Source organism: Undibacterium sp. 5I2, from assembly GCF_035019605.1.
In the GTDB taxonomy this organism is placed as follows: domain Bacteria; phylum Pseudomonadota; class Gammaproteobacteria; order Burkholderiales; family Burkholderiaceae_D; genus Undibacterium.
On record NZ_JASJVS010000032.1, the window covers coordinates 1 to 48,638 of the forward strand.

A 48,638-nucleotide genomic window follows, 5' to 3' on the forward strand; every position below is an offset into this window, starting at 1 on the left:
CGCCAAAAGCATGCGGGAATGACGAGGCTGCGGCATGCGGGAATGACGAGGCTGCGGCATGCGGGAATGACGAGGCTTCGGCATGCGGGAATGACGAGGTATGCGGTGTTTCAGATGTAAAAAAGCGTCCATCAGGCTTTTGCGACGATCTATTAAGTTGCTAATATAAAACTACCGGAGACTATGTATGAAAACTGTACGTACAGCAGCACAATTATTCGATTTGAGCGGCAAGACCGCACTCATTACCGGCGGCTCGCGCGGCCTCGGCTTGCAAATGGCCGAAGCCTTGGGTGAGCAGGGTGCGACGGTGGTTCTGTCGGCGCGCAAACAAGCCGATCTCGATGAAGCCGTCGCTCATTTACATAGTCGCGGTATTACTGCCAGCGCCATCGTGGCCGACCTGGCGCGTGCCGATGCCGTCACGCCGCTGGTCGATGAAGCGCTGGCACGGCTCGGTCATATCGACATCCTGATTAATAATGCCGGTGCGACTTGGGGCGCGCCGGCTGAAGATTATCCGCTGGAAGCCTGGGATAAGGTCATGAACCTCAATATTCGCAGCATTTTTCTGTTGGCCCAAGCGGTCGGCAAGCGTTCGATGATACCGCGCCGCAGCGGTCGCATCATTAACATCGCCTCGATTGCCGGCTTGGCTGGCAATGGCCCCGGCACCATGCAGACCATCGCCTATAACACTTCGAAAGCGGCCGTGATCAATTTCACCCGCACTTTAGCCGGTGAATGGGGCGTGCACGGCATTACCGTCAATGCCATCGCACCGGGGTTTTTTCCATCGAAGATGACCAAAGGCATACTCGAACAACTGGGAGAAGAACAATTGTCCAAAGACGCGCCACTGCAGCGCATCGGTGATGATGAAGACTTGAAAGGCGTGGCCTTGCTGTTCGCTTCCGACGCCGGCAAACACATCACCGGCCAAACTTTGGCGGTTGACGGCGGCGTCTCGGCGGTGTAACGATGGAAGCGAGCAAATCCGCCTCAGCCACGATCGCGCAACCGAGCGCCGACCTCAATCCTTTCTTGCATGATCTCGGAGTCGAATTTTTGGAGATGGAAAACGGTCAGGCGCGGCTCGCGCTGGATCTGTCCGAACGCCATATGAACAGTTGGCAAATCACGCATGGCGGTGTGCTGATGACTATGCTTGATGTGGTCATGGCGATGGCCGGACGCTCGCTGCATGCTGATCTCAAAGGTGTGGTTACGGTGGAAATGAAAACCAGTTTTTTGCAACCGGGTGGCGTAGTCGGCGGCAGCATCGAAGCGCGTGGCAAAGCCTTTTATCAATCCACCACCATGTGTTTTTGTGAAGGTGAAATTTGGAATGGTGAACGCTTGGTCGCCAAGGCGATGGGGACCTTCAAATATCTGCGCCGCTTGAAATCGGGCGACAATATGAAGAAATTGTACGGTAGTGACTGAATTGTTTCAGTTTGCCGAAAATTCAAGGAGACAAAATGCAGCAAACCCCGATTGCGCTATTCCTGAGTAGTTTTTTTTGTCTGACTCTGTCCACCCATGCGGTCGCCCAAAGCAGCATAGCCGATGCGGCCGCCAGCGATCCACAACAACTCGGCTGGATGCAAGGCTTTCCACCGCCGGCCGATAAGCTGGTGAAATTTTCCAACGGCAGTAATTATCAATTCCCACGCACCCGCTGGTCATTCTCACATGGCCGCGAGCTGGGTCCGACTGCGAACGTTTGGCACGGTGCCGGCCCGGTCTCGGTGCTGCCGCAAGCTTTGCGCGATCTCGCTGCGCTGCCCTTACGCGATACCAACGATGTCGCGGTCAGCTGGAGCGACATGGAGAGCGCCACCTATACCGACAGCATACTGGTGCTACATCAAGGGAAAGTAATTTACGAAAAATATTTCGGCATCACAAAGCCATACCTGCCGCATATCGCCATGTCGGTTACTAAATCGTTTGTCGGTACCTTGGCCGCCATGTTGGTCGAAGAAGGTAAATTGTCAGCCGATGCGCCGGTCACCGACTATGTGCCGGAGTTGAAAGACAGTGCCTATGGCGACGCCACGGTACGCCAGGTGATGGACATGACCATAGGCGTGCAGTATTCGGAAGCCTATGCCGACCCGAAAGCCGAAGTCTGGGATTACGCGCGCGCCGGCGGTTTGTTGCCGACCAAGCCAGACTATGCAGGGCCGCATAGTTTTTATGAATTCTTGGTCAAGCTGAAAAAACAGGGCGAACATGGCCAAGTATTTGCGTATAAAACTGCTAACGCCGAAGTGTTGGCGTGGATAGTCAGGCGCGCCAGCGGCGTTTCCTTGGCCGATTTGTTATCGCAACGCATTTGGCAAAAACTCGGCACCGAAAATGACGCCTATTTTTCTGTCGACAGCATCGGCACCGAACAAGGTGGCGGTGGCTTGAACCTGACGCTGCGCGATATGGCACGCTTCGGTGAAATGTTGCGACTCAATGGCAAATTCAATGGACAGCAAATCGTGCCGGCGGCCGTAGTCGCCGATATCCGCAAGGGCGGCGATCCAGCTAAATTTGCGCCGGCCGGTTACACTAGCTTGCCCGGCTATTCGTATCGCAATATGTGGTGGGTCGGGCATGCCGGGCATCACCCGTTTGAAGCGCGCGGTATTCACGGTCAACGGATTTACATCGATCCGGCCGCGCAACTCGTTATTGTGAAATTTTCTTCCCACCCGCTGGCCGCCAATGGCGCCAGCGATCCTATCACGTACCGTGCTTTTCAAGCACTGGCTAACGCACTGATGAAATGAGTCTCTTATGAATAATACTTTTCAACGTATCGTCCTCGCCTCCCGTCCACAAGGCCAAGTCACGCTCGACAACTTCCGTCTCGAAACGGTCGGTATTCCGGTTCTCGGCGCCGGCGACGTCTTGGTACGCAATCATTACATGTCGCTCGATCCGTATATGCGCGGCCGTATGGAAGAGAGTAAAAGTTACGCCGCCCCGCAGCCACTCAATGAAACCATGATAGGCGGCACGGTCGGCGTGGTCGCAGCCAGCAATAATGCCCGCTTCGCCGTTGGCGACCAAGTCATTGGCATGCTCGGTTGGACCGAAATGGCGATCTCAGACGGTCTTATGCTGCGCAAACTCGATACCAGCCACATTCCCTTGTCGGCCTATCTCGGTGCCGTCGGCATGCCGGGCCTGACCGCTTGGTATGGTTTGACCCAAATCATGCATGTCAAAGCCGGTGAAACCGTGGTGGTCTCGGCGGCCAGCGGTGCGGTGGGCAGCGTGGTTGGGCAGTTGGCCAAACAAAAAGGCTGTCGCGTGGTCGGGATTGCCGGCGGTGCGGAAAAATGCGCCTATGTGGTCGATGAACTCGGCTTTGATGCCTGCGTCGATTACAAAGCCGGTCAGTTGCACGACGATTTGGCCGCTGCGACACCGAATGGTATTGATGCCGTGTTTGAAAACGTCGGCGGTGAAATTTTTGATGCCAGCTTGGCACGCATGAATCCGTTTGGTCGTATCGCTTTGTGCGGCATGATCGCCGGTTATAACGGCGAAGCGATCAGCATTCGCAATGCGCGCGCTTTTTTGACTATGCGCTTGACGCTGCGCGGCTTTATCGTCTCTGAACACATGGACCTGTGGCCACAAGGTTTGCAAGAACTCGGTACGCAAGTCGCCAGTGGCAGTTTGAAATTTCGCGAATCGGTGGCCGATGGCATCGCCGCTGCACCGCAAGCCTTCATCGGTTTGCTCAAGGGGCAGAATTTCGGCAAGCAGTTAGTTAAATTAGTTTAATTTTTCCATAAAAATAAGCAGGAGACAAAAAATGAAAATATTTAAAGATCGCGTCGCCGTCATCACCGGTGCCGCCAGTGGTTTCGGCCGTGAATTTGCCTTGATCGCCGCCGCGCGCGGCATGAAATTGGTACTCGCCGATGTGCAGCAAGATGCACTCGATCGTACCGCAGCCGAACTCACAGCACAGGGCGCAGAAGTGCTGGCCATGCTGTGCGATGTGCGTCATGCTGCGCAAGTACAGGCTTTGGCCGATGCCGCCATGCAGCGTTACGCTGCGGTTCATTTGGTATTCAATAATGCCGGCGTCGGTTCCGGTGGCTTGGTGTGGGAAAATACCGAAGCCGATTGGGAATGGGTACTCGGCGTTAATCTGTGGGGTGTGATTCACGGCGTGCGGATTTTCACCAACCTGATGCTGGCTTGCGCCAAGCGCGATGCCGATTATGAAGGTCACATCGTCAATACCGCCTCGATGGCCGGTTTGCTCAATGCCCCTACCATGGGCGTCTACAATGTCTCCAAGCATGCAGTGGTATCCTTGTCTGAGTCGCTGTACCAAGATTTGCAATTGGTCGGCGCTCCTATCGGTGCTTCGGTACTGTGCCCGTATTTTGTGCCGACCGGGATTTCGCAATCGCATCGCAACCGTCCCGACGATGTCAAAGGCAGCCTCGCACCAACCGCCAGCCAACGTGCGGCGCAAGCGATGTCGGATAAAGCCGTTAATTCCGGTAAAGTGACGGCGCAGGAAGTGGCGCAGAATACCTTCAACGCCATCGATGCCGAACAATTTTATATTTACTCGCACCCATCGGCTTTGGCGAATGTACAGGAACGCATGGAAGACATCGTCATGCAACGCAATCCCGGCGACCCGTACAAGGCGGCACCGCATATCCGCGCTATGCTGCGCGAAAAACTCAAAGCCTGATTCCGCCACCGCCAGGAGTTCCCATGACTGCAGCCATACAGACTGATCAATATCTCACGCTCGACAACGGCACGCGCTTGCATTTCGCTTCAGCCGGTGAAAAAGGCCGGCCGCTGCTGCTGTTTGTGCACGGCTTTCCGGAATTCTGGTACGAATGGGTGGCGCAATTGCCCGAGTTCGGGCGCGATTACTATGCGCTCGCGCCCGATTTGCGCGGTTTTAATCTGTCCGACATGCCGACCGATTTGGCCGCTTACAAGGCGCGCCACATCGTCGACGATTTGCGCTTGCTGATTTTAGCCAGCGGTTATCAGCGTGCCGTGATCGTCGCGCATGATTGGGGTGGGGCCGTGTGCTGGAATATGGCCATCGCTCTGCCACAGATGGTGGAAAAGCTGATTATCATCAATTCTCCGCATCCGTATTTGTTTACGCAAGCGCTGGCGCAAACTGGCAGCCAGCAAGCTGCCAGCGAATACATGAACTGGCTGCGCGCCGAAGGTTCGGAACAAGCACTGGCCAACAATGATTTTGCTTTGCTCGATGGTTTCTTTAACGGCATGGGGCAGCCCGCAGCGGCTTGGTTTGATGCCGCCACCAAGGCGCGCTACCACGCCTGCTGGGCGCGCGGACTGCATGGCGGAGTCAATTATTACCGCGCCTCGCCACTGCATCCACCAACGGCCGGGCAGCGTGGCCCCTTGCAATTGAATTTGAATCGGGACGACTTTCAAGTTCGCGTGCCGACCCGCGTGATTTGGGGTGAAAATGATCAGGCCTTACCGGTCACTTTGCTCGATGGTTTGGAAGAATTTGTCGCCGACCTGCAGGTCGAGCGGATTCCCGAAGGCAGTCATTGGATCATTCATGAGCAGCCGCAGCGCGTCAACACGCTGATACGGCGCTTCTTGAGCGAATAGGAGAGCTCGCATGGCACGCCAAGACTTTACTTTTTTTCACGCGCTGCGGGTGCGCTGGTCGGAAGTCGACATGCAGGCCGTGGTATTCAACGGCAATTACCTCAATTATGTCGATGTCGCCTTTACCGAATACTGGCGCGCCACCGGCTTACCGAATGCGCAGCAACAGGCGAGGGAAGGGCAGGAGTTGTATGCGCGCAAAGCCGGTCTCGAATATCTGGCACCGGCGCGCTTTGATGATGTCTTGACGATAGGCATGCGCTGTGGCCGTATCGGCAACTCCTCTATGCAATTCTTGATAGAAATCTATCGCGACACCGATTTGCTCGTCAGCGGCGAACTCGTGTATGTGTATGCCGACACCGCCGCCCGCCGGGCTGTGACGGTGAATCCGGCTTGGCGTGCGATAATTATGAACTTCGAAACCTTGGCACCAGCCTGAGACTATGACTACTTTACCTGCCACTACCCGCATCGTGCTTGGCGATTGGGCCACCTTGGAAACTGATGCGTATGCCGTGCGCCATGCCGTATTTGTCGTTGAGCAACAAATACCGGTCGAACTCGAGTGGGATGCCATGGATGCGCAATGCCTGCATGCTGTCGCGTATAACGAGCAACAAGAGCCGGTCGGTACCGGCCGCTTACTGCCGGATGGACATATCGGTCGCATGGCGGTGTTGGCGAGTGCGCGCAATACTGGCGTCGGTGCGCAAATTCTGCGTTTGCTGATGGAACAGGCGCGCTTGCGCGGCGATGTGTCGGTGCGTCTCAATGCCCAGCAAGCAGCAGAAACTTTTTACTCCCGCGCCGGCTTCGCCCGCGACGGTGAAATTTTCATGGAAGCCGGGATTGCGCATATTGGTATGCAGCATCGCTTCCCCAGGTCATAGCAGGCTGCTCGGTTGCCATTGTGCTTGAAGCAGCGCAACCGCATTTTTATACCTGAAACACCGTATACCTCGTCAGTCCCGCATGCTGTTGGCTGTTACCCAGTATCGTTTTTGGCACTGAAAACACCATCATTTCTGGTATGTTCAGTTAAGCACGAACTCCACCAGGTTCCCGCCAAAAGCGCGCTGAGCATTACCCACAAGTCAGGTCGATTGCGCATCCACCCAGCCGTCCAATTCGTCATTGCCGCGCAGGTGCCTTTTATCTCTGTGCTGCTCAGGCGCAGCAGGCCGTGTTGATTTAACAGAAAAAAAGTGCCCTTGATCGACCCTCCCAGCCTGAAGGCACTAAGGTGCCACTCGATTCCTGCCTACGCAGGAATGACGAGGCGAGAGCACGGGCGAATGACATGTCTGCCAGTTGGAGTAATGATACCGACTGAAAACCCTTTTGCGACAGCCTCTTCAGGTCGGAGATGGAGAGCTCGGAGGCATAGCCTCCGGGCTTTTCTTTTTTAAAAGGAAGCCAATTGGGCGAATTCTGGAAATACCGTGTCGGCAACTGACGCATGATTTGCGAAATTCGCGACAAGCAATTTCTGATTACTTTAGTAAGTTTTGGCAATTTGCGCGAGGTGTAGCGACGAGGAGACGTCATAGCAATATAGTGGGCAGTGCCAGCAGTCCGACGAGGGCTGGTGGCGAGTAGTCCCAGGAGCCTGAGCAGATTTCCGTATGATCGTTGTTATGAAGCAACTTGGTTGAAAAACACTGATTGGCATTATCGTGCTGTTTAGGCTACATTAATAAGACTGCCAAGACAGTTAATTTAGCCTTTGCCCACACGCGCTTTTCGAAAGAGCTCAGCATGGATGTCATTCCCGATACGCAAGCGCGTTGTTTTGATATCTTTAACGGCGATGCCGATGGTATTTGCGCCTTGCATCAGTTGCGCATGGCCTTTCCGCAGAAGGCCATCGAAGTCACCGGGGTGAAGCGTGATATTGCCCTGTTGGAAAAAATCTCGCCCAAGGCTGGCGATCGTCTGACGGTACTCGATATTTCCTTCGATGCCAATAATGCAGCTTTGCAGCGCCACTTGGCCGCCGGGGCGGAAGTGAGGTATTTCGATCATCACAGCGCCAATACCGTCTTTACCCATCCGCAGTTGCAGTTTCACTGGAGCGAGGCACGCGATGTTTGCACCAGTATTTTGGTCGACCGTTATCTTGGCGGTCGCTATGTGATGTGGGCGATGGTGGCTGCCTATGGCGACAACCTCAACGCCGTCGCCAATGGCATGGCGATGCAACAGAGTTTGAGTTGGGCCGATCGTTCGCAATTGCAAGAGCTCGGCAAACTGCTCAATTACAATGCCTATGGCGAACAAGTCGAAGACTTACACCTGCACCCGGCTGAGCTGTATCGCGAAGTCCAGCATTACGCCAATCCTTTCGACTTCATTCAAAGCTCACCACATTTCCTTGCCCTGCAGTATGCGTATGCAGAAGAATCGACCTATCTGGCCGGCCTCAAGCCAGCCAGTAACAATGTCTGGGGGGCAATCTACATCTTGCCTGACGTCTCGTGGGCACGCCGCATTTCTGGCTTGCTGGCCAATAAATTGCATGAAGAACGTCGTGAGCAGTCGTTTGCCGTCCTCACGCCTAAGCGTGGCGGTGGTTATGTTGTCAGTGTGCGCTCGGCGCAGCCGGAGCGGCAAGCAGCCAGCCGCTTTTGTGAGGGCTTCCCCGGCGGCGGTGGGCGGCAACTGGCGGCCGGCATTAATCACCTTGAGTCGGCTGACGTTGATGATTTTTTTGCCCGTTTCTTTGCCTACTTTATTGCACTGTGAAGCACACCCAAGTCTTCGCTTTGTCGTTCCCATAGTCAATTGAGTCGCTGCAATGTGTGAGACACCAAAGGCGCATCGTCGTTCTTCTCAGCGAACCCAATCTTCGTAAGGCAGACCAGAAACGCGGGCAAATTCACGCACATTGTTTGTGACCAGCACGCAGCTCGAAGCCATCGCATGACCTGCAATCGCGCTGTCGTTCTCGCCAATTACCAAGCCTGCCGTAGTGAGTTGAATCTTCACCGCTATCGTCGCGTCAACCGCGGCTTGGTCCCACGGCAAGACCGCATCGAGGCGTTTCACGAATTCATCAATCAGCGTTTTGTGCTTGGGCGATGCCTTTTTGCCGATCTGTCCGTAACGCATTTCAGCATAGGTAATTGCAGAAATTACAATTCGATTATTTTGCGCAACCTCCTTAGCTAATCGCTGCAAAACCGACAAAGGGTGCTCGCGCATAATGAACGAGCAAATGCAGGTATCGAGCATGTACGTCGTCACAAAGTAAACCTGCCTTCATCGCTGATCAGGCTTTGACGATCTTGCAGAAAGTCTGCATCAACTTTGGGTAATTCAGTCAGCGATATCCAGCTCGGACGAACCGGGCGTAGGGTGATGGTGTCACCGCTGCGGGTAATTTCCAGCTCACTGAGCCCTTCATAAGACATGTCAGTCGGGAAGCGAATTGCTTGATTCTTACCGTTCTTAAAAATTGCGACAGTCCGCATAATCTTACTCCTGCATCTGTTTAACACAGCTTACTATAGCAGTCCGTTAAGACCTATGCAATGCCTATGCTCACATCAGCTAGGAGCCTGAGCGGCAGAACGAGTCGAAGCGAAATATGGACCGCTCAGGTGATTTTGCAGCCGACTCCGTTCTGCCGCTCAGGCTCCTAGGCATACTTGCCCGCGCGTTCACAGCAGCGCGACCACTACCCCGGCCGTCAAGACCAGTGTGCCGGCAATACGTTCAGTGATCAGCGCATAGCGTGGCGCGGTGGCATGTTGGCCGAGTTTGCCGGCCAGCATGCCGTACGCGAGTAAGATAAAAAATTCCGGTATCATCGAGCACGCTGCCAAAATGAGCATTTGCCCGGCCAGTGCGGCTTGTGGGTCGATGAATTGCGGCAGGATTGAGACAAACATCAGCAAGCCCTTGGGATTGCTCAATTGCAGCAGCATGGCAGCGCGATAAATCTGCATGGACGTGCGCGGGGTATCCGCGGCACGCGGCAGCGTCAGCGCCGAGGGGCGGCCGAGCAAGGCGCAGGCACCGAGATAAATCAGATACGCCGCTCCGCCGTATCTGAGTGTATGAAATAAAAGGGGGGCGGTTAACAATAGTGCGCCGATACCGCTGGCTGAGAGCGCGAAATACACCGCATTGCCGCTCAAGATGCCGGCCGCGGCCCAGAGCGAAGTGCGCCAGCCACGTGCCATCGCGCACGCTATCACCACCATTACCGCGGGTCCCGGCGAGAGCGACAGCGCGGCTTCGGTGGCGGTAAACAATGCCAGATTATGCCAATCCATTGCGTTTTATTCTTGCAGAAATGCGCGCAAGGCATCGAGCACTTGGTCGGCTTGTTCAGCCATCAGCGCATGGCCGCACTGATCGAGCAGCACGAAGCGGCTGTGAGCGATCTGTTGATGCAGCAGGGCGGCGGCTTTCGGTGGCGTCATCTGATCTTTTTTTCCACTCAATAGCAAGGTCGGGCAACGCACGCTGTGTGCTGCTGCAGCACCGTTGGCATAGGCATTGCAAGCGGAAAAATCGATATGAAAAATCGCTTCGCTGCTGCCGGCGGCAATTTTCTGCATCAAGCGGCGGCTGCCGCCCAGAATGGAAAAACCGGGTCCGGGGCAAGACGGTTTATGCGTCATTGCGCTGTGTGACCAAATATTGACCATGTCGATCGCGCTTTGTACCTCATCGCGCGCGGCATTGAGCAGGCTGTCTGACACTTTCATTGGCCAGGCACTGCCGAGCAAGCCCAGATGCGTCACGCGCTGCGGCGCGCGCGCACATACTTCGAGGGCAATCAGCGAACCCATGCTGTGGCCTATCAATGCGGCTTGTTCCACACCGGCGGCATCGAGCACGGCCAGCACCCAGTCGGCCATCTGTTCGACACTGGTGAGCGCGCTGCCGCCGCTGCGGCCATGCGCCGGTAAATCGAGCGCCAACACATTGTAACCATGATGGGCCAGGTAACGGCTTTGCAAAGCCCAGACGGAATGGTCGTTTTGCGCGCCGTGAAGGAACACCACGCTCGCTAGTGCCGGATTGATCGCCTTGCCGCCGCTGTAGCAGTAGGCTTGCTGGTGTTGTACTGTGTACATCATGTCAAGCCCCCTTCATGGCGGCTTTCAAGCCACGCGCCAAGTCTTCGATCAAATCATCGGGGTCTTCCAGCCCGATTGATAAGCGCATGGTGCCTTCGCTGATGCCCGAGGCGGCCAATTGTTCTGCCGGTACGCGGAAATGCGTGGTCGAGGCCGGGTGGATTACCAAGGACTTGGCATCGCCGACATTGGCTAAGTGTGAAAACAACTGCAGTGCTTCGACAAAGCGGCGGCCCGCGGCGCGATCGCCTTTGAGGTTGAAAGAAAACACTGCCCCCGCACCTTTTGGCAGCAGGGTCTTGGCCAACTCGTAATCGGGATGGCTGGCTAGTTCCGGATAAGCGATCGATGCCACCGCCGGATGGCTGAGTAAAAATTCCACTACCTTACGGGTATTGGCGACATGCCGGTCCATGCGCAGGCCCAGGGTTTCTATGCCCTGTAAAATCGCAAACGCATTGTGCGGGCTCATGCAAGCGCCGAAGTCGCGCAAACCTTCGCGTCGTGCGCGTAAGGCGAACGGTGCCACACTCGATTCCTCGGCAAAGACCATGCCGTGAAAACCGTCGTAGGGTGCGCAGAGTTCTTCGAAACGGCCGCTTTGTGCGTAGGCCTGTTGCCAATCAAATACGCCGCCGTCAACCAGCAAACCACCGATGGCGGTGCCATGACCGCACAGAAATTTCGTAGCCGAATGACAGATCAGGTCGGCACCGTGTTCGAACGGCCGTAATAAATACGGAGTGGTGAAGGTGGCATCTAACAACAGCGGTAAATAATGCTCATGTGCCAGCTCACTGACGGCGGCGATATTGAGCACATCAAGACCGGGGTTGCCCAAAGTTTCAGCGAACAAGGCCTTGGTGTTAGGGCGGATCGCGCCACGCCAGGCATCGAGATCGCGCGGATCGACGAAACTGGTTTCTATGCCGAAACGTTTCATCGTATACGCGAGTAAATTCTGCGAGCCACCGTAAATCGCGCGCGAGGCGACGATGTGCGAGCCACAGCCGGCAATCGTTGCGATCGCCAAATGCAGTGCTGCTTGGCCGCTGGCTACGGCGATCCCGGCGACACCGCCTTCGAGTGCGGCAATCCGCTCTTCGAGTACCGCATTGGTCGGATTCGAAATGCGGGAATACACATGGCCGGCGCGTTCCATATTGAACAGGGCGGCAGCGTGGTCGGTATCGTTAAATACAAACGAAGAACTGAGATAAATCGGTGTTGCTCTGGCGCCGGTTGCCGGATCTGGCGTGGCACCGGCATGCAAGGCTAAGGTATCGAAGCCGGGGTAATGTGGTCCGCTCATAGACTGCTGTCTCCATATTTTGATGTAGCAATGCTACCATTAAGCTTCACTGCGGAATATGTTTTACACTGGAAAATCGGCGAAGGCGCTGGATTTTTTCAAGCGCTTGCGATACATTGAACAGTAGTGGTGGAAAAATACAGATAACAGAGGGGGACACACGATGAAAGTTTCAGAAATACTCCAGGTCAAGGGCAATATCCTGTTTACGATTACGCCCGACACATCGATCGTCGAAGCCGTCAGCTTCATGGAAGAAAAAGATATCGGCTCATTAGTTGTGATGGAATACGGCGACCTCGTCGGTATCTTGACCTTTCGCGAAGTGATCCGCGCGATTCATACGCATCAAGGCTCGATCGGTAACGGCACGGTGCGCAAATACATGGATGATCACCCGATGACGGTGACGCCGGAAACGGAAGTCAATGAAGTGCGCCGCATGATGTTGGAAAAACACTCGCGCTATCTGCCGGTGATGGACGCCAAAACTCTCATGGGCGTGATTTCATTTTATGACGTTGCCAAAGCCGTACTCGAAGCGCAAAGTTTTGAAAATAAAATGCTCAAGGCCTATATCCGCGATTGGCCGGCAGAGCAGAACGAAGAGTAATAACATGAGGCGGATAAGGGCTTAAGATGCCCGCAACATGTAAGGCCCGTAACGCCCGCCGGTTTCTGTGATCAGAATGCGGGCGTTTTTCATTATACGAATACAAGGATGTATATGCATATCGCCGTCGTAGGAGCAGGTTTGTCCGGATTGACCGCAGCCCGTCAACTGCAAGCGCAAGGACATGTCGTGACCGTTTATGAGAAAAGCATGGGCGTCAGCGGACGCATGAGCACGCGCCAGACCGAATTAGGTGGCTTTGATCATGGCGCGCAGTATTTCACTGCCAGCTCAGAGCGCTTCAAGAAAGAAGTGAATGATTGGAAAAAACTCGGTTGGGTCGCCCAGTGGGATGAGAAGTTGGTCAAGCTCGATCATGCTGTGAGTAAAGCTGCCGGCCAATCCGGCAAGCGCTATGTGGCCGTACCTGGCATGAGCGCACTGGGCAAACAACTGGCGCATGGTCTCGATGTCCGTAAAGAACAGCAAGTTACCTCCTTGGAAGCGTATGGCACGCAATGGCTGTTGAACATCAAGAGCGATGCGGTGGCGATTGCCGCCTCGGCCGGGCCCTTCGATGCCGTGATACTGGCCGTACCGGCCGATCAAGCCGCACCCTTGCTGGCACCCTTACCAGCCTTTGCGGCCCAAGCCGAAGCGGCCAAGCTGGCACCGTGCTGGACTCTGATGCTTGGTTTTCAAACCTCGCTGGAACTGCCTTACGGCGGTGCCTGGGTCGAACAGTCGCGCCTGGCTTGGATTGCGCGTGACACCTCGAAGCCCTTGCATAGAGTGGGCGAGCGCTGGGTCGCGCAGGCCACACCGGCTTGGAGCCTCGAACATCTGGAAGAAGATCCGGAGCGCGCCAAAGAAAAACTGCTGAAAGCCTTCCATGAAGCCACCGGCAGTTGGATACAGCCGATTCATGCCGTGGTCCATCGCTGGCGCTTTGCCCAGGCCGAGCACCCGGTCGCCGCCGATTGCCTGTGGGATGGCAAACAAGGTATAGGCGTGTGCGGTGATTGGTTTGCCGCCGGCCTCGAAGGCGGCGGGCGGGTGGAAAATGCCTTCCTCAGCGCCTTGGCGCTGGCTCAGCAGTTGCCGTGATCAGCGTTGCATCAGGCGCGCCAAGCTGCGCGCCGGTGCGCCGGCATCGTGGATGGTCCACGATTTTTTAAGATGCGTAGGAACTTCCCAGATTGCCGTGGTACCGGCGCGAAACAGTGCGCTATCCCCGGCTTTCAGGTGGAAGTGGTGGCCCAGATAATCGATCTCAACGCTGCCGTCGAGAATGTAAATGGCTTCATCAAATTGATAGTGCCATTCAAATTTCGCGGCATCGCATTCAAAAATGCCGGAGCGGGTTTTACCATCGCTGGATTGAAAAAATTCAGCGGCCCGAAAATTCGGGGTGCCGGCCAATACCCAGTTCGGATTGACCGCGAACGGTAGCAAGCTCAGGGGTGCCGCGGCTTGGCTCGCTGCTGGAGTCGCCGCTACATGGCGGCCAGCCTGATAGGCGATCAACGCGGTCACGCCGGCCAGGCTTAGGGCGACTCCGCAGGCGAGCGCAAGAATTTTGTTTTTCATGTTAACTCCCCGTCACGCTGACCGGTTTGCAAACGCCACAGCGCCGCATAGGCACCGTTGGCATCAAGCAGGGTTTGATGACTGCCGCTTTCGATGATGCTTCCCGCTTCCAACACGTAAATGCAATCGGCATGGCGCACCGTCGAGAGTCGGTGTGCGATGATCAGGGTAGTACGGTCGCGGCTGATGACATCGAGGCTGCGCTGGATCGCCGCTTCGGTTTCATTGTCGACCGCGCTGGTGGCTTCATCGAGTATCAGGATGGCCGGATTTTTCAAAATCGCCCGCGCCAAGGCCAGGCGTTGGCGTTGTCCACCCGAGAGTTTCTGGCCGCGCTCACCGATGCGCGTGGCAAAACCGAGTGGCAAACGCTGAATGAACTCTAAGGCTTCGGCCGCTTCGGCGGCGGCGGCAATGGCGGCATCGCTGGCACCCTCGACACCGTAGGCGATATTCTCAGCGATGCTGCCATCGGTCAGAAAACTATCTTGCGCCACATAGGCGATGGCGCGGCGTAAATCCTGCAAATTCAAACTATCGGTGGCGCAGCCATCGAGCAAAATGCGGCCGGATTGCGGCGCATAAAAGCGCAATAACAATTTCACCAGCGTCGATTTGCCCGAGCCGGTAGCGCCGACAAAGGCCACGGTATGGCCGGCCGGGATGTGCAAGTCGATTGCTGTGAGCGTGGCTTGCTCTCCGTAGGCGAAACTGAGCGCTTCAAAACGCAGCTCGCCACGTACTTGATTGGCCGGCAAGTGCTGCCCCTCGTAAGGAATGCTGATTTTGGTATCGAGCAGGTTCATGGTGCGCGCGATCGCCGACATCGAGCGCTGATACATATCGGCCACATCGGCCAGCCCGGTCATGGGCCAGAGCAGACGCTGCGTCAGATACACCAACACCGAATACGCGCCGACCGCCAGCTCACCGTGCAAAGTCAACCAACCGCCATACACCAGCGTGGCGCTGAAGCCGGCCAGAATCGCCATGCGTATCACCGGGGTGATGGCGGCACTGACGGCAATGGCGCGCGCATTGGCCTCGCGGTAGGTGTTGCTGGCCTCGGCGATATGGGCCGTTTCAAAGGCTTCGGTGGCATAGGCTTTGATGGTGGCCAGACCGAGCAAATTATTATTGAGACGAGCACTGACATCGCCGGCCGCTTCGCGTACTTCGGCATAGCGCGGTGCCAAGCGGCGTTGAAACCAAAAGGCCCCGAACAGAATAGCCGGTACGGGCAAGAGGGCAATCACGGCCAGCGCCGGTTGCAAGGCGAAAAACACGGCGCTGACCATGATCGAAGAGCACAGCACTTGTAAAATTTGGTTGGCCCCACCATTGAGAAAGCGTTCCATTTGATTGATGTCTTCATTGAGAATCGACATCAGATTGCCGGTGCGTTGATTTTCAAAATATGCCATGTCGAGCTTTTGTACATGGTCATAGGTATCGAGGCGCAAATCATGCTGTAAATTTTGCGCCAGCTTGCGCCATTTCAGTGAGAGTAAATATTCAAACCACGATTCGCCACCCCAGATCAAGGCATTCACCACGCCGAGAAAGATCAACTGGTGCCAGGTATCGACGATGCCGAAACCGCCGAGCACGCGTTTGGCGAGAAAACTTTTTTCGCCATTGACGACGATGTCGACCGCCACGCCGATCAATACTTCCGGCAAGACATCAAAGAATTTATTGAGTACCGAGTACAGCATGGCCAAACGGAAGTCGCGCCGGTAAGCGCTGGCGTAATGCAGTAATTTTTTGAGTGGGTGTAGGGTAGGCATGATAGTCAATGAAAAAGGGGACTGCAAAATTTGACAGTCCCCAGGTGTTGCTATGTGTGATCAAAGATGCGCAGAATTAATCTTCGCGACGCAGATGCGGGAACAAAATCACATCACGGATGTTCGGTGAATCGGTGATCAACATCATCAAACGATCGATACCGATGCCGCAACCGCCGGTCGGTGGCAAACCGTATTCGAGTGCGCGGATGTAATCGGCATCGTAATACATGGCTTCTTCATCGCCGGCATCTTTATTGGCCACTTGCGCCTGGAAGCGGGCGGCTTGGTCTTCGGAATCGTTCAATTCCGAAAAACCGTTGGCAATTTCGCGCCCGGTCATGAACAACTCGAAGCGTTCGGTAATGCCGGCTGTCGTATCCGAGGCGCGCGCCAATGGCGAGACTTCGACCGGGTAATCGATGATGTAGGTCGGGTTCCACAACTGCGCTTCGGCAGTTTCTTCAAACAAGGCCAATTGCAAGGCACCGAGACCGGCGGTGGCAAACGGCTTGACGCCGAATTTCAGCAATTCGGTTTTGATGAATTCGGCATCATGCAATTGTTCCTGCGTGTATGCCGGTGCATATTTATTGATGGCACCGACGATGGTCAGGCGTTCGAAGGCTTGCGACAAATCGAGCTCGCGCCCTTGATAAGTCAGCACCGCGGTGCCGTGCGCATCAATGGCCGCTTTGCGTATCACTTGTTCGGTGAAACCCATGAGCCAGGTGTAATCGACATAGGCGGCATAAAATTCCATCATCGTGAATTCCGGATTATGACGTGGTGATACGCCCTCATTACGGAAATTGCGATTGACTTCAAACACGCGATTGAAACCGCCCACGACCAGACGTTTCAAATACAGCTCCGGCGCGATGCGCAGATACATTTCCATATCGAGCGCATTGTGGTGAGTGATGAAAGGCTTGGCCGCGGCACCGCCTGGAATCACGTGCAACATCGGCGTTTCGACTTCCATGAAGTCATGGCCGGCCATGAAATTGCGAATCGACGTCATCGCTGCAGTACGCGCTTTAAAAGTCCGGCGCGTTTCTTCGCTCATGATCAGGTCGACATAGCGTTGACGGTATTTGGTTTCTTGATTTGCCAAACCGTGAAATTTGTCCGGCAAGGGGCGCAGCGATTTGGTCAGCATGCGCAGCGTCGTCACCTTGATGGTCAATTCGTCGGTTTTGGTTTTGAACAGTACACCGACGATGCCGAGAATATCGCCGAGGTCATAGTGACGAAACGCTTCCATTTCATCGACGCCGGTTTTGTCGGCGGTGATGTAGAGTTGAATGCGGCCATCGGCGCGAATCCCCGAGGCATCCTGCAGGGTAGCAAAGGCGGCTTTTTTACCGGCTTCGCGCTTGAGCATCATACGACCAGCCACGCTGACTTCAATGTTCAAAGCTTCCAGCGCTTCACGGTCTAAGCCACTGTATTTTTCTTGCAGCTCAGCGGCGTTGAATTGCGGGCGGAAATCGTTGGGGAAGGCGATTCCCTTGGCACGGATCGCCGCGAGTTTGGCGCGCCGTTCAGCGATGATGGAATGTTCATCGACCGGCAGTTCGGTGGCAGGATGCTGGATTTCTGACATAGATTTCTCTCAATGCGGCGAACCCGGAGTCCGCCTGATTTGTTGTGGCATGCGAGGTACCGGCGCTGCGCGCGCCGGCACCGGGAACTCAGACGCCTTGCTTGAGTGATGCAGCGATGAATTCATCGATGTCACCGTCGAGCACCGCCTTGGTATTGCCGGTTTCGAAACCGGTACGCAAGTCCTTGATACGCGATTGATCGAGCACATAGGAGCGGATCTGATGCCCCCAGCCGACGTCGGTCTTGGAATCTTCCAGATTTTGTTTCTCGCTCATGCGCTTGCGTAATTCCAGCTCGAACAATTTTGCCTTCAGCATTTCCCACGCTTCGGCGCGGTTCCTGTGTTGGCTACGATCATTCTGGCACTGCACCACGATACCCGATGGGCCATGCGTGAGACGTACCGCCGAATCGGTTTTATTAATATGCTGACCACCGGCACCGGAGGCGCGATAGGTATCGGTACGCACATCGGCCGGATTGATATCGATGGCAAATGACTCATCGACTTCCGGATACACAAACAGACTCGAAAACGAAGTGTGGCGGCCGTTATTGGAATCGAACGGCGATTTGCGTACCAAGCGATGCACCCCGGTTTCGGTGCGCAGATAGCCGTAGGCATACTCACCGGTCACTTTGAGTGTCGCGGTTTTAATGCCGGCGATGTCGCCATCGGATTGCTCCAGAATTTCGACCTTGAAACCCTTGCGTTCGCAATAGCGCAAATACTGACGCAATAACATCGAAGCCCAGTCTTGTGCCTCAGTACCACCGGCACCGGCTTGCACATCGATGAAGCAATTGTTCGGATCCATAGGATTATTGAACATGCGACGGAATTCCATGCCCTCTACCGTGGCGCGCAATACCTCGGCATCGGCTTCTACCGCTTCGAGGGTATCGTCATCGGCTTCTTCGCGGGCCATGGCAAACAGCTCATTGGCGTCGCGCAGACCGGCATCGGCCGCGATCAGCGTGTTGACGATGGTTTCCAGCGATTTTTTTTCTTTCCCGAGTTCTTGGGCGCGCTTGGCGTCATCCCAGACTTTCGGGTCTTCTAATTCGGCGTTAACTTGTTCGAGTTTCTCTGACTTGATATCGAAGTCAAAGATACCTCCGAAGTTCGACTTCACGGACCGTCAGGTCGGCCAGCAGGGCGGAGAGACTGTTGAGGCGTTCGGCTTCCATAATGTCACTTTTCTAATGCAATAAAACCTTGCATTATAACTGAGCTGCCGTGCTTAGTCTTGTAAAAGCCGCGCAGTGGCGGCTTTTACTCGCTATTTACCAGACTGAACTGGCAATCGTCGGTTCGGCTTGACGGTGGCTGTGTAACCATTTCGCCAAATGTTGTTTGAAACAGTTGGGGCAAATATGGTATTGCGTGATTTTCGTATGGCCACCGCTCGACAGTGACTCTTCTTCTTCCAAAGAAATCGTGGTGATGAGCTTTTCGTGCTCGGCATCGCTCCAGTTTTCATCCCAGTGCGACTCGGCACCGCAGACGTCGCAGGTCAGTTTGTCGAACACTTCTTCGCTATGTTCAAGAATGAGAACGGTTTTCATATGCTTCATACTGCCTCCGAGAGCTTGCTGTGGAAAATCTCTGAATCGCTGCAAAGATTCTACCTCAGCTTGCCTCCCGGAAAGCAAATTGATGTAAAAAAGCTGCGTTCTGAACCATTCAGGACGCAGCTTTTTTGCTCAGCCAGGCGCGTCTCAGCGGCGACCGGATTTCGCCGCGGCCGGCTTGGCAGCAGCCTGTGGTTTGGCGCGGTTGTAGGACAAGGCAGGGCGCTTGGCCGGTGCTGCCAAAGGAATGCCATCGCGCGGCGGCGGTTTATTACCGTAAGTGTTGACCTTCGGTGCCGCGACACGACGACCATTAGCGACGCCGCTTTGATCGATAGTGACGGGGATTGCCGGTTGTCGGGCCGGAATCAAATGGCGTGGCGCGCTGCCGATCAGATCGCGTCGGCCCATACGTACCAAGGCTTCATGGATGATTTCCCAGTTTTCCGGCGCATGATAGCGCAGCAAAGCCTTGTGCAATTTGCGCACCTTGCCCGAGCGAGCCGTTTCCACCGCTTCCGAATCGGCGCTGACGCGCTTGAGCGGATTTTTACGCGTGTGGTACATGGTGGTTGCCAGTGCCATCGGCGTGGGCATGAAGGTTTGCACCTGATCGAGTTTGAAATCGTTTTTCTTCAGCCAGATCGCCAGATTGACCATATCTTCATCGGTCGAGCCCGGATGGGCGGCGATGAAGTAAGGAATCAGGTACTGTTCTTTATTGGCTTCTTTCGAATATTTTTCAAACATTTGTTTGAACTCGTCATAGCTGCCTATACCCGGCTTCATCATCTTTGACAGTGTATCGGCTTCAGTATGTTCCGGTGCGATTTTCAACAAACCACCGACGTGGTGGGTCACCAATTCTTTCACATACTCGGGGGAACGGACGGCCAAATCGTAGCGCAGGCCTGAGCTGATCAGAATTTTCTTGATGCCGGGCAGGGCGCGCGCCTTACGATAAATCGAAATCAATTTGCTGTGGTCGGTACCGAGATTCGAGCAAATCGACGGATACACGCACGACAAGCGGCGGCACGATTCTTCGATGTTCTTATCTTTACAAGCGAGTCGATACATATTTGCAGTCGGGCCGCCAAGATCGGAAATGGTGCCGGTAAAGCCCTTGACCTTGTCGCGAATTTCTTCAATCTCACGCAAAATCGACGGTTCCGAGCGGCTTTGAATGATGCGTCCTTCATGTTCGGTGATCGAACAGAAAGTACAGCCACCGAAACAGCCACGCATGATATTGACCGAGAAACGTATCATGTCCCAAGCCGGAATCTTGGCCTTGCCATAGGCCGGATGCGGCGCACGCGCATACGCGCGGTCGTACACGCCATCCATTTCATCCATCGCCAGCGGCAGCGGCGGCGGATTGAGCCAGACATCGCGCTCGCCGTGTCCCTGCACCAAAGCCTTGGCATTGCCAGGATTGGCTTCCAGATGGAACACGCGCGAGGCATGCGCATACATCACGGCATCGTCCTTGACTTGATCAAACGAGGGCAAGCGGATCACCGACTTATGTAATTTATTGCGCAACATCAGTTGCCGCTCTTCGCGGCTCATGATGCGGATCGCTTGTTGTGCCACCACGTCAGGGGTCGGTGCCGCTGCAGCACTGCCGTCGGTGGCGCATTTGGCGTCTTTTTCCGGCGTCATCGCATACGGATCGGTATGCGTTTCTACCTTGCCCGGGGTATCGAGCTTGATCGAGTTAATTTCGCTCCATTCCGCATCCGGCAGCCAACCGCGTGCCACCATGAAAGCCGTGCCACGCAAATCGCGAATCTGTTCTATCGCTTCGCCTTGACCGAGACGATGGCTGAGATCGATCAGCGCGCGTTCTGCATTGCCGAACAATAAAATATCGGCCTTGGAATCGGGTAAGACCGAACGACGTACTTTATCCGACCAATAATCGTAGTGGGCAATCCGGCGTAAGCTCGCTTCGATGCTGCCGACGACGATGTTGGCATCGGGGAAGGCTTCGCGTGCACGCTGGGCATACACCACCAAGGCGCGGTCGGGCCGCTTGCTGCGGTCGCCATCCGGGGTGTAGGCATCTTCCGAGCGGATTTTGCGATCGGCCGTGTAGCGGTTGACCATGGAATCCATATTCCCGGCGGTGACGCCGAAATACAGATTCGGCTTACCGAGCACTCGAAACGCCGCCGCCGATTGCCAATCCGGTTGGCTGATGATTCCGACGCGAAAACCGTGATGCTCGAGCAAGCGGCCGATCAGCGCCATGCCGAAACTCGGATGGTCGATATAAGCGTCGCCGGTGACTAAAATGACATCGCAACTGTCCCAGCCCAGCACATCCATTTCGGCGCGAGACATAGGCAAGAAGGGCGCGGTGTGGCTGCCACCGACATCGGTGCGAAAGCGCGGGAACGAGAAAAGATTTTTAGGCTGAGGATTCATGGGCGCGATTGTACCGGAATCTGCGCGCGTTTGCCGGCGAGCTGATAAATTATGCTGAAGAATCAAACGCTTGGCGCACGCAGCAGGGCATCGGCTTCGGTATTCTTGTGTCGTGGAACCCATTTCAGGCGCAGTCCGGGCAATTGTGCCATCAGAGTGCAGGCACGTGCGCGGTAGTCTTGCAGGCGCACTGCCGCGGCGCTACTGCCGAGCACGTCATTGATCACCACCTGGCTGTCACCGCGCAGCAGTATGCTCACGGTCGGTGCCGGGCCGAGTAAAGCCAGCAGCAATTCCAGCGCCGCGATCAGCGCCTGGTATTCGGCATCGCTGCTGTCACCATAACCGAGTGCGCGAGTTTGCTGATGCACTTCGCCGGCCGGTCCGCGCACGATGCAAGCGAGCAGGCATGCGCCGGGGTTCGGTTTGGCTGAGCCGTCAAACCAGGCATTCCAGTCGCTGGTTTCATGTATGTTTACTGCTTTGGGCATGGGCGTTCCTGATTTTCCAAGCGCTCATGCTAGCCGTTCCGGCGTAAAATCACCACTGTTACGCGCTGTGCGACCACTACTTCATCGATTTTCCCTATGCCGACTTCTGTCATTCCCTTTTTAGCCAGCGATGCCGCCACCACCGCCAACTGGGTCGCCGCCTTGCAGGCCGCCTTGCCCGAACAGCGCATCGTCGCTTTCTCTACCCTCAGCGAAACGGAAAAAAAGGCGGTGCGCATCGCCATCGTCGCTAATCCCGAACCGGCCCAATTGCAGCAACTGCCGCAATTGCAATGGGTCCACAGCGTCTGGGCCGGCGTCGAACGTTTGCTGCAGGAGGCCGGGCCGCAGGCGTGGCCGCTGGTGCGTTTGCTTGACCCGCAATTGGCGGCGACCATGGCCGAAGCCGTGCTGGCCTGGACTTTGTACCTGCATCGCGAGATGCCGGCCTATGCGCGGCAACAGCGACAAGGCCTGTGGCAGGCGCGGCCGTACCGTAGCGCCGGCAGTCAAACCATCGGCTTATTGGGCTTGGGTGCACTCGGCGCGGCCGCGGCGCGCAGTTTGCTCGCTGCCGGATTTAAAGTAGCTGGCTGGAGTCGTGAAACCAAACAAATAAGCGGCGTGCGCTGCTTTGCCGGGGCCGCCGAATTGCCGCTGCTGTTAGCGCAAACCAACATCCTCGTGTGCTTGTTACCTTTGACAGCCGCCACGCGCGACTTGCTCGATGCATCCATGCTGCGGCAACTGCCGACCGGCGCATCCTTGATCAATTTCGCCCGCGGTGCCATCGTCGTCGATCAGGATTTGCGTGCCGCACTCGACGACGGTCACCTCAGCCATGCCGTACTCGATGTATTTCGCAGCGAACCCTTGCCAGCCGAGGCCTGGCAATGGCAGCACCCGGCAGTGAGCGTGCTGCCGCATTGCTCGGCACCAACCGACCGCGCCAGCGCCGCAGCCATCGTCGCTGCCACGATCCGGCAATACCATGCCGATGGCAGTTTGCCGGCGACGGTGGATCGTGCGCTGGGGTATTGAGAAATGCAGAGCGGTAAAACATTCATACCTCGTCGAAGGTATGGCTTAATTACATGAACTGAAAAGGGAACGCGACCTTGACCAGAAAAGCTGTATGCGTGTACAGTGCAAAAAAACGTTAAGGAAGCGCGGATTTAATCGCTGTGGAATTGTCCGTTGCCAATGAGGATGCAATGCAAGGCGTCTTTTGCTGTCAATAGCGAGCTATTGACAGCAAAAGGCAACGCAGCAGTGCGCCTCAGTGGCGGCGGGCAAACCACTTGGATTAAATCTGCGCTTCCTTAAGTGGCTTGGCACGCATGTGTAATCGAAATACTGAGGAAATATAATGGACCGACAAGCAAGTGCCGCAGCATTTCCGCGGCGCGCCATGAAAAATGGGAAAAGCGTACTGCCTGGCTATCTTGAATTTTTTGCCGGCAGTGGTCTGGTTGCTTATGCTTTAAAACAGAATTTCACAGCGATCTGGGCAAACGATATTTCCGAAAAAAAGGCTGCTGTTTATCATGCCAACCATGGCAAACAGCATTTCCACCTTGGCTCGATAGCCGATATTAAAGGTGCAAGCCTGCCAGCGGCACCGCTTTCTTGGGCCAGCTTTCCTTGTCAGGATTTATCCTTGGCTGGTCTCATTGCCGGAATAGATGGTAAGCGCAGCGGTTTGGTGTGGGAGTGGTTGCGCGTAATGGATGAAATGACGGAAATGCCTGAAATTTTGGTCGCTGAAAATGTGACCGGATTGATGTCGGTAGACGGTGGCAGTCAGTATCGCATGCTGCATGCAGCGCTGCGCAAGCGCGGCTATGTCGTTGGTGCGATACAGTTGGATGCCGTACATTGGGTGCCGCATTCTCGACCAAGGGTTTTTGTCATTGCGGTGAAAGAAGCGCTGGTGATTCCAGCGCAGCTTTTGACCGATGGCCCGACTTGGCTGCATCCGAAAGCCTTCGTCACTGCGGCAAAAGACCTTGATGGCTGGTTGTGGTGGAAGCTGGCCGCACCCGAGCCGCGAAAAATTCATCTCAACGATATTATCGAATGGACTGCGCAGTGCGATGATGAGGAAAAGTCTGCACGCAATATAGCCTTGATTCCTGATAAGCACAGAAAAATGCTGGACCATGCAAGCGTTGTCGCTGCGCCTGGCTATAAGCGAACGCGGGCATCGAAGCAAGTTCTCGAGTTGCGTTTTGATGGGGTTGCGGGGTGTCTACGCACACCGAAAGGTGGCAGTAGTCGGCAGTTTTTAGTCATAAAAAAAAATAAAAAACTTCTGACACGACTGCTGACGGTACGTGAAACGGCTCGTCTTATGGGTGCGCCGGAATCTTTCCAACTTCCTGGATCGTATAACGATGGTTATATGGCAATGGGTGACGCTGTAGCAGCACCATGCGCCCGGTTTCTTGCGGAATTTTTGCTTTCTCCCTTGCTGAAAGTAATTGCATGAGCAAACTCATTGAAATACTTGTTGAGTATCAAAAAAGCAATAAATTAACTTCAAAAGGAAAACTTGCCTCGATTCTCTTTGTGACCCGCCTTGCGAAAAACGAAGGCTTGCCACTTGACTCGTCGGTGTTGCTGACAGATAGTCAAGGGCAGGTACTGGGATTAGGAAAATCTGCGGTGCAATCGATTCTGAAAGAACATGGGGAATCGCGGGTTCTGGCGGAGGAAGGTGGCCGCACCAGTCGTGGAAGTTTGGGAAATATGCAGCAGTATGTTACTTTTCTGAATCAACTCCATCAAGATGATTTAGCTGATATGCCTGTGATCGAAGCGTGGTGGGTAGAGCGGGTGAAAGATTTTTTTGCTGCCAAGCCTTTTGTGTTGAAATACGATACCAGCATCTCTTTGCGTGCGATAGTACGAGACCTGCTGCAACAAGCAATCAAACGGCAAAAAGAAAATCCAGGGACGATGTATGCAGGGGCGGTCATGCAGCATTTGGTCGGTGCCAAACTCAGTCTCGTATTAGCTGAGAGCGTTGTGCAGAACCATGGTTTTTCTGTTTCAGATGCAATGAGTTCCCGCGGTGGTGATTTTATTATTGATGAGGTCGTCATCCATGTTACCAGCGCTCCGGGTGAGGCGCTCATGCGTAAATGCGAAGGAAATCTTCACTCTGGTGTCAGACCCATCATCGTCACGACCTACGCGAGTATGCCAGCAGCAGAATCCTTGGCTGAAATACAAGGTATCGCAGGTCGCATTGATATCTTGGAAGTAGAACAATTCATTGCCACCAACGTCTATGAGCTCAGTCAATTCAAAACTGCTGAGCGGAGAGTCACGGTTGAGCGACTGGTGGAGCGCTACAATGAAGTTGTTCGATCGTGCGAAACAGATCCAAGTTTACAAATTTCAGTCAGTTGATGCTCGCCACCCGCATCGCAGCCATTATTTTCGCATGAACCCGCACGAACGTCGATTGACATGCCGGCCAAGCTGGCCGAGAATGTAATTCTGCATGCAATTCGGGAGAAATCATGAGCATCGCTTCGTTGGGCGCAACTAATTACCAAGCTATCGGCAAGCTTACCGGCAGCAGCAGTGGTGCCACGGCGGCGACTTCGGCCAGCGCACTGAGTGCCGTGTTGACCGGCACAACCAATAGCAATGCCACTTCGGCGGCCAGCTCGGGAAACAGCAGCAGCCTTGCCGCCGCATTACAGCAGGCCTTGGCACAAGTGAATTCCGGTGCCGACTTGTCGAGCTTGTTGTCCTCGACCACTGAGCAGTCTTCGTCCGATTTTCTCAGTAATTTGTATTCTTCGCTGCCCGGCCTGTCCGCGTCGACCACTAACTCTACCAGCAACAGTGCGGCAGTCGCCGCAGTCCAACTCGACTCTTCGAGCCCGACGGCCAAATTACAAAGCAGCTTACAAAAACTCGTTACCCAGCTCGACAATGGCAGCAGCGAAGCCAGCGGCAGCCTGCAAAAATCGTTCAACAGCCTGATCACCGATAGTGGCGGCAACCCCAGCCAAACCAGTTTGCAATCATTTCTCAAACTGGTGGCAGCCAATGTGCAGGGCAGTGTCGCAGTGGGCAGTTTTCTCGATACCAGCGCCTGAGTCAAGCGCCGTTACCGCTGACTACAAAGTTTTCACGCAGAGCTTGAAGTCACGATCTTCTTCATACACGCCGACGCGAAAGCCGAGGCTGCGCATGAGCTTGAGCATGCCGCTGTTATTACTCAATACCAAACCTTCGATCTGACTCAAACCACGGCTGCGCGCGACATCAATGATGGACATCATCATGCGTGAGCCCAGCCCTTGGCCGCTGAATTGGTCGGCAATCAGCAGGGAAAATTCACAACTGCTCTTGTCCGGGTTGGTAACATAGCGCGATACCCCAATGATGCACTCGCTTTCGCTGATGCGTCCATGTTCATCGACGCTGCGCTGTGGGTAAATCGCCACCAGCGCCATTTCACGGTCGTAATCGATCAGCGTGAATTGCGCCAGCATGCGCTCGGATAATTCGCGCATCGATGAGACGAAGCGAAAATACCGGCTCTCCTCCGACAAACCGCGCACCAGCGCTTGCAGCATATCGGCGTCGTGCGGATGCAACGGACGCACAATATAACGGCTGCCGTCGCGCAGCGGCCATTCGGTTTCGCGGTCGGATGGATACGGCGAAATCGCCAGATGCTGATAATTGCCCGGTTCGGCCGGCGCATGGTCAACCACGATGCGGGCATCGACCACCAAGGCCCCATCGTGATCGACGATGACCGGATTGATATCGAGCTCGCGTAACTGCGGCAGCGCGCACACCATTTCCGACACCCGCAATAAAATTTGCTCGAGCGCTTCGCGCTGCACCGCCGCCGCACCGTGCCAAGGACCGAGCATGGCGGCGGCGCGTGCGCGTGCGATCAAACCTTGTGCCAAGAATTGGTTTAACGGTGGCAGTTCGAGTGCGCGGTCGGCGATCAAATCACTCATCACCCCGCCGGCACCGAAAGCGATCACCGGACCGAACAAGGGATCGCTGAGCATGCCGATATAGAGTTCGCGACCGAGCGGCTTGCCCGACATATTTTGTACCGTCACGCCATTGATGCGGGCTTCGGGACGCAATCGGCTGACGGTCGCCATCATGGTTTGCCAGGTATCGCGTACGCCGGCACCATTGAGAATATTCAAGGCTACCCCTTGTACTTCCGATTTGTGGCTTATATCGGGCGCATCGATCTTCAAGGCTACCGGATAAGCGAGCTGATTGGCGACTAACATGGCTTCATTGGCCGAGCGCGCCAAGATCGTTTTGGTGACGGGAATATGGAATGCCGACAGCAAGGCTTTCGACTCCATCTCGGTCAGCACGCGCCGTCGTTCGGCCAGCACGCTTTCTATCAGTATGCGTGCGCCTTCGAGATCGGGTTTCGCCAATTGCGATAAGGGTGCGGGGACTTGGCGCAGCAATTGCTGATTTTGATGGAAGCGCGAAATATGATGGAAGGCGTCGACCGCTGCTTCCGGCGTGCGAAAACTCGGAATTGCCGCGCGATGCAGAATCGTGCGTGCTTGGGCGACTTGTTCATCGCCCATCCAGCACGTCAGCAGCGGCTTGCCAAGTGTGGCATAGTGCTCGGCCAAGGCATGGGCGATCAAGCTGTCATCAGTTCCGGGGGTGGGGGAAAGGATCACTAAAATGCCATCGATTTCATTACTGTGGGCACAGGCTTCGAGGGCGGCGCGAAATTGCCCGGCATCGGCGGCATGGCCGAGGTCGAGGATGTTACTCAATTGGGCCAGCGGCGAAAGCTGCGCGGCCAAGGCTTGTGCTGCTGCTGCCGCCAAGGCGACCGGTTGCAGACCCAGTGCGTGCGCGGCATCGAGTGCCAGCACGGCCGGCCCGCCGCCATTGGAAATGATGGCCAAGCGCCGTCCAATCGGCAGATGGCGTGCCGACAGACACTTGGTGGCGGCGAATAATTGTACTAACGAGCGTACCCGCACCGCACCGGCACGTTGTAAAGCGGTATCGAAAATGGCATCGAAACTGTCGGCATCGACACCGCTGTGGTTGGCTTTGAGGATGATGACCGGTTTCGCATTGGCGGCGGCACGCAAGGCACTCATGAAGCGACGCGCATTGCGTATGCCTTCGAGATAGACCACGATGCTCTGAGTATGCCGGTCTTGTGCCAGATAATCGAGGGCATCGGCCAAATCGACCGCGCTGTCGGGGCCGAGTGAAATGACGGCAGAAAAACCAATGCCGCCCTTGGCGGCCCAGTCGAGTATCGAACTCGCCAATGCGCCCGATTGCGACAGCACGGCGATGCCGCCGGGTTTGGCGAGGCGACCGAGGGTGCTGGCATTGAGTTGGTTTTTCGGAATCTGAAAACCCATGCTGTTGGGACCGAGCAGAAAAATTCCATGCTGACTGGCGATTTGATGCAGCGTCGTGCGCATTGTCGCCGCTACGCCGTGTGAAATGATCAGTACGGCTTTACATTGCAAACGTCCGGCAAAATCGAGTGCCGTGCATAATTGTTCATCGGGCAGGGCGATGAGTACCAGATCGGCGCGTGCCGCCACTAAATCGCTGTGGGTGCCGCTCATGCCAATGTCAAGAAAACTGACTTGACCGGCAAATTTGTCGGCCGCCAGATGGGCGCTCAGTACCCGCGCCAACGGTGTTTGTTCGGCCTCGCCAGTGCCGGCAAAGACCACCAGCGAACGCGGCGCGAACAGCGCCGAAAGATAATGCTTATCCATCTTGTTTCCCGTATAAAAAATCATTCACCAAACTGCCCGCAGCGAACTTCGTTCAGTCCGCGCCGATTAACACCCGTACATGGGCGGCCACGCTGCGCGCCAAGGGCGAGAGTTCGTAACCGCCTTCCAGACAAGAGACGATGCGACCGCCGGCGTGGCGTGCCGCCAGTTCGACCAATTGCCGCGTGATCCAGGCGAAATCGGCTTCCACCAAACCTAGATTACCCATGTCATCTTCTTTGTGGCCATCGAAGCCGGCCGAAATAAACACGATTTGCGGCGCAAATTCCTCCAATGCCGGCAGCCAATGGCTGCTGACGGCCGCGCGAAACACCGCACCACCGGAACGCGCCGGCAAGCCGATATTAAGCATATTCGGCCCACGAGGAATAGCGCCGCTGAACGGGTAAATATCCTTTTCAAAGCTTGAGCACATCAACACGCCCATATCGCCATGCAGAATATCTTCACTGCCATTGCCATGATGGACGTCGAAATCGACCAAGGCTATTCTGGCTATGCCGTACACGGCTTGGGCATGGCGGATGGCGATGGCAACATTGTTAAAAAAACAAAATCCACCGGCGGCAGCGCGCTCGGCATGGTGGCCGGGCGGACGCACATTGCAAAATGCCACGCGCGCCTGACCACTGAGCACCAGGTCGGTCGCCAGCACCGCCGCACCGGCAGCACGCTGCGCGGCGCGATACGAGTAGGGGTTGATACGGGTATCGGGGTCGATGCGCGTATACGCATCTTCGGGCACATTCGCACCTGACATGGCGAATTGCTCCAGATAGGCAGCGTCATGTGCGCGCAGTAATTGCTCTGCGCTGACCAGCGGCGCATCGTAGCACTGCATATGGTCGAGCAAACCGCTGATGAGTAATTGATCGTTGATGGCACCGAGTCGTTGCGGACTTTCCGGGTGCTGATCGCCCATGTCATGCTTTTGGCAATCGCTGTGAGTAATATAGGCGGCGAACATGGCTTTCCGTAATGACGAAGGTTTCCCATAGTAGGCCAGTGCAGCGCGTTTGAGCAGGGGCGATGGCAGATTTTGTGCTGTATCAAGTTGTGGGCGTGCCAGTTGCGGCTTTTGTTGCGCAGTCGTTGCTTTTTGAATACGCCAGTGGCATGCTGGCCGATTGTTTGTCATTGCGCTACGGAAGCCCTCTATGTTCACGATGTTTGCGATGTTGAAAAACAGCTGGGAAAACCTGGTGGCGCGAGTGTTTCGACACGCCATCGCGGCGCGCTGCCGGCGCGCCGGTTTGCGGCAACAGACGATGCCGATGCCTTACGGTAGCGTGGCCTACCTCGATAATGCTGCCGCCGGCACGGCCATCGTGCTGTTGCATGATGCCGGTGCCGATAAAAACAGTTGGCTGGCTTGCGCGGCGCGGTTCGGGCGCGGGCAGCGCTTGCTGATACTCGATTTGCCCGGCCATGGTGACAGTGGCGCCGATCTGGAACTCGAATACGATGTGCATAGCCAAACTGAGCGCGTGCTCGAATTCATCGAGCAATTATCCTTATCTCAAGTGCATTTGATCGGCAACGGACTGGGATCCGCGATTGCCCTGCGTTTGGCGCATTGGCGGCCACAACTATGCGTCTCGCTGATCCTTATCAACGTCGGCGGCCTGCCTGGTCCGGCTTCTGTTCTGACGACAGTGCTCGGCACGAGTGGCAAAGACCCACTGATGGATATCGGCAGCCTCGATGATTTCAAACTCTTGCTGGAACTGAGCATGTACCGTGTGCCCTACCTGCCGCGGCCCTTGCTGCACTTATTGGCGCGGCAAAAAATAGCACGCCATGCCATCGATCTGAAAATCGCCGCCGATCTGCGACGTGATCTTGACCAAAGCGCCGTACTGGCGCAATTACATCTGCCAACCCTGATCATCTGGGGTGCCGATGACAAAATCAGCCATGTCGATGGCGCGGCCTTGCTGCATGCGCGTATCAGCGGCAGCGCGCTGCTGATTGTGCCTGAGTGCGGCCATTTACCCATGCTTGAGCAGGCTGCCGTCGTGGCAGCGCGCTGCACGCGCTTTCTCGCTGCGTTCAATGCAGCTTGAAACAGCCATCAATAATTATTATTCAGATAATTAGTTGCCTAAAAGATTGTATCGAAACCTCTCCTTGTTCCGTATGATTTGACATGGCCGCGGGCAGATGGCGGCGTCATGACGCATGCACAAGGACTTTCCTGATCGGAGATGGAGACGGAGATGAGATATTATGCCAAAGCCGAAATTGACACCAGCTTCGCGGGACGCTGGGAAATGCAAGCTTACACGGAGTTCGCCCATATTCTGAACGACAATGCTCGACCGTTCCCGTGCACGCTTGGCATTGCCGGCTGGCATAACGATCAGTTGCGCTACGCTTTCATCGACCACGCGCCGCTGGTAGAGCAGGGTGGCAACGAAGCGGCGCTGCAGGAGCTGGCCGCCTCACTGCAGAGTTACCTGCCGAATGCCCGACTATTCGGTAAAAACACGTCCTTGGTAGTATTTTTCAATGAAACCCGCGATCAGGGCGTGCCGCACTACGAACAGTGTTTTTGGAATTTGCTCAATGGCGTGCACCGCCTCGACAGTCGGCCGTGGCCAACTGACATCGCCACCAATCCCAGCGACAGCAGCTGGGAATTTTCTTTTGCAGGGCAAGCAATGTTCGTTGTTTGCAACACGCCTTCGCATCGTCGCAGACACAGTCGCTACCATCCTTATTTCATGCTGAGCTTTCAACCGCGCTGGGTGTTCGAGGATGTAATCGGTCCGACGGCAGCGAATGCGCAAAAAGTGAGAAGTGAAATCAGGAAGCGTCTGCATGAGTTTGATGAGGTCGCCATCACAGCTTTCCTCGGCAGCTTTGGCGCAGCAGAGAACCGCGAGTGGCACCAGTACTTTCTGCGCGACGACAACAGCGCGCCGCTACGTTGCCCATTCAAACATGCCGCCGCCGCGCCGCGCGCCGTCTTGTTCCAGCAAACCGGCCACTACGCCATCGAAACAGTGATACGCGAACTCTTACCGCCGACCGGTTCGGTCGAAGTGCAATTCGATACGCCGAACCGCGAACACGCCTGGCACAGCCATGCTACCGATGAAACCTTACATGTCATCGAAGGCAGCATGCAATTTGCCACCATCGAGCAGGTATTTGTGTGTCAGCCCGGCGATCGCATCTTGCTGCCGGCACAGACGATCCACCGTTCCGTGGCCGGACCGGCAGGGTGCTTATATGTCATCGCCACACGCATGCTCAGGCATCACCTGATAAATTAATGCTGATGATGCGCCGCAATGGCACATCGTCATCGCGCGGCGTGGCGTTTATTTAGTCACGCTCAGCGCTTCGATCTTCCCACCTCGGTAAGTGTACAAGGTGATAGGGGCATGGTTGAGATCGCCATTGTTATCGAAACTGATATCGCCGCTGATGCCGCGATAATGGATTTTCTTTAAGAATGGCAAGTACTTGGCCGGTTCGGATGAGCCGGCATCTTGCATGGCTTGAACCATGGTCATGGTGGCATCGTAAGCTTGTCCAGCGTAAAGTTGCGTCTCTATACCAAATCTTTTCTTGTAATCGGCACGCCATTGATCATAGGCTGGCTTTTGCTCAGCAGGCACGCCGCCGGCCGAGGCGCAGACGACTTGTTCGTCGGCCATGCTATCGCCGGCAAACTTGGGCAAGTTAGGTGTACAAATAGCGTCGCCACCCATGAACTTGGTATTCATGCCCAAGGCTTTCATTTGACGCAGCATAGGCCCGGCCGTGCTTTCCAAACCGGCAAAGAAAATCATATCGGGTTTTTTAGCTTTGACCGAGGTGAGTACCGCGGCAAAATCGGTGGCCTTGTCGGTGGTATGTTCACGCACCACCACGTCGCCGCCAGCTGCTTTGGCACTCTTGATGAATTCGTTTGCCAAACCCTGGCCGTAGGCGGTTTTATCATCGATGACGGCAATCTTTTTGGCCTTGCTAACCTCTACCGCATAGCGCCCGACTGCCGCGCCGAGTTGGCCATCGTTGGCTGTGACGCGAAACGTTACCGGAAAGCCTTGCAAGGTGTATTTCGGGTGCGAAGTGCCGGCGCTGATCTCCGGAATGCCGGCGTGATTGTAAATGCGTGAGGCTGGAATGCTGGCGCCGGAAGTTACGTGGCCGATCACGCCGCTGACTTTGGCATCGACCAGTTTCTGCGCTACCGAAGTGGCTTGCTTGGGGTCGCCGGCATCGTCTTCTGCCAAGAGGCTGAAACGGGCTTTCTTACCGCCGATCATGACGCCCTTGGCATTGAGCTGTTCAACCGCCATTCTGACGCCGTTTTCATTATCTTTTCCAATATGTGCGATGCCGCCAGAAATTGGCCCAGCATGGCCAATCTTGACCTGTACTTCCTGTGCTGCCGCTGCAAAACTGATAACTGTGCTGGCAATCGCCAGCGAGACCATGCTTAATTTGAATGCCATAATTTACTCGCAATAGTTTTTGGAATGTAAGGTGAAACGCGTCACCACCTCTTAAAGAGGGCGTAGGGACGCGTCTACTCGTTGAGCGTCGCGTTGAACGTCGCTGGAGTGATTCCAAGCAGTGACTGGGCATGCTTGTATCAGTAACATAGAATAGTAGACGCGCCTGCAGCGAGGCTCAAGTCAGAAAATTCTGAAAGTTTTGTCGGAATTTTCTTAAAATGTTTTGGCAGGAACCTGGCGTCATTTTTTATACTGAAAATGCCACAATTTCTGCCATTTTCAGTTAACTGCGAACGTCGCTGGATTCCTGCCAAAAGCTCGCAGGAACGACGTTGCGGGCGGTTGGGGTAAGGATGCCGACTACACGCAGCTTTGCGACAGGCTCAACGACATGCGGGAGCGACGATGCGGAGGTGTGGCCGAATAACGCGACTAAGCGCCGTCGAGCCCATATTTTTTGATCTTGTCATGCAGCGTCGTCTTGGCAACACCGAGCGCTTCGGCCGTGCGCGCCAAGCTACCGTGGCGATGCAGGGCATCGACGATCAAGGCGCGTTCAAAGGCTTCCACCGTTTCGGCCAGCGCTGTCGGGCCGTTGATCGGCGGCTGCCCAAACGGTGGTGAACCACTTTCTATGCCCAGCACGCAGCGGTCGGCAACATTGCGCAGCTCGCGGATATTCCCGGGCCACGCGTAGCCGAGCAATTGGCGAATCCGCTCGGGCGTGGTGGCCGGCAGTGCGCGTTGATGGCGAGCCGTGCCGAGCAGTAAAAAATGTTCGAACAGCAGAGGGATATCTTCACGCCGCTCGCGTAGTGGTGGCAGATCGACGGTAGCGACGCTGAGCCGATAATACAGATCGCTGCGAAAGCCACCCCTGGCCGATAGCTCGACCAAATCGGTTTTGGTTGCGGCGATGACGCGGCAGTCGATAGGAATCAAGGTGTTGGAGCCGAGGCGCTCGAGCTTGCGTTCTTGTAATACACGCAGCAGCTTGATTTGCATCGCCAGCGGCATGCTCTCGATTTCGTCGAGGAACAGCGTACCGCCGCTGGCATGTTCAATTTTGCCTATGCGTTTTTTTGCGGCACCGGTATAGGCACCGGCTTCATGCCCAAAAATTTCACTGTCAAACAAAGTTTCCGGCAAACCGCCGCAATTGATCGCCACAAAATTGCCTTGGCTACGCGAACTGGCTTCATGCAAGCAGCGCGCAACCAATTCCTTGCCAGTACCGGTTTCACCATGAATCAATACGTCTGCGGCACTGTCGGCCAGGCAGCTGACCATCGTGCGAATTTTTTGCATGCTCGGTGCGCGGCCCAGCATTTGGCTTTCGAGCTGATCGCGTTGCGCCAACTGGCGTCGCAGCGTGCGCACTTCCAGCACGAGCCGGCGTTTTTCCAGCGCTCGGCGCACCACTTCAACCAAGTATTCAGGCGCGAACGGTTTTTGAATAAAATCGTGCGCGCCATCTTTCATCGCCTGTACCGCCATAGAAATATCACCATGACCAGTGATCAGCACTACCGGCAATTCCGGGTCGATCTGTAATATTTCACGCAGAAAGCTCATGCCATCCAATTTCGGCAGCCGAATATCACTGACCACGATGCCGCAAAAATCACGGCCAAGCCGGCGGCGTGCCTGTTCGGCGCTGGTGACGCAGTCAACGGCGATACCTTCGAGTTGCAAGGCTTGCGCGCAACCGAGCGCGACGTCGGGGTCGTCTTCGACGATCAGTACCGTCAGAATTTCACTCATGTGGCGCGCCCTTTTCTGAAAGCGGGATTTCCAAGGTAAATACGGCACCACCTTCGGGGTGGTTACTGGCATTCAAGGTACCACCGAAATCGCGCATGATGTCAGCAGAAATACTCAGACCCAAGCCCAAGCCGACACCGGCCTGTTTGGTAGTAAAAAATGCGACAAACAATTGGCTCATGACCGTTTCGGTCAGCCCCGGGCCGTGGTCGCGTACCGTCAGGCGGGCCAGTTGGCCCAGCGCTTCACAGCTGAGCTCGATGCACGGCGCGGCGTGGCCTGCCATGGCATCGAGCGCATTGCCGATCAGGTTGATCAACACTTGTTCGAGTCTATCGGCATCGCACAGCGCCACCGGTGCCGGCAACGGGCAATCGCGCCGCACCGTCACATGGGCTTGCAGCAGACGCTGTTCCAGCAGTGCGAGCGAGTTATCGAGCGCGCGATCGAGCGCAACCGCCTGCAATTGCGCGCTCGATTTGTGCGCAAAGGTGCGCAGCTGGCCGGTAATGCGTCCCATGCGATCGGTCAGTTGTGCAATCCGTTCGAGATTGGAGCGAGTAGTTGCAAGGTCACCGCGATCGAGAAAACGCACGCTATTGCCGGATAAGGTACGCAGCGCTGCCAACGGCTGGTTGAGCTCATGCGCAATTCCGGTCGAGAGTTGACCGATCGCCGCCAGCTTACCCGCTTGGACCAGCTCATCCTGCGCCGCGCGCAAGGTACGTTCGGCGCGGATACGATCGCTGACTTCATCTTGCAACTGTTGGTTGGCCGTGGAGAGGTCGGCGGTACGCGTCGCTACCTTACGCTCTAATTCGTCGTGCGCTTGTTGCAATGCTTCGCGCGCGGCCAGACGATCTTTCAAATGCCGTCGCCGTTCGTTGAGCATCATACCGACCATGAACAACAACACGGTGCCGACCACGGCAAGCGCGGCCCGGCTTTGCGCGATATCATCGACTTGCTTCAAATGTGAGAACACAGTCAGGGTCCACGGTGTGCCGGGCAATGGGCGCGATTGCGCCAGAAAGCGGCCGGCCACCGGATAGGCAGAGGCGATGGCGGGATCATCTTTGGCAATGCTGACTAAGCGCGCACCGTGATCGAGTTCACGCAATTCTTTCAAGCCCAGCGGTTTCAAGGCGCGCCGATTATATTGCTGGGTTTGGTCGAAGGCGCTGCGAGTTTTTTCTTCCAGCGCCCGCACGGTAGTGAATTTCCAATTGGCGACCGAGCCGAGAATGACGACCCCGTTTTCATCGCTGACCATGGCCGGTGTTTCTACAGTGGCCCATGATTTTTCCAATTGCTCCAAACTCACTTTGAGCACCGCCACGCCCAGCGTTTTGCTGCCGTCTGACAGCGTCGAGGCCAAATAGTAACCGGGCTCACCGCGCGTAGTGCCGATGCCGAAAAAGCGGCCGTGCCCACTCTCCAGCGCCTCCCTGAAATACGGCCGAAACGTCAGATCTTCGCCGACAAAGCTGTCGGTACGCCGCCAATTACTCGATGCCACGACCCGCCCGCTGGTATCGATGAGGTAGATCGACAGCGTCCCGGCGCGCTCGTTGAGTTGTTCGAGATAGACATTGACCTGCGCTGCCAGCGTGGCGTGGTCTTTGTTTTCGAGTAAGGCCAGCACATCGCGTTCGAGGTCCAGCGTATCGGGAAGAAAAGCGTATTTACCAATCTCGCGTTCCAAGCTGGTGCTGTACAAATCGAGCCGGTGCAGGCCGGTAGTCTGCAGCTCGGCCAAGCCCAGTTGCTGCACCACGCGATACGCAGTAAAGCCGCATAGCCCCATCAGGGTAAGCAGCAGAAGCAAAATAGGCAGGTGGTGTAGGTGGCGCGGGCTGGACATGGTGGCAGGACGGTTTGGTCGCCTATTATAGAGGAATTCGCGCTTACCGAGACGCCACGCTGCGTGCCCGAGCGGCCACTCGTTCAATCTGTGACGTGCAAAAAAAACCGACCTGACACGTTTGCTGTCAGGTCGGCAGACAGTGCTGACTCAGACTGCTTTGGCAGTACCAAGCGCCTCCGTGTGAACCGGCATGGCTGAAGCGCTGGCGGCCAGCGATTCGTCCACTGTATCGATGGCATTTTCCCACTTCGCTACCACGGCGGTGGCAATCGCGTTACCGAGCACATTGGTGGCGGTACGGCCCATATCGAGGAAGTGATCGATCCCCAGCACCAGCAACAAACCGGCTTCCGGCAGGTTGAACATAGGGAGAACCGCTGCGACCACAACCAACGAAGCGCGCGGCACACCGGCGATACCTTTACTGGAAATCATCAGCACCAGCAGCATACTGATTTGCGTCGACAGGCTCAGCTCGATGCCATATGCTTGCGCTACGAATAAGGCCGCGAAGGTGGTATAGATCATCGAACCGTCGAGGTTGAATGAGTAACCCAAAGGCAAAACGAAACCGGTAACGCGTTCGCGGATACCGAATTTTTCCAACTGTTCCATCAACTTCGGATAAGCCGATTCGCTGCTGGCGGTGGAAAAGCCCAACAGCATAGGGCTGCGCACCAGCTTGATCAAACGGAACACGCTCTTGCCGAGCACGCAGTAAGCAGCAAAAATCAATACCAGCCACAGCGCAGCCAAGGTGAGGTAAAAACTCAGCAGCAGCTTGCCGAACACCAGCAGCATGCCGGCACCTTGAGTGGTAATAATGCCGGCGACGGCACCGAAAACACCGATAGGAGCGAAGCGCATCACGTAGTCTGTGACCTTGAGCATGACATGGCCGACTTCTTCCAAAGTTTTTACCAAGCTGCGTGCGGCTTGATTATGGATGTGACCAAGCGCTAAGCCGAAGAACACGGCAAACACCAGAATCTGTAGAATTTCGTTGGCAGCCATCGCTTCGAAAATGTTTTTCGGGAACACATGGGTAATGAAATCCTTCAGATTGAGCGCACTGGTTTTCAAACCCAGTGAACTGCCGACCTCGGGCAAAGGCATACCCAGATTGGTTCCCGGATGCAGCAGATTAGCAAATACCAGACCCAAGGCCAGCGAACACAGCGAAGCGCCGAGGAACCACGCCAGAGCTTTGGCACCGATGCGACCGACCGTTTTCGAGTCCCCCATGCCGGCCAAGCCGGAAACCAGGGTGGCGAATACCAACGGAGCAATGATCATTTTGATCAAGCGTAGAAAAATATCGGTCAGGATACTGAAGTAAGAAGCGATCTCTTTGGCTTGTGCCGGGCTGGCGGCAAAGTTATTGCAAGCATAGCCGACAACAATACCAAGCAGCATGGCGATCATGATCATGGTCGTTAGGCGGTTCAATTTCATAATGGTTTCCTTATTGTATTGATGTGAAGTGAGACCGAGGCGACTTGGTTCAGGAACACTGACATCCTGGTCGGCACGTTCGGGTAGCTCACTTCGCTGGCTTTTTCAGCTGCACTCATGGGCTTGTCTCCGTGATTTATAGGTATATTTTTTAGCCACGCGAGTACGTGGTTATCGCTTACTAATGCACAGATCATGCCAGTGTGCAAAATATGCCTGCGCCTGCTTACGCAGGCGGAAATGCGCGTGTTTGTGCGCGCTGTAGGTCGGATTTCCGGAGATTTGCCAGGGTGGGTGTTCGGGAAACCGAACGGGTGGAGGTGGTAAGTGTAACGACGCGACTTCGCGCGCACAGGCAAGCAAAAAAAAAGCCGCAGCGCTTAATTATGGTAATTGCAAGTTTCTAAATTTAAATAAATACTTTTCGATATCGCGAAAATTTTCTACGACTATCTGTTGCGCCTCAGGAAGCATTTCCTGCTTTCTAGGGTCAATATTGAATGCACGCAGCATATATTCGACTAATGGCGCGCGAGTTTTGACTTCAAGGTAGCCGTCTTGCATATCAAAGTCGCGGGCGATCAGTTCTTGCTGGGCCAAGTCCAATCGACTGTCTGGTTTAATCCGCAAGCTTACGGCGGTATTCCAAAGTTGATCTTCGGCGGCCGTCTGTTTGCTATCACCAAAAATTTCGGGAACGCCACGAAACCTGCTCAACACAAAGTCTCGATAGTCACCATGCTTCTCGCAATAGGCCCGAACATGCCAACGTAACGGGGTGCAAACGAGAGTATGTGGCACGATGATGCGATCTTCTTCAATTGCCGTGCCTAGGGATATGTAGCGTAAGTCAACACGTCTATGCTCTCTTGACGCCTGCACTAATGCGCGCAAAATGATCGGATCGATGCTGCGCATGGGAACGTGAAGCATTTCTGTATGCGCAAATCCCAGATCCAATCCTTCGAAAGTATGGGCAATGTCCTTAGTTCGGCTCAGTACATGCAAGTATTCATCGGCGGTGCCGGTGGTGAGTTTGGGTACAAACTGTGGCGTAGGGACGTATCCCTTCAGATATTTATCATATTGCAAATTCCCAGGCGCAATGTCGTTCAGGTAGGCATTGATATCTTTGCTGGCTTGCTGTCGCCCTATGCCAAAGCTATTGCATAGGTGCTTAGTCGTCAGACGGCCTTCCCATTTGGCAATAATTTCTATCAGGCGATAACGCGTCAGTAAATCCCATCTTAGCGGCCAATTCATAGTTTCTTCCGAGATATGCTTGAATAATCGACATGTATATCCAGTCAGTATAGATATGTTATCAATATAAGCATACTATTGCCTTAAATAAATTTCAAATAGTTAATTTTCAGATCTATTCGAATTCGAACTTGGCAGCCCTGAAGGAAATACCGCAGTGGAAGATCTCTCGCCCTCAGATTTAAAAGCAATTCTGCATTCAAAGCGCGCCAATCTGTATTACTTGGAACATTGCCGAGTCATGCAAAAAGACGGCCGCGTCCTTTATCTGCAAGAAGCGAAGAACGAAAATCACTATTGGAATATTCCGATAGCCAATACCACGGTACTCATGCTGGGCAGTGGCACATCGATCACCCATGCCGCCGTCAGAATGCTGGCACGGGCAGGCGTACTGGTTGGTTTTTGTGGTGGCGGCGGTACGCCACTCTATATGGGCAATGAAATTGAGTGGATGACACCGCAAGGGGAATATCGGCCTACCCAGTATTTGCAAGCTTGGTGTGCGTTTTGGTTCGACGACCAACAGCGTCTGATCGCAGCAAAACAGTTACAGCAAGCGCGGATTCGTTATTTAAGTCAGGTCTGGCAAAAAGACAAAGACCTCAAAGCAGAAGGTTTTGACGTCAACGATGTCGAGATTCAAAAAGCTTTGAGCCAATGCAGCCAACGAATAGAGCAAGCAAAAAGCTCGTCTGAGCTATTGCTGAATGAAGCGCAGCTCACAAAAATGCTCTACAAATACGCCGCAAATCATACCAAACAGAGCGGCTTTACCCGGCAACATGAAGAAACGGATAAGGCCAATGCCTTTTTAAACCATGGCAATTACCTCGCTTACGGCTTAGCCGCCTGTACTTTGTGGGTGCTGGGAATACCACATGGCTTTGCGCTCATGCATGGAAAAATGCGCCGTGGTGCCTTGGTGTTTGATGTCGCCGATTTAATTAAAGATGCCATTATCTTGCCGTGGGCATTTGTCTGCGCCAAAGAAAACGCCAGCGAACAAGAGTTCCGCCAGCAATGCCTGCAAGCCTTTACCAATCATAAGGCGCTCGATTTCATGTTTAATCAAATTAAAGAGATCGCACTAAGGGGCGAGCCGGAACAAGACAGCCATGGCCCGGTTGACGCGGTGCGCAGCGATGCGAATGATGATCATGATGACATTAACGCTGCAATGGATGAGGAAAACCCCGAGGGCAGTTCCATATGATGGTCACCTTCGTTTCTCAATGCCAAAAGAATGCCCTGAAAAAAACCCGTCGGGTATTGGATGCATTCGCAGATCGTATTGGCGACAACACGTGGCAAACCGTGATTACGGAAGATGGCTTGGCGGTAGTGAAGAAAATGCTGCGCCAGACGGCCAGTAAAAACACGGCGGTAGCTTGCCATTGGATACGTAGCCGTGCACGTAGCGAGTTTATTTGGGCCGTGGGGAATAAGGGGCAGTTTAATGATATGGGGGTTGTGCCGGTGAATAGTACAAAAAAAGAATTGAAAACAATAGAAAGTAATTGGAAATATTTACCCCTCATTAAAGTGTGCGCTGCACTGGCTGCGTTGTTACACGATTGGGGTAAAGCATCGCTTTGTTTTCAAAATAAGCTCGCAGCGAGTAAATCCTTGGCCGACCCGTTGCGCCATGAGTGGATTTCTTGCTTATTGCTAAACGCTTTTATTGATGGGGCGGAAACGGATGAACAGTGGTTGCATCGTTTAAGTGAAGGGAAAATTGACGAGACAGCTCTGAAACAAACACTTGCTAAAAATAGCATGCAAGCACCGTTATCAAAGTTGCCTCCACTGGCCAGTCTAGTGGCTTGGTTGATTGTTTCGCATCATCGGCTGCCAACGTTACCGCGAGAAGAAAGCGATGCATGGCGCGGCGAAGCATGTGAATCTATCAATCAAGCCATCAAGCGAATAAAACGTGTCTGGGGATATGAAAACCAACACAGCGAAATTCAAGTTGCCGATTGCTTGATATTCCCTCAGGGACTGTTAACCGACTCCGATCTTTGGTTAAAGCAAGTTAAAAAATGGGCGACTAAGGCGATTGGTGAAAAAGAATTGTTAGATCAATCCTTAGTGAATGGTGTGTGGCGAGTTGTTCTGCATCACGCACGTTTGTCTTTGATGTTAGGGGATCATTGGTATTCATCTCAGCCTGCAGCTCACTTATGCAACAGTAACTTAACAATTTATGCGAATACCGACAGTAAAAGCAAGCAGCTGAAACAAAAATTGGACGAACATTTGTGCGGAGTAGCGAAACAAGCTTTGCATACCGCGCACTACTTACCGGCTTTCGAACGCGATTTGCCGTTTGCGCGGGCAACAAAAAATCTAAAACAAAAAAGCCCAAAGGAATTCAACTGGCAAGACAAAATAGTAACGCAGATAGCGCACTGGCGTGCGGCTGAGTTAAGCAATAAACAGGATGACCATTTCGGGTTTTTTACCGTGAATATGGCAAGTACAGGCTGTGGAAAAACCTTTGCAAATGCAAAAATTATGCGTGCGCTATCACCTGATGCAGACGAACTACGTTACGTATTGGCACTAGGACTGCGCACCTTAACCTTGCAAACTGGGGACGAATATCGCGAACGGATAGGTCTCGATGAGACAGATTTAGCGGTATTAATCGGTTCGAGAGCAGTAATGGATTTGCACAAAGCAAATCACGGGAGATTGGAAGAAAAAATCACCGCCGAAGAATTCGGCTCGGAATCTGCCGAGAATTTGTTAGATGGCGAGATAAGTTATGACTGCGACGTTCCAGAAGAAGGCCTGGCGACAGTATTAACCACAAAGAAAGATCGTCAATTTTTGTATGCGCCTGTACTCGCTTGCACTATTGATCACATGATGGCGGCAACCGAAACTACGCGCGGAGGGAAATATATTTTGCCGTGTTTGCGTTTGATGTCGTCTGATTTAGTCATCGATGAAATTGATGATTTCGATGGCTGTGACCTCATCGCGATTGCTCGCTTAGTACACCTCGCTGGTATGCTAGGGCGTAAGGTGATGATTTCATCCGCTACTATTCCGCCGGATTTGGCTCAGGGGTATTTTCATGCATATCAACAGGGGTGGCGCTTATTCTCTAGTAGCCGCGAAACGCCTGCGAAATTAGGCTGCGCTTGGGTTGATGAATTTGGTGCGCGAGTGGACACTGTCGCCACAGCCGCACCTGAGCAAGGTGCCGCCAGCTTCTATGCTTTTCATCAGGAATTCATTCTGAAGCGAGTAAAAAATCTGTCACAACAAATTGTCAAACGTAAAGCACACATTACGCCAATTATGCTCTGCACGGAAGCAGAAATGCAGAGTTCGCAAGACGTGTTTTTTCAGACTGTGCAGGATGAAATTATTCACAAGCACAGACAACATCATCAACTTGATCCGAATACACTAAAAAAAGTATCGTTTGGTGTTGTACGTGTCGCAAATATTCCACCTTGCGTCGCGCTGACTGAATTTTTGATGAATGCGCATTGGCCCGTTGATATTGAGGTCAGAGTCATGGCCTACCATAGTCAGCAAGTATTATTGATGCGTAGCATACAAGAAAAGCATCTGGATGAAGTGTTGAAGCGGCATATACCGTTAAAAGTTTTTGAACATTCCCTTATCAAACAACAGCTTTTTAAAGCGACGACGAAAAACGTCATATATATTTTGGTTGCTACGCCGGTTGAAGAAGTTGGCCGCGACCATGATTTTGACTGGGCGGTGGTGGAGCCATCTTCATTTCGCTCCATCATACAGTTAGCGGGACGAGTATTACGCCATCGTAAAATAGAGCCGACTGAGCCCAATATCGCCCTGCTGCAGTACAACCTCAAAGGTTTTAAACAGAGCGGCACAAAAGTCAAACAAGCTAAGGCAGTGTTTTGTCGTCCTGGCTACGAGAGTGATTCTTTGATTTTGTATAGTCACAGGCTCAATGATCTGATCGATGAGCAATCAATAGCGGAACGTATTAACGCTGTCCCGCGCATTTCACGGCCAACTGATTTGGATGCCCATCATCGTTTGGCCGACTTAGAGCATCAGGCCATCGCCAACGCGCTGACACAATTTAAGGCAAAAGGCCCAGAATCGCTTGAAGGCTGGCTTAGCCAATCATGGTGGCTAACTGCATTGCCGCAGCGATTCAATCGCTTTCGAGCCAGCCGCCCAAGCAAAATTTTATATTTAATGCCAGAAGACGGAAGTGATCCGGCATGCAAATTCATCTTCATGGAAAAAGATCAAAAGGGAAAACTGGCAAAGGTTGAGGAAATGCAGCGTATTAGTCATAACGCACATACGGTGGCTGAAGACAGAGTGTGGTTAATGCGTGATTATCGAAATATTTTACAACATACGGCAGATATATTTGGTATCAGCGTAGAAAGTGCTGCTTCGCGATTTGGTGAAATTTCTGTGCCAGTAAACGAAGATGGGAGTCAGAAATTTACTTATTCGGCGCAATTCGGTTTGACAGAAATTAAATAGGAGAACGTATTTTGGACATCGCAATCGTGGATTTTTTTAGTGACAGAAAAGCCAAAAGCCTTAAGAAAAATAGTAGTGCAGGTATGAGTGAACTTGAAATTTTAGATGTACATGCAAAGACGGAAAGTGAATTTCATTTACATAATTGGTTGCCAGATGCGGCAAGAAGGGCAGGGCAAATTTCTTTATCTTCTCATCCATGCACGTTTAGTCACCCTAGTGGGCGAAAAAATAAAAACGGCAAAACGTCCACAATCATCGCTGACGCCATAGCTAGGCCGGATGGATTGGTGAGGAGTGGTAACGTGCATGCCGAGCTAGATGCGTTAGGTAATGCCGCTGCATTGGATGTATATAAATTTCTGACACTTACATTATCAGATGGGCGGCAGCTCATTTCTCATATTGAGCAAAACACTGATCAAGCAAAATCATTGTTGGCAGTGCCGACTGCGAACTATGAAGCATTGCGAACTGGTTTTTTGGCGATGAAAGAACGTGAAACCGTTTCCGTTACTAGCTCAAAGATAAAGCAGGTCTATTTCCCTGTTGTTTCGAATTATCATCAACTGTCAATTTTGACTCCTTCCGGTCTGATGTATGAACTACGCAAGCGCATTGACGAAATACGTTTTGGCGATACGACCAAGCTGGCAAAAGATCTAAGAAAAAAAAATGAACTGAGCGTTACTGGATTTAACGATATTCATAATTTGGGAATGATTGGCTATGGTGGAACAAAACCACAAAATATCAGCGTCCTGAATAATCAATATGCAGGTAAAGCCTATTTACTGCCAAGCCTCCCTCCGGTTCTGCAAGCCGAGTCTGTGCGTTTGCCAACAAACGACTTTTTCACTAACTGTTTATGGCCGAATCAATTCAAAGTAAATCTTGAATTGCTGCATAAATGGTTGATAGACAGTCGCAACAATATCCAAGTACGTACACGCCGTGACGAGCTTTTTTTAGATTTATTTAACGACATCGTAGAAAAGATATGGCAAATACGCGGTACTGAAGCGGGCTGGTCATTAAAAGAACGCTTTGATTCTCTGCCGAAATTGCAAAAAATTATGCTCGACCAGTACTGGATTATCGAGCGTACCGAGAATGAGCAGTACGTCGACAACTTTCTAAAAGACATAGCACGGTGGATGATTCTAGCCTACAAAAAAGTACTAGGTAAGCAAGCCTTGGCATTGAACGATGATGAACTGAGCCATGTGCTTCAATTGATTTGTGAGCAAAAGGAGGCATTGTTATGAGTATTAAACGCATTTTATTGTTGCCGCATGGACGCATTCAAAATGCCAATGCTTTGTCCAGCCCGTACACCATCGGTTTTCCTGCCATGACTGCGTGGTTAGGTGCGGTCCATGCCTTGCAGAGAAAATTGGTTTCGGCAGGATTTTCTGATCTGGTTTTCAAACGCGTTGGTGTAGTTTGTCACAGCATTGATCTGCAAATCTATAAAGGACGCGGTGACTATATTTATTCCATTATTGGTACAGCAAATCCACTCGACAAAGATGGTAATCGCTCCGCATTCATTGAAGAAGCACGCTGTCATTTAGACGTGTCTTTGCTCATTGAGGTGGAAGGGATAGATAAAGATGATGAAGATGCCATGATGCCTTTATTGATGAATATTTTATGCGGAAAAATGAAAATTGCCGGTGGCGACGTGATGTCGTTTTCTCAGGCTGAATTCATTAAAGTTGATCAAACGAGTTTGCAAGAATTCAGAAAATTAACAAGAAAAATGATGCCTGGTTATGCCTTGGTCGAACGTCGAGAATTAATGGTCGAGGCTATGCAACAAGGGCAAGATGCCTTAGATGCATTGCTCGATTATTTATCCGTTAAACACCGTAGTGAAACGGATAGCGAAGGAAATATCACGTGGACGAGCAAACGAAAAACGTCGGGCTGGTTAGTGCCAATCGCTACTGGATTTCATGGCATCGGCCCCCTTTCAGCACCTGGGGAAACGCTGAATCAACGCGATCCCGAATTCTCCCATCAATTTGCCGAAGCTGTTGTCACTCTCGGTGAATTCGTTATGCCGTATCGACTTAATTCGTTGGATGATTTGATGTGGTACGAGCATTACGACGAATCTAATAATCTGTATCTGTGTCAGCAAAAATCAGCTACTACCAGCACTATTTCCGTTTAACCCAAGGAGCATTAATATGGCAACAGCATCAAGAAAAATCGGCAAAGTATCTGTATTAGCATTTGAAAAAAAATTAGTGCCGTCGGACGGCTACATGCATGGCACGACTTGGGATAAACGTAGTGGTCACGCAACGCCATTGGCACTGATAGAAAAATCAGTACGCGGTACGATATCTAACAGATTAAGTAAGGCATTGCAGGATGATCCGGCGAAACTCGACGCGAAAGTAGAAAGTCCTAATTTGCAAACAGTTGACGTCTGCGCGCTAGGTCAAGACCAAGATACGCTGAAGTTGAGCTTTACGCTGAAAATATTGAGCGGTGTAGAGCATCCGTCCGCCTGTAATAATGCAGAGTTTAAGCAAAGTTACACGAAGGTCGCCAGAGCCTATGCTGAAAAATACAATTTTACTGAATTGGCAACGCGCTATGCGAGCAATATCGCGAACGCCCGGTTCTTATGGCGTAATCGTGTCGGTGCCGAAAATCTTGAAGTCAGTGTTAAGGTGCTCAGCGGGGGGAGCAATTTAACTTGGATATTTAATGCAGCAAAAATACCACTGCGTAGTTTCGAGGCAAACGACCTGAACATTCGAGAATTAGCAAAGCATATTTCTCACGCCTTAACCGGACAAGCTGAATTCTTAACACTGGAAATTACTGCCTATGCACAGGTGGGTAAATCGCAGGAAGTGTACCCGAGTGAAGAATTGGTGTTGGATAAAGGGAATAGTAAATCTAAAAAAAGTAAAATTCTTTATGCTGTTAATGGCAACGCTGCGATGCACTCACAAAAAATTGGCAATGCGCTACGTACTATCGACACCTGGTATCCAAAATATGAAGAGTTTGAAACTGGTCCGATCGCGATTGAAGCCTACGGTGCGGTGACTAATTTAGGGGTCGCTTATAGAAAACCTAGCGATAAGGCAGATTTTTACACTTTGTTCGATAAATACGCGCGTGGTGATGCGTTGGCAAACGAAGCCGAGGAACACTATGTGATGGCGGTGTTGGTGCGTGGTGGGGTTTTCGGTGAAAGTGATAAGGAATAGTCATGAAGTTCTACATTGATATCACTTTATTGCCAGATGTTGAGGTTGGCTTACACTTTCTCTGGCAAAGATTGTATCAACAAATACATCTTGCCTTGGTGGACGTGCAAGGTGCAACTGGTACAGCGCCGCTGGCAGTGTCGTTTCCTGAGTACGATGTAGAGATGCATCAGTTAGGTAAAAAATTAAGACTGCTGGCTGATGATGAAAAATATTTGGATAAGTTGGATATTCAAAAATGGCTCGCTCGACTCACTGATTATCTGCACGTGACCAAGGTGCGTGAAGTGCCTGGAAATATCACGACGTTTGCGCGTTTTAAGCGCTTGCAAGCAAAGTCTAACGTGGAGCGACTGGCCAGACGGAAGGCTCGTCGTGAAGGGATTAGTGAAACGGAGGCGCTTAACAAGCTGGCTGGTTTCAAAGAAGAGAAACTGCGTGCGCCGTTTATTAATCTTCAAAGCCTAAGTAGCGGGAGAAATTTCCGTTTGTTTGTTGCCAAAGAAGAGGTAGGGCAGGCTGTGGCTGGTGATTTTGGACTTTATGGTCTAAGTTCCATTGCGACAGTGCCTATGTTTTAAGTGTATTGCGTACTGCTGGAAAAATTGGTGGACTGTTTGAAACATTGATGATAGCCGTTCGTCATCACTTTTATTAGCTGCCAATTCCAGCAGTAAGTTAGCGCAAAAACTCGTCATGGAAGTTAAGCTTGTCAGTGCCGATTGAATACTGATACACCTCGCCACCGATTACTACCTGTACCTTACCAGTACAAAAATCTTTCTAAGCTACCTGTGCGGCAGTGAACGCGGCTGGGCTGTCTGAATACCCAAATAAATATTTCTAAGCTGCCTGTGCGGCAGTGAACACGTAATGGGATATGAAAAATGGGTAGAGACGTTTCTAAGCTGCCTGTGCGGCAGTGAACAAAAGCGCGGCAATAGTCAGACTTGCTTGTGTTTTCTAAGCTGCCTGTGCGGCAGTGAACTATCACAGAAATTGAGCGCGAAGACAAGGGCATTTCTAAGCTGCCTGTGCGGCAGTGAACGGGTGACGCATGAGCCAAGGAACCAAGAATAATTTCTAAGCTGCCTGTG

General features: G+C 53.4%; 42 protein-coding genes and 1 CRISPR repeat array. Of the genes, 23 read left to right on the forward strand and 19 right to left on the reverse strand.

All coding sequences use genetic code 11. The features are described 5' to 3' along the window. The first annotated feature begins 187 nt into the window (after positions 1-187). The 9 genes from QN359_RS12230 (at position 188) to QN359_RS12270 (ending at position 8,394) form a co-directional block, all read left to right on the forward strand. On the forward strand, positions 188-979 hold the full coding sequence (locus QN359_RS12230) for an SDR family oxidoreductase (RefSeq protein ID WP_322248598.1): 792 nt from the start codon (positions 188-190) through the stop codon (positions 977-979). Positions 980-981: 2 nt separating this feature from the next. Next, positions 982-1,446 carry a PaaI family thioesterase gene (locus QN359_RS12235; protein ID WP_322248596.1) on the forward strand — a complete coding sequence of 155 codons (465 nt, stop codon included), beginning with the start codon at positions 982-984 and terminating at the stop codon, positions 1,444-1,446. Between the two features lie 35 nt (positions 1,447-1,481). After that, entirely contained in the window at positions 1,482-2,786 is a 1,305-nt protein-coding gene (locus QN359_RS12240) for a serine hydrolase domain-containing protein (protein WP_416200192.1), read from the forward strand. A 7-nt stretch (positions 2,787-2,793) separates the two neighbouring features. Next, positions 2,794-3,792 carry an NADP-dependent oxidoreductase gene (locus tag QN359_RS12245; RefSeq protein ID WP_322248594.1) on the forward strand — a complete coding sequence of 333 codons (999 nt, stop codon included), beginning with the start codon at positions 2,794-2,796 and terminating at the stop codon, positions 3,790-3,792. A 31-nt stretch (positions 3,793-3,823) separates the two neighbouring features. Further along, positions 3,824-4,726 carry an SDR family oxidoreductase gene (locus QN359_RS12250; RefSeq protein WP_322248592.1) on the forward strand — a complete coding sequence of 301 codons (903 nt, stop codon included), beginning with the start codon at positions 3,824-3,826 and terminating at the stop codon, positions 4,724-4,726. Positions 4,727-4,749: 23 nt separating this feature from the next. Beyond that, positions 4,750-5,646, forward strand: coding sequence for an alpha/beta hydrolase (locus tag QN359_RS12255; RefSeq protein ID WP_322248591.1), 897 nt, complete (start codon positions 4,750-4,752; stop codon positions 5,644-5,646). A 10-nt stretch (positions 5,647-5,656) separates the two neighbouring features. Beyond that, positions 5,657-6,088: a thioesterase family protein gene (locus tag QN359_RS12260; protein ID WP_322248589.1), complete on the forward strand. Its 432-nt coding sequence runs from the start codon at positions 5,657-5,659 to the stop codon at positions 6,086-6,088. Between the two features lie 4 nt (positions 6,089-6,092). Next, positions 6,093-6,539, forward strand: coding sequence for a GNAT family N-acetyltransferase (locus tag QN359_RS12265; RefSeq protein ID WP_322248587.1), 447 nt, complete (start codon positions 6,093-6,095; stop codon positions 6,537-6,539). An 868-nt stretch (positions 6,540-7,407) separates the two neighbouring features. Next, the gene (locus tag QN359_RS12270) at positions 7,408-8,394 is read left to right on the forward strand and encodes a DHH family phosphoesterase (RefSeq protein ID WP_322248584.1); all 987 of its coding nucleotides are present in this window, start codon (positions 7,408-7,410) and stop codon (positions 8,392-8,394) included. An 87-nt stretch (positions 8,395-8,481) separates the two neighbouring features. Here the strand turns inward: QN359_RS12270 and QN359_RS12275 are convergent, their stop codons facing one another. The 5 genes from QN359_RS12275 to QN359_RS12295 form a co-directional block, all read right to left on the reverse strand. Then, on the reverse strand, positions 8,482-8,883 hold the full coding sequence (locus tag QN359_RS12275) for a type II toxin-antitoxin system VapC family toxin (protein ID WP_322248583.1): 402 nt from the start codon (positions 8,881-8,883) through the stop codon (positions 8,482-8,484). Positions 8,884-8,891: 8 nt separating this feature from the next. After that, positions 8,892-9,122 carry a type II toxin-antitoxin system VapB family antitoxin gene (vapB, locus tag QN359_RS12280; protein WP_322248582.1) on the reverse strand — a complete coding sequence of 77 codons (231 nt, stop codon included), beginning with the start codon at positions 9,120-9,122 and terminating at the stop codon, positions 8,892-8,894. Positions 9,123-9,311: 189 nt separating this feature from the next. Further along, complete coding sequence (locus QN359_RS12285; RefSeq protein WP_322248581.1) at positions 9,312-9,929, reverse strand: LysE family translocator; 618 nt, start codon at positions 9,927-9,929, stop codon at positions 9,312-9,314. Between the two features lie 6 nt (positions 9,930-9,935). Next, positions 9,936-10,742, reverse strand: coding sequence for an alpha/beta hydrolase (locus tag QN359_RS12290; protein WP_322248580.1), 807 nt, complete (start codon positions 10,740-10,742; stop codon positions 9,936-9,938). Between the two features lies 1 nt (position 10,743). Next, entirely contained in the window at positions 10,744-12,054 is a 1,311-nt protein-coding gene (locus tag QN359_RS12295) for an O-acetylhomoserine aminocarboxypropyltransferase (protein WP_322248579.1), read from the reverse strand. Between the two features lie 163 nt (positions 12,055-12,217). Between QN359_RS12295 and QN359_RS12300 the strand changes: the two genes are divergently transcribed. Together QN359_RS12300 and QN359_RS12305 are read left to right on the forward strand one after the other, a co-directional pair. Beyond that, the gene (locus QN359_RS12300; protein ID WP_322248578.1) at positions 12,218-12,667 is read left to right on the forward strand and encodes a CBS domain-containing protein; all 450 of its coding nucleotides are present in this window, start codon (positions 12,218-12,220) and stop codon (positions 12,665-12,667) included. Between the two features lie 114 nt (positions 12,668-12,781). Beyond that, positions 12,782-13,774 carry an NAD(P)/FAD-dependent oxidoreductase gene (locus QN359_RS12305; protein WP_322248576.1) on the forward strand — a complete coding sequence of 331 codons (993 nt, stop codon included), beginning with the start codon at positions 12,782-12,784 and terminating at the stop codon, positions 13,772-13,774. Here QN359_RS12305 and QN359_RS12310 read toward each other — a convergent pair whose 3' ends face one another. The 7 genes from QN359_RS12310 to QN359_RS12340 all read right to left on the reverse strand — a co-directional run bounded on the left by QN359_RS12310 (position 13,775) and on the right by QN359_RS12340 (position 22,160). Next, complete coding sequence (locus QN359_RS12310) at positions 13,775-14,257, reverse strand: cupin domain-containing protein (protein ID WP_322248574.1); 483 nt, start codon at positions 14,255-14,257, stop codon at positions 13,775-13,777. Beyond that, a complete protein-coding gene (locus QN359_RS12315; RefSeq protein ID WP_322248573.1) occupies positions 14,254-16,047 on the reverse strand; it encodes an ABC transporter ATP-binding protein in 1,794 nt (597 codons plus the stop codon). Before QN359_RS12315 ends, QN359_RS12310 begins: the two co-directional genes overlap by 4 nt. Before the next feature lie 76 nt (positions 16,048-16,123). Beyond that, entirely contained in the window at positions 16,124-17,656 is a 1,533-nt protein-coding gene (lysS, locus tag QN359_RS12320) for a lysine--tRNA ligase (RefSeq protein ID WP_322248572.1), read from the reverse strand. Between the two features lie 88 nt (positions 17,657-17,744). Further along, positions 17,745-18,849 (reverse strand): peptide chain release factor 2 gene (prfB, locus tag QN359_RS12325; protein WP_322248571.1). Its coding sequence is split into 2 segments (ribosomal slippage): positions 17,745-18,767 and positions 18,769-18,849, totalling 1,104 coding nucleotides; the frame shifts between segments, so codons are not numbered across the junction. 96 nt (positions 18,850-18,945) lie between these two features. Further along, entirely contained in the window at positions 18,946-19,236 is a 291-nt protein-coding gene (locus QN359_RS12330) for a hypothetical protein (RefSeq protein ID WP_322248569.1), read from the reverse strand. Between the two features lie 144 nt (positions 19,237-19,380). Continuing rightward, positions 19,381-21,585, reverse strand: coding sequence for a YgiQ family radical SAM protein (locus tag QN359_RS12335; protein ID WP_322251123.1), 2,205 nt, complete (start codon positions 21,583-21,585; stop codon positions 19,381-19,383). Positions 21,586-21,731: 146 nt separating this feature from the next. After that, the gene (locus tag QN359_RS12340; RefSeq protein ID WP_322248567.1) at positions 21,732-22,160 is read right to left on the reverse strand and encodes a reverse transcriptase-like protein; all 429 of its coding nucleotides are present in this window, start codon (positions 22,158-22,160) and stop codon (positions 21,732-21,734) included. A 96-nt stretch (positions 22,161-22,256) separates the two neighbouring features. Between QN359_RS12340 and QN359_RS12345 the strand changes: the two genes are divergently transcribed. From QN359_RS12345 to QN359_RS12360, 4 genes are all read left to right on the forward strand, one after another. Next, positions 22,257-23,201 (forward strand): glyoxylate/hydroxypyruvate reductase A, encoded by a 945-nt coding sequence (locus QN359_RS12345; RefSeq protein WP_322248565.1) that lies wholly within the window; start codon positions 22,257-22,259, stop codon positions 23,199-23,201. A gap of 370 nt (positions 23,202-23,571) precedes the next feature. Beyond that, the gene (locus QN359_RS12350; protein ID WP_323493583.1) at positions 23,572-24,651 is read left to right on the forward strand and encodes a DNA cytosine methyltransferase; all 1,080 of its coding nucleotides are present in this window, start codon (positions 23,572-23,574) and stop codon (positions 24,649-24,651) included. After that, positions 24,648-25,577 carry a DUF4928 family protein gene (locus QN359_RS12355; protein WP_322248562.1) on the forward strand — a complete coding sequence of 310 codons (930 nt, stop codon included), beginning with the start codon at positions 24,648-24,650 and terminating at the stop codon, positions 25,575-25,577. Before QN359_RS12350 ends, QN359_RS12355 begins: the two co-directional genes overlap by 4 nt. 113 nt (positions 25,578-25,690) lie before the next feature. Beyond that, positions 25,691-26,278: a hypothetical protein gene (locus QN359_RS12360; protein ID WP_322248560.1), complete on the forward strand. Its 588-nt coding sequence runs from the start codon at positions 25,691-25,693 to the stop codon at positions 26,276-26,278. A gap of 21 nt (positions 26,279-26,299) precedes the next feature. Here QN359_RS12360 and QN359_RS12365 read toward each other — a convergent pair whose 3' ends face one another. Continuing rightward, a complete protein-coding gene (locus tag QN359_RS12365; RefSeq protein WP_322248559.1) occupies positions 26,300-28,942 on the reverse strand; it encodes a bifunctional acetate--CoA ligase family protein/GNAT family N-acetyltransferase in 2,643 nt (880 codons plus the stop codon). Positions 28,943-28,994: 52 nt separating this feature from the next. Then, on the reverse strand, positions 28,995-29,930 hold the full coding sequence (locus QN359_RS12370; protein WP_322248558.1) for a histone deacetylase family protein: 936 nt from the start codon (positions 29,928-29,930) through the stop codon (positions 28,995-28,997). Positions 29,931-30,120: 190 nt separating this feature from the next. On the opposite strand from QN359_RS12370, the gene QN359_RS12375 reads away from it, so the two are divergent. After that, positions 30,121-31,029, forward strand: a complete 909-nt coding sequence (locus QN359_RS12375; RefSeq protein ID WP_322248556.1) for an alpha/beta fold hydrolase — start codon at positions 30,121-30,123, stop codon at positions 31,027-31,029. A 153-nt stretch (positions 31,030-31,182) separates the two neighbouring features. Continuing rightward, positions 31,183-32,244: a YqcI/YcgG family protein gene (locus QN359_RS12380; protein WP_322248555.1), complete on the forward strand. Its 1,062-nt coding sequence runs from the start codon at positions 31,183-31,185 to the stop codon at positions 32,242-32,244. 48 nt (positions 32,245-32,292) lie between these two features. Here the strand turns inward: QN359_RS12380 and QN359_RS12385 are convergent, their stop codons facing one another. From QN359_RS12385 to QN359_RS12405, 5 genes are all read right to left on the reverse strand, one after another. Then, positions 32,293-33,435: a branched-chain amino acid ABC transporter substrate-binding protein gene (locus QN359_RS12385; RefSeq protein WP_322248553.1), complete on the reverse strand. Its 1,143-nt coding sequence runs from the start codon at positions 33,433-33,435 to the stop codon at positions 32,293-32,295. A gap of 435 nt (positions 33,436-33,870) precedes the next feature. Next, positions 33,871-35,202, reverse strand: coding sequence for a sigma-54 dependent transcriptional regulator (locus tag QN359_RS12390; RefSeq protein WP_322248550.1), 1,332 nt, complete (start codon positions 35,200-35,202; stop codon positions 33,871-33,873). Beyond that, positions 35,195-37,066 carry a sensor histidine kinase gene (locus QN359_RS12395; protein ID WP_323493295.1) on the reverse strand — a complete coding sequence of 624 codons (1,872 nt, stop codon included), beginning with the start codon at positions 37,064-37,066 and terminating at the stop codon, positions 35,195-35,197. The genes QN359_RS12390 and QN359_RS12395 overlap by 8 nt, the downstream gene beginning before the upstream one ends. 150 nt (positions 37,067-37,216) lie before the next feature. Next, positions 37,217-38,524, reverse strand: coding sequence for a dicarboxylate/amino acid:cation symporter (locus QN359_RS12400; protein WP_322248547.1), 1,308 nt, complete (start codon positions 38,522-38,524; stop codon positions 37,217-37,219). A gap of 384 nt (positions 38,525-38,908) precedes the next feature. After that, positions 38,909-39,787, reverse strand: a complete 879-nt coding sequence (locus QN359_RS12405) for a helix-turn-helix transcriptional regulator (protein WP_322248546.1) — start codon at positions 39,785-39,787, stop codon at positions 38,909-38,911. A gap of 157 nt (positions 39,788-39,944) precedes the next feature. On the opposite strand from QN359_RS12405, the gene cas1f reads away from it, so the two are divergent. Genes cas1f through cas6f form a run of 6 tightly spaced genes read left to right on the forward strand, consistent with a single transcriptional unit; the run spans position 39,945 to position 48,122 of the window. Then, positions 39,945-41,003: a type I-F CRISPR-associated endonuclease Cas1f gene (gene cas1f / locus QN359_RS12410; RefSeq protein ID WP_322248545.1), complete on the forward strand. Its 1,059-nt coding sequence runs from the start codon at positions 39,945-39,947 to the stop codon at positions 41,001-41,003. Further along, positions 41,000-44,302, forward strand: a complete 3,303-nt coding sequence (gene cas3f / locus QN359_RS12415; protein WP_322248544.1) for a type I-F CRISPR-associated helicase Cas3f — start codon at positions 41,000-41,002, stop codon at positions 44,300-44,302. Before cas1f ends, cas3f begins: the two co-directional genes overlap by 4 nt. 11 nt (positions 44,303-44,313) lie before the next feature. Further along, positions 44,314-45,570: a type I-F CRISPR-associated protein Csy1 gene (csy1, locus tag QN359_RS12420; RefSeq protein WP_322248543.1), complete on the forward strand. Its 1,257-nt coding sequence runs from the start codon at positions 44,314-44,316 to the stop codon at positions 45,568-45,570. Beyond that, entirely contained in the window at positions 45,567-46,484 is a 918-nt protein-coding gene (gene csy2 / locus QN359_RS12425; protein WP_322248541.1) for a type I-F CRISPR-associated protein Csy2, read from the forward strand. Before csy1 ends, csy2 begins: the two co-directional genes overlap by 4 nt. Before the next feature lie 16 nt (positions 46,485-46,500). Then, positions 46,501-47,541: a type I-F CRISPR-associated protein Csy3 gene (csy3, locus tag QN359_RS12430; RefSeq protein WP_322248540.1), complete on the forward strand. Its 1,041-nt coding sequence runs from the start codon at positions 46,501-46,503 to the stop codon at positions 47,539-47,541. 2 nt (positions 47,542-47,543) lie between these two features. Beyond that, complete coding sequence (gene cas6f / locus QN359_RS12435; RefSeq protein ID WP_322248538.1) at positions 47,544-48,122, forward strand: type I-F CRISPR-associated endoribonuclease Cas6/Csy4; 579 nt, start codon at positions 47,544-47,546, stop codon at positions 48,120-48,122. Between the two features lie 199 nt (positions 48,123-48,321). Further along, positions 48,322-48,589: direct repeats of the CRISPR family, unit length 28 nt; unit sequence TTTCTAAGCTGCCTGTGCGGCAGTGAAC. The last annotated feature ends 49 nt before the right edge of the window (positions 48,590-48,638 follow it).

What these genes read in the sequence shown, in the direction of transcription:
- csy2 (WP_322248541.1), top strand. Translation starts at nt 45,567, where the DNA reads ATGAGTATTAAACGCATTTTATTGTTGCCGCATGGACGCATTCAAAAT.
- QN359_RS12390 (WP_322248550.1), bottom strand. Translation starts at nt 35,202, where the DNA reads ATGAGTGAAATTCTGACGGTACTGATCGTCGAAGACGACCCCGACGTC.
- QN359_RS12255 (WP_322248591.1), top strand. Translation starts at nt 4,750, where the DNA reads ATGACTGCAGCCATACAGACTGATCAATATCTCACGCTCGACAACGGC.
- QN359_RS12395 (WP_323493295.1), bottom strand. Translation starts at nt 37,066, where the DNA reads ATGTCCAGCCCGCGCCACCTACACCACCTGCCTATTTTGCTTCTGCTG.
- QN359_RS12335 (WP_322251123.1), bottom strand. Translation starts at nt 21,585, where the DNA reads ATGTCTCGCGCCGAAATGGATGTGCTGGGCTGGGACAGTTGCGATGTC.
- QN359_RS12340 (WP_322248567.1), bottom strand. Translation starts at nt 22,160, where the DNA reads ATGCCCAAAGCAGTAAACATACATGAAACCAGCGACTGGAATGCCTGG.
- QN359_RS12355 (WP_322248562.1), top strand. Translation starts at nt 24,648, where the DNA reads ATGAGCAAACTCATTGAAATACTTGTTGAGTATCAAAAAAGCAATAAA.
- QN359_RS12300 (WP_322248578.1), top strand. Translation starts at nt 12,218, where the DNA reads ATGAAAGTTTCAGAAATACTCCAGGTCAAGGGCAATATCCTGTTTACG.
- QN359_RS12260 (WP_322248589.1), top strand. Translation starts at nt 5,657, where the DNA reads ATGGCACGCCAAGACTTTACTTTTTTTCACGCGCTGCGGGTGCGCTGG.
- csy3 (WP_322248540.1), top strand. Translation starts at nt 46,501, where the DNA reads ATGGCAACAGCATCAAGAAAAATCGGCAAAGTATCTGTATTAGCATTT.
- QN359_RS12315 (WP_322248573.1), bottom strand. Translation starts at nt 16,047, where the DNA reads ATGCCTACCCTACACCCACTCAAAAAATTACTGCATTACGCCAGCGCT.
- QN359_RS12375 (WP_322248556.1), top strand. Translation starts at nt 30,121, where the DNA reads ATGTTCACGATGTTTGCGATGTTGAAAAACAGCTGGGAAAACCTGGTG.
- QN359_RS12235 (WP_322248596.1), top strand. Translation starts at nt 982, where the DNA reads ATGGAAGCGAGCAAATCCGCCTCAGCCACGATCGCGCAACCGAGCGCC.
- QN359_RS12240 (WP_416200192.1), top strand. Translation starts at nt 1,482, where the DNA reads ATGCAGCAAACCCCGATTGCGCTATTCCTGAGTAGTTTTTTTTGTCTG.
- QN359_RS12370 (WP_322248558.1), bottom strand. Translation starts at nt 29,930, where the DNA reads ATGTTCGCCGCCTATATTACTCACAGCGATTGCCAAAAGCATGACATG.
- QN359_RS12405 (WP_322248546.1), bottom strand. Translation starts at nt 39,787, where the DNA reads ATGAATTGGCCGCTAAGATGGGATTTACTGACGCGTTATCGCCTGATA.
- QN359_RS12295 (WP_322248579.1), bottom strand. Translation starts at nt 12,054, where the DNA reads ATGAGCGGACCACATTACCCCGGCTTCGATACCTTAGCCTTGCATGCC.
- QN359_RS12290 (WP_322248580.1), bottom strand. Translation starts at nt 10,742, where the DNA reads ATGATGTACACAGTACAACACCAGCAAGCCTACTGCTACAGCGGCGGC.
- QN359_RS12380 (WP_322248555.1), top strand. Translation starts at nt 31,183, where the DNA reads ATGAGATATTATGCCAAAGCCGAAATTGACACCAGCTTCGCGGGACGC.
- QN359_RS12245 (WP_322248594.1), top strand. Translation starts at nt 2,794, where the DNA reads ATGAATAATACTTTTCAACGTATCGTCCTCGCCTCCCGTCCACAAGGC.
- QN359_RS12250 (WP_322248592.1), top strand. Translation starts at nt 3,824, where the DNA reads ATGAAAATATTTAAAGATCGCGTCGCCGTCATCACCGGTGCCGCCAGT.
- QN359_RS12330 (WP_322248569.1), bottom strand. Translation starts at nt 19,236, where the DNA reads ATGAAGCATATGAAAACCGTTCTCATTCTTGAACATAGCGAAGAAGTG.
- QN359_RS12400 (WP_322248547.1), bottom strand. Translation starts at nt 38,524, where the DNA reads ATGAAATTGAACCGCCTAACGACCATGATCATGATCGCCATGCTGCTT.
- QN359_RS12360 (WP_322248560.1), top strand. Translation starts at nt 25,691, where the DNA reads ATGAGCATCGCTTCGTTGGGCGCAACTAATTACCAAGCTATCGGCAAG.
- QN359_RS12275 (WP_322248583.1), bottom strand. Translation starts at nt 8,883, where the DNA reads ATGCTCGATACCTGCATTTGCTCGTTCATTATGCGCGAGCACCCTTTG.
- cas6f (WP_322248538.1), top strand. Translation starts at nt 47,544, where the DNA reads ATGAAGTTCTACATTGATATCACTTTATTGCCAGATGTTGAGGTTGGC.
- QN359_RS12345 (WP_322248565.1), top strand. Translation starts at nt 22,257, where the DNA reads ATGCCGACTTCTGTCATTCCCTTTTTAGCCAGCGATGCCGCCACCACC.
- QN359_RS12365 (WP_322248559.1), bottom strand. Translation starts at nt 28,942, where the DNA reads ATGGATAAGCATTATCTTTCGGCGCTGTTCGCGCCGCGTTCGCTGGTG.
- QN359_RS12310 (WP_322248574.1), bottom strand. Translation starts at nt 14,257, where the DNA reads ATGAAAAACAAAATTCTTGCGCTCGCCTGCGGAGTCGCCCTAAGCCTG.
- cas3f (WP_322248544.1), top strand. Translation starts at nt 41,000, where the DNA reads ATGATGGTCACCTTCGTTTCTCAATGCCAAAAGAATGCCCTGAAAAAA.
- QN359_RS12285 (WP_322248581.1), bottom strand. Translation starts at nt 9,929, where the DNA reads ATGGATTGGCATAATCTGGCATTGTTTACCGCCACCGAAGCCGCGCTG.
- QN359_RS12305 (WP_322248576.1), top strand. Translation starts at nt 12,782, where the DNA reads ATGCATATCGCCGTCGTAGGAGCAGGTTTGTCCGGATTGACCGCAGCC.
- QN359_RS12350 (WP_323493583.1), top strand. Translation starts at nt 23,572, where the DNA reads ATGAAAAATGGGAAAAGCGTACTGCCTGGCTATCTTGAATTTTTTGCC.
- QN359_RS12270 (WP_322248584.1), top strand. Translation starts at nt 7,408, where the DNA reads ATGGATGTCATTCCCGATACGCAAGCGCGTTGTTTTGATATCTTTAAC.
- lysS (WP_322248572.1), bottom strand. Translation starts at nt 17,656, where the DNA reads ATGTCAGAAATCCAGCATCCTGCCACCGAACTGCCGGTCGATGAACAT.
- QN359_RS12265 (WP_322248587.1), top strand. Translation starts at nt 6,093, where the DNA reads ATGACTACTTTACCTGCCACTACCCGCATCGTGCTTGGCGATTGGGCC.
- vapB (WP_322248582.1), bottom strand. Translation starts at nt 9,122, where the DNA reads ATGCGGACTGTCGCAATTTTTAAGAACGGTAAGAATCAAGCAATTCGC.
- QN359_RS12385 (WP_322248553.1), bottom strand. Translation starts at nt 33,435, where the DNA reads ATGGCATTCAAATTAAGCATGGTCTCGCTGGCGATTGCCAGCACAGTT.
- QN359_RS12230 (WP_322248598.1), top strand. Translation starts at nt 188, where the DNA reads ATGAAAACTGTACGTACAGCAGCACAATTATTCGATTTGAGCGGCAAG.